This window comes from Streptomyces sp. CB01201, from assembly GCF_002803085.1.
Lineage (GTDB): Bacteria > Actinomycetota > Actinomycetes > Streptomycetales > Streptomycetaceae > Streptomyces > Streptomyces hundungensis.
This window is the reverse complement of record NZ_NNBJ01000004.1, coordinates 57,201-111,554: the sequence shown is the minus strand read 5'-3', so window position 1 is coordinate 111,554 and position 54,354 is coordinate 57,201. Positions and strand designations below refer to the sequence as shown.

Sequence of the window (54,354 nt, the reverse complement as noted above, 5' to 3'; positions counted from 1 at the left end):
TGCGCTCCAGGGGGGCCTTGGCGGCGGGGGCGGCGTAGGCGGCGACGGTGGTCATGTGCCGGTCTCCTCAGATCTTTGGGGTACGCGGTCCAGCCTGCCCGAGTTTCCGCCGGCCACCCAGGCCCCTGTTCTGCCTACGACCAGCGTGCGTACTACTGGCAGGGTCAGGCTTCTGGTCGTACGCCCACACCTCCGGGCGCGGATACTGGGGTGTCATGGACCAGCGCGCCGAACTCAGTGAATTCCTCCGCTCCCGCCGGGCCCGGCTGAAGCCGGAGGACGTGGGGCTGCCCGACCACGGGCGCCACCGCCGGGTGCCGGGGCTGCGCCGGGAGGAGCTGGCGCAGCTGGCCGGGGTGTCGGTGGCGTACTACACGCGCCTGGAGCAGGGCAACGCGCAGAACGTCTCGGTGGAGGTCCTGGAGGCGATCGGGCGGGTGCTGCGCCTGAGCGAGACCGAGCAGAACCACCTCACCCACGTGGCGAAGGGCAAGGCGAAGAAGAAGCGTGCCGCGGCCTGCAAGCCCCACCAGGTGCGCCCGGCGCTCCAGCAGCTGATCGACGCCATGGAGGGCGTGCCCGCCTACATCGTGGGCCCGCGCCTGGACATCCTGGGCTGGAACCGGATGGCTGCGGCCCTGTTCGGCGACATGTCCCAACTGCCGCCGCAGGAAAGGAACTTGGCGCGCCAGGTGTTCCTCGATCCGGCGTCGCGCTCGCTGTACGTGGACTGGCACAGCAAGGCCGTCGACATGGTGAGCGTGCTGCGGCTGGGTGCCGGATGCTATCCGGACGACCCCCAACTGACGTCCTTGATCGGCGAGTTGTCGGTCAAGAGCGAGGAGTTCCGCACGATGTGGGCGGCCCACACGGTCGCCGACAAGGGCCATGGCGTCAAGCGGCTGCGCCACCCGGTGGTGGGCGAGCTGACGCTGGCGTACGAGACGCTGAAGCTGCCGGACGCGCACGACCTGTCCCTGGTCACCTACCACGCGGAGCCGGGTTCCGCGTCGCAGGAGTCGCTGCGGCTGCTGGGCAGTTGGAGCGCCGACCAGCCGGCCCGGACGGCCTGAGGAACAGCCGCGGGGGCCCCGAAGGGCCCCCGAGCCGAGCAGGTGCCGGAGCGGTCAGACGGCGGAGCCGGCCTTCCACTGGTCCCAGCTCATGTTCCAGCCGTTGAGGCCGTTGTCCGGCTGGATCGTCTTGTCGTGCGAGTTCTTGATGACCACGACGTCACCGGTGATGGAGTGGTCGTAGAACCAGGCGGCCGTGGTGCCGTCGTCGTTGGCACCCTTGGTGTCGGACAGGCCGACGCAGCCGTGGCTGGTGTTGGCGCTGCCGAAGATGGACTTGGCGCCCCAGTAGTTGCCGTGGATGAAGGTGCCGGACGCGGACAGGCGCATGGCGTGCGGCACGTCCTTGATGTCGTACTCGCCCTTGCCGTCGTCGTCGGTGAAGCCGACCGTCGCACCGTTCATCCGGGTCTCCTTGTACTTCTCGGAGATCACCATCTGGCCGTTGTACGTGGGGTGTTCGGGGGAGCCCGCGGAGATCGGGATGGTCTTCACGGTCTTGCCGTCCTGGGTGACGGTCATGGTGTGGGTGTTCGCGTCCACGGTGGAGACCTGGTTGCGGCCGATCTTGAAGGTGACCGTCTTCTCCTGGACACCGGTGATCCCGTTGGAGGCCTCGACGCCGTCCAGATCCATCTTCATGGTGACGGTCGAGTTCTCCTTCCAGTAGTCCTGCGGCCGGAAGTCGAGACGCTGCGAGCCGAACCAGTGGCCGACGACCTCCTGGCCGGAGCTGGAGGAGACGGTGATCTTGGCCTGCACGCCCTTCTTGTTGGTGATCGCCTTGTCGAAGTTGATCGACACCGGCATACCGACACCGACGGTCGAGCCGTCCTCGGGCGTGAAGTTGCCTATGAAGCTGTTCTTCGGGGAGACGGTGCTGAAGGAGGCGTTCTCGTGCGCCTGGCGCGACTTCGCGTCCGCCGCCGTCGCCGTGATCTTGTACGAGGTGGAACGCTTCAGGGCCTTGGCGGGCGCCCAGCTCAGGCCGTCGGCGGATATCTTGCCGTCGACCTTGGTGCCGTCGGCCGAGGTCAGCGTCACCTCGGTCAGCTTGCCGTCGGCGACGGTGACCTTGGTGTCGCTGTTGATGCCGACGTTGTCGGCGCCGTTCTTGGGCAGGATGGTGATCTTGGCGTCCGAGGTGTCCTTCTCGGCGGCCTTGTCGGCCGCGGCCTGCGCCGATGACGAGCTGTCGGCCTTGGCACCCTTGTCGCCGCCACCGTTGCAGGCAGAAAGGACCAGTACGCCGCCGAGCACCGCGCACGCCGCCGCGAGACCCTGCTTGCGCCGCTTACTCTCCGTCTTCACACGCTTCTCCATCGTTGCCGTCCCCCCGCAAGTCATCACGTCTAGAACATCAGACTGCTCGTTCCGGTTCCGCAGCGGGGGTGAATGTGGGGCACACCACGCGTCCGAGGACGGGTCGGGGCGGGACGGACAAGATCGCCACAAGGCGTTCCGTCCCACCACGAACTCCGCTCGGCCCGGCGTGCCCGTTCAGTCGTCGCCGATCGGTCCTCGTCGTTCAGTCCTCGTCGTTGCCGTCCTCCTCGTCGAGGTCCCACTCCTCGTCCTCGGGGTCGTAACCGACCCGCTCGCTGCTCCAGGAGGCCTGGACCAGGTCCGCGCCCGGCAGCGCCTCCACGAGGTCGACCGGGTCCACGAGGTAGGCGAGGGCCTCCGCTCCGTCTTCCCGCACCGCGGCCTCGGCATGCGTACGTTCCTCGGGTCGCATCGCGGGGTCCTCGGCGATGCGGGCGAGTGCGGCCGCCGCCAGCTCGTCCGCGTCCTGGATCTCCAGGACCAAATCGACCCGGAGGCGCACATACCGTGATGTCTCTTCTTCGCTCATGCGGGGAGCGTAGGGCTCAAGCCATTCTCGACTTTCCCGCGACCCGCTGCTTTCACTAGCATCAGCGCATCCCGCCAATTCGACGTACTCGCAAGGGGATCGCTCACTTGTCCGTCGCTCGTCGTCCCCTGCTCACCGCCACCGCGGCCGGCACCCTGCTCTGCGCCCTCTGGTTCGTTCCGTCCGCCAACGCGACGGACGAGCAACACCCTTCGACGCCCCCCGCGCCCTCCGCGTACCGGGCCGCCCCCGCCCCCGCCGAAGGCCCGCTGGCCCTCGCCGACACGGGCAGCGCGAACACCTCCCCCTACCTGGTCGGCGGCACGCTGTTCCTGGGGCTCGGGGCGGGGTTCGTGACGTATTCGGTGCGCAGATCGCGTCTCTGCTGATGCCGACGTGATCGAGGCACTCCCCAACTCCCTTGCGGCGTAAGGGAGTGCCCCACAGCGCGAGGGCCGCCCGGGATACGCGATCACGGGCGGCCCTCGCGCTGTTCGCGGGGGTGGCGGGTCAGGCGAGGCGGCCCGTCACCGTCTCCACGGCGGCGACCAGCTTGCCTTCGCGTACGAAGGCGTCGGCGGCGGCCAGGTCGGGCGCGAGGAAGCGGTCGGGGCCCGGGCCCTGGACGCCGGCCGCGCGGGCCGCGGCGATGGCCGCCTGCGAGGCGGGCGCGGGGGTCAGGCCCTTGCGCAGCTCGATGCCGCGGGTCGCCGCGTACATCTCGACGGCGATGATGCGGGCCAGGTTGTCGACGGAGGTGCGCAGCTTGCGCGCGGCCGACCAGCCCATGGAGACGTGGTCCTCCTGCATCGCCGAGGACGGGATGGAGTCGGCGGAGGCCGGCACCGCGAGCCGCTTCATCTCGCTGACCAGGGCCGCCTGGGTGTACTGGGCGATCATCAGGCCGGAGTCCACACCGGCGTCGTCGGCGAGGAACGGCGGCAGCCCGTGGCTGCGGTTCTTGTCGAGCAGCCGGTCGGTGCGGCGCTCGGCGATCGAGCCGAGGTCGGCGGCGGCGATGGCGAGGAAGTCCAGGACGTAGGCGACGGGGGCGCCGTGGAAGTTGCCGTTGGACTCGACGCGGCCGTCGGGCAGCACCACCGGGTTGTCGACGGCGGCGGCCAGTTCGCGCTCGGCGACGGTCAGGGCGTACGCGATGGTGTCGCGCCCGGCGCCGTTGACCTGGGGGGCGCAGCGCACCGAGTACGCGTCCTGGACGCGCGGCGCCTCCTCCTCCTGGAAGTGGCCCGTCAGGCCCGAACCCGTCAGCACGGCAAGCATGTTGGCGGCGGACGCGCCCTGGCCCGGGTGCGGGCGGATGGCGTGCAGCTCGGGCGCGAGCACCTTCTCGGTGCCGAGCAGCGCTTCGAGGGAGAGGGCCGCGGTGATGTCGGCGGAGGTGTAGAGCTTCTTCAGGTCGGCGATGGCCATGCACAGCATGCCGAGCATGCCGTCGGTGCCGTTGAGGAGGGCCAGGCCCTCCTTCTCGCGCAGCTCGACGGGCTCGATGCCGGCCGCGGCGAGCAGCTCGCCCGCGGGCTTCACGACGCCGTCCGGGCCTTCCGCGTCGCCCTCGCCCATCAGCGTCAGGGCGCAGTGCGACAGCGGCGCGAGGTCGCCGGAGCAGCCGAGCGAGCCGTACTCGTGGACGACGGGGGTGATGCCCGCGTTCAGCACGTCGGCCATGGTCTGGGCGACGGAGGGGCGCACCCCGGTGTGCCCGGACGCGACGGTCTTCAGGCGCAGGAACATCAGCGCGCGCACGACCTCGCGCTCCACTCGCGGGCCCATGCCGGCCGCGTGCGAGCGCACGATGTTGCGCTGGAGCTGGGCGCGGAGCTCGGGGCTGATGTGCCGGGAGGCGAGGGCGCCGAAGCCGGTGGAGACGCCGTACACCGGCTCGGGCTTCGCGGCCAGGGCGTCGACGATCTCGCGGGCGCGGGCGAGGGCGGCGAGCGCCTCGGCGGAGAGCTCGACCTTCGCGTTGTCGCGGGCCACGGCGATGACGTCCTCGGGGGTGGTGCCGGAGGTCCCCACCACGACAGTGTGCATATCCATATTCAGCACCCTACGGATTGAATCGCCGAGTGTCACTAGCTCCGGGTGCCTCCGGGTCGCGGACCCCGGCCCCCTGGGGCTCCGCCCCAGACCCCGGGATCGCCCCCACCCCGCCCCTTCCCTAAACCCTCCGGGGGTTGAAGCGACCCTGGGGCTCCGCCCCAGACCCCGTTCGCGCCTGAACGGCGCTCGTCCTCAAACGCCGGACAGGCTGAAGGTGCCTCTGCCGGCCAGCACCGAGGCTTCTGGGGGCGCGGGGAACTGCGCGAGAAGCGAGCACGGCCCGCAGACGAGAAGGGGGTTGGGGGCGCGGGGAACTGCGCGAACGGCCACGTGCGGCCCGCAGGTGCAGGCGGGGTTGGGGGTTCGGGGGCACCCCGGGGCGAGGTGCAGGCGGGGTTGGGGGTTCGGGGGGACCCCGGGGCGAGGGGCGGGCAGGGTTGGGGGCGCGGGGGCACCCCGGGGCGAGGGGTGGGCGGGGCGTCAGCCCCGGCCACGGAAGCGGCGGCGGTCGTGCGGCGGCGACGGCGGCGCGTCGGCGAGCCGCAGGACCGCCCCGTCCCGCCCCGCCACCACCGGCTTCGCCGAGCGCGCGGCCTTCGCGCGGTACTGGGCCGCGTCCGCGAGGCGGAAGAGGCGGCGGGCCGAGCGCACCTCGCCGATCGGGTCCCCCGTGGAGGCCACCCCGCACGCGACACCCTCACCCAGCTCCAACTCCCCCGCACGCAGGCAGAGTTGTTCGCCCACGGCGACCACCTCGTCGGCGGAGGGCCCCAGCGCCAGAAGGCAGAACTCGTCGCCGCCGAGCCGCGCGGCCAGCGCCCCCGGCAGCATCGCCCCGCACAGCGAGAGCACCGAGCCGAAGCGTTCGAGGAGGCGGTCCCCGACCGCATGGCCGAGCGTGTCATTGACGCGCTTGAGGCCGTTCAGGTCGCACACCACGAGGCTGACGACCGAGCCGTCCACCCGGTGCCGCTCGATCGCCTCGTCGAGGCGCATGTCCACCGCGCGGCGGTTGGCGAGCCCGGTCAGCGGATCGGTGAAGGCCAGGCGGCGCACCTCTTCGAGGCGTTCGGTCTGGGAGATCCCGGCGGCGGTCACCGACGCGAGGACGGTGGCGAAGTCCGCGTCGGCCGCGTCGAAGACGGGCACGCCGACGGGCCGCGCCACATACAGCTCGCCCCAGGCCCGCCCGTGCAGCACGATCGGGGCGACCACACAGCAGCCCCGGCCGCGACGGCGCAGCGCGGTCACCCTCCCCCAGCTACCGCTGGGAGGTACCCCCACGTGACAGTAGCCCGCATCCCCCTCGGGCGGCGCGACGGCGGTCTCGACCCAGGCGTTGGGCTCGCCGCCGCCCGCCCAGCGCTCGTGCAGGAACTCGGTGATCTCGGGGAACTGGTGCACCGGGTACGTCTCGTCCTCGGGGAACTCCTCCTCCCCGTCGGCCCGTTCGCCCTCGTTCACCAGGACCCGAAGCCGCCCCAGCTCACGCTCCCAGACCGAGAGCGCGGCGAAGTTCCCGCCGAGCGCGTCGCGCGCGCCGAGCGCCGCGGCGCGCCAGGACTCGCGCGGCGTGTGGGCCGCGGCCATGGCCTGTGCCAGCGAAACCACGGCCCGCAGCCGGGCATCCTCTCCACCCATTTCTACAGCTTAGGTAGGTTTTGGGTGTTTTGACCCCCGAGACGCCGGACACGTATCCCGCACCGGCCGCCAACGGCCGCTCCCGGGTCGCTCCCGGATCACTCCCCGGGCCACACCGGCTTCCGCTTCTCGTTGAACGCGGCCACGCCCTCGGCGCGGTCCCCGGAGAAGGCCACCGAGCGCCACGCCGCGTCCTCCACCTCAAGGCCGGCCCGCAGGTCCAGACCGTGGCCGAGCCGCATCGCCCGCTTCGCGGCGCGCAGCCCGACCGGCGAGTTGGCGGCCATCCGCCCGGCGAGCGCGAGCGCCTCGGTGCGGGCGTCCTCGGCCAGCACGTCGACGAGCCCCAACTCCCTTGCCTCCACGGCCTCGACGCGGCGCGCGGTGAAGACCAGCTCGGCCGCGCGGGCGGCGCCGACCCGGCGGGGAAGCAGCTGCGTACCGCCGCCGCCGGGGATGACGCCGACCGACACCTCGGGCAGGCCGACCACGGCGGTCGCGTCCGCCACGATCACGTCGCAGGCAAGGGCCAGCTCGAAGCCGCCGCCCAGCGCGAAGCCGTGCACGGCGGCGACGGTCGGCATGGGCAGTTCGAGCACGCCGGTGTAGGCGGCGCGGGCGGTGGGGCGCTGGCGTACGAGTTCGGCGTCGGTGAAGGAGTTGCGCTCCTTCAGGTCCGCGCCGACGCAGAAGGCCCGCTCGTTCGTCGAGGTGACGACGGTGACCCGGGCGTCGGGGTCGGCGGCGAGCGCCTCGCAGGCGGCGGCGATGGAGCGGGCCATCCCGGTCGACACGGCGTTCATCGCCTTCGGCCGGTCGAGCACCAGCTCGGCGACGTATCCCTCGCGCCGCACGACGACGAACTCCCCGAACCGCTGCTCAGCCATGGCAACCCCTCCGTTAACGAACGTTACGTCGGGGGCGATCCTAGGCCGTGCCCAGCAGGACCCACTAGGACAGGTTCTGCGTCTCGCGGCGGTGCAGGAGCCAGGGCTCGACCACACCGAGGCCGCGTACCGGGCGCTGCCACATCGGCTGGAGCGCGAAGCGGTACTTCGCGGCCGGGGCGGGCTCCTCGCCCTCCTTCTCGGCGGCGAGCGCGTCCTGGGCGGCCTGCGCCTCGGACACCGGGGCGTCGCCGGTGCGGGCCAGCTCCTCGGCGAACGCGCCGTCGACCAGGACCGCGTCCTTGGGGGCTATCGAGGTGAGCCGGCTCGCGAGGTTCACGGTGGTGCCGAACACATCGCCCATGCGGGTCGTCACGGTGCCGAACGCGATGCCCACGCGCAGCGCCGGCATCGTCTCGTCACCGGCCATCGTCTCGATGAGCCGCAGCGAGATCTCGGCGGCCGTGCCCGCGTCGTCGGCGGCGAACAGGACCTCGTCGCCCAGCGTCTTGATGAGCCGGCCGCCGTGCGCCGCGACCAGGTCGGCGGCGGTCGTCTCGAAGGCCTCGACCAGCTCGCCCAGCTCCTCCTCCTCCAGGCGCCGGGTGAGCCGGGTGAACCCGACGAGGTCGGCGAAGCCCACCGCCAGGCGGCGGTCCACCATCTCCTCGTCGTCGGCCGCCTGCACCACGCGCCCGGTCGCGGCGGCCAGCTGGCGCCGCCACACGTAGACGAGGAATTCCTGAAGCTCCGGAAGCAGCAGCTCGACCAGGGGATACGTGACCTCGGTGCGGGTCATGCCGGGCTCGGGGGGCTCGGTGAGGCCCTCCAGGAAAGAATCGATCTGCCATTCGGCCAGCCGGGCGGTGGTCTGCCCGGTGGAGCGCGCGACCTGCACCGCCATCGGCTCGCTGAGCAGCCCCGCCTCCACCAGACCGGCGAGCCGCCGCAGGGCCAGCACGTCGGCCTCGGTCAGCGCCTTGGCCTGCCCGATGTCGGCGAACCCCATGGCCCGCCAGAACCGGGACGCCAGCTCCATCGAGACGCCCGCGGTACGGGCCGCCTGGAACGGCGTGTAGCGCCGGTCGGCACCCAGGATGAGCTGCTCCAGGCGGATGGCGAGCGGGTCGTCGGTCGGCTCGGCGGTGTGGTCGACGGCGTGGTGCGGCGTCGGGTACGCGGAGGACGCGGGTTGTGCGGGGGTGCCGGAGCCGCCGGGGCCGCTGCCGGTGCCGTCATCCGCACCGGACCGTGTCTCGTCGACGGTCACCGGCCGCCTCCTGCCCGTTGCCTGCGCACTGCCCTGCCGATCTGTCGCTGGATCGGGCTCAACGATACGGCAGGTGTGCCGTAGCTCACGTCCCGGGAGCGTGTCCTCGGCCGGGCTTACGGTGCGTCCGGGCGCAGGTGGACGATGTCGCCCGCCGCCACCGGGCGCTGCACGCCCTCCTCGGTGGCGAGAACAAGTCGGCCGTCCCCGTCCACGGCCACCGCCTCGCCCCGTACCGACTGCCCGCCCGGCAGCTCCGCACGCACCGTGCGGCCCAGCGTCGCGCAGGCCGCCGCGTAGGCCTCCTGGAGGCCGGAGGCGGCCGGGTCGCCGCCTGCCGCGCGCCAGTTTCCGTACGCCCCCTCCAGGGAGCGCAGGACCGCGCGCAGCAGGGTGTCGCGGTCGGTGGAGACGGCGCCCGCGAGCGCGAGCGAGCCCGCGCCGGGCACCGGGAGCTCCTCGGCGCGCAGGGTCACGTTCAGGCCGATGCCGACGACGACGCCGTCCGCCCCGGCGCGCTCCGCCAGGATGCCGCCCGCCTTGCGCTCCTCGCCCGCCACGGTGAGCAGCAGGTCGTTGGGCCATTTCAGCGCGGTGTCGACACCGGCTGCCCGCTCGATCCCCTTCGCCACCGCGACCCCGGTGAGCAGCGGCAGCCACCCCCACCGCTCGACCGGCACCGACGCCCCCGGCTTCAGCAGGACCGAGAAGAACAGCCCGGAGCGGGCCGGTGCCGACCAGCGGCGGTCCAGCCGCCCGCGCCCCGCGGTCTGCTCCTCGGCCACCAGGACCGCGCCCTCGTCGAGCCCGTCCGCCTTGGCGGCGAGGTCGGAGTTGGTGGAGCCGGTCGCGGTGACCACGTCGAGCGAGGTCCACAGCGCCTCGGGCCGCAGCAGGGCGCGGCGCAGCGCGGTGGCGTTCAGGGGCGGCCGGTCGAGGTCGGACCAGCGGCTGTCGGAAGCGTCCGGGGGTGTCATGCAGCCAGGTTAGGCCGCAATTGCAAGGCGCCCCGGGTGTGGCAAACGCCGCACTGCCGAACCGTATCGGCGCCACTACCCTACGAGTCAGTAGCCAGCCTACGAGTCAGCAGCCAGCCACCCCGTGACCAGGCAGGGAGCCGCATCCCGATGTCCGAGCCGGAAAACGCCCAGAGCGACGCCACCGTCGACATCCACACCACCGCCGGAAAGCTGGCGGATCTTCAGCGCCGCATCGACGAGGCGACCCACGCCGGCTCCGCGCGTGCGATCGAGAAGCAGCACGCCAAGGGCAAGTTGACGGCCCGTGAACGGGTCGAACTGCTCCTGGACGAGGGCTCGTTCGTCGAGCTGGACGAGTTCGCCCGGCACCGCTCGACCAACTTCGGCATCGAGAAGAACCGCCCCTACGGCGACGGCGTGGTCACCGGTTACGGGACCGTCGACGGCCGTCCGGTGTGCGTCTACTCGCAGGACTTCACCATTTTCGGCGGCTCGCTCGGCGAGGTGTACGGCGAGAAGATCGTGAAGGTCATGGACTTCGCGATGAAGACCGGCTGCCCGGTCATCGGCATCAACGACGGCGGCGGCGCCCGCATCCAGGAGGGCGTGGTCGCGCTCGGCCTGTTCGCCGAGATCTTCCGCCGCAACGTGCACGCCTCGGGCGTCGTCCCGCAGATCTCGCTGATCGTCGGTCCGTGCGCGGGCGGTGCGGTGTACTCCCCCGCGATCACCGACTTCACGGTGATGGTCGACCAGACCTCGCACATGTTCATCACCGGCCCCGACGTCATCAAGACCGTCACCGGCGAGGACGTCGGCTTCGAGGAGCTGGGCGGCGCCCGCACCCACAACACCACGTCGGGCGTGGCCCACCACATGGCGGGCGACGAGAAGGACGCCATCGAGTACGTCAAGTCCCTGCTGTCGTACCTGCCGTCGAACAACCTGAGCGAGCCCCCGGCCTTCCCCGAGGAGGCCGATCTGGAGACTTCGGACGAGGACCGCGAGCTCGACGCGCTCATCCCGGACTCCGCGAACCAGCCGTACGACATGCACACGGCCATCGAACACGTCCTGGACGACGGGGAGTTCCTGGAAACGCAGGCCCTGTTCGCGCCGAACATCATCACGGGCTTCGGCCGCGTGGAGGGCTTCCCGGTCGGCATCGTCGCCAACCAGCCGATGCAGTTCGCCGGCTGTCTCGACATCAACGCCTCCGAGAAGGCCGCGCGCTTCGTGCGCACCTGCGACGCCTTCAACGTGCCGGTGCTGACCTTCGTGGACGTGCCGGGCTTCCTGCCGGGCGTGGACCAGGAGTACGGCGGCATCATCCGGCGCGGCGCCAAGCTGATCTACGCCTACGCCGAGGCGACGGTCCCGCTGATCACCGTCATCACGCGCAAGGCGTTCGGCGGTGCGTACGACGTCATGGGCTCCAAGCACCTGGGCGCCGACCTCAACCTGGCCTGGCCGACCGCGCAGATCGCGGTGATGGGCGCGCAGGGCGCGGTCAACATCCTGCACCGGCGCACGATCGCGGCCGCGGAGGATCAGGAGGCGACCCGCACCGAGCTGATCGCGGACTACGAGGACACCCTGCTCAACCCGTACATCGCGGCCGAGCGCGGCTATGTGGACGCGGTGATCATGCCGTCGGAGACCCGGGCCCACATCGTGAAGGGCCTGCGTCAGCTGCGCACGAAGCGGGAATCCCTTCCTCCGAAGAAGCACGGCAACATCCCGCTCTAGCCCGCACCCCCAGCCCGCACTCTGCAAGGAGCCGCTGTGATCAAGGTCGTACGGGGCAATCCGACCCCGGAGGAGCTGGCCGCCGCACTCGCGGTGGTCCAGGCGCGCGCCGCGGCGACGGCTTCGGCCGCGCCCGGTGCGCCGCAGCCGCCCGAGGGCTGGTCCGACCCGGCGCGCATAGCGCGGCGCGCCCTGCCGAGGCCCGGGGCGCGCACCTGGGCCCGGACGTACTGGCCCGCGTAGGCGCCACCCGGAGCGACGGCCGGACCCTCCAGCGAGGGGCCCGGCCGTCTTCGTGCGTACGCCGCACCGCACGTTCGCCCGTACGCCTCACAGCACCTCGGCCAGGACCTGCGCCATGACCCGGTAGCCCGCGTCGTTGGGGTGCAGGGCGTCGCCCGAGTCGTAGGCGGGGGCGAGCCGGTCGGGGTCGGACTTCGCGGCGAGTGCCTTGTCGAAGTCGACGACCGCGTCGAACGCTCCGGAGGTGCGGATCCAGTCGTTGACCTCGTCGCTGACCCGCGCCGCGTGCTCGCCCCAGTGGTCGGAGCCCTTGAGCGGGAGCAGCGTGGCACCGACGGCCGCCAGGCCCCTGTCGTGCGCCTGGCGAATCAACTCCCGGTATCCCGCGATGAGTTCGGCGCTGGAGACCACGGGTGCGGGCACATAGGTGGGCTGCGGGACCGGCCCCTTCCTGGCCTCGCTGAACCCGATGTCGTTGAGGCCCGCCAGGACGACGACGGTCGAGACGCCCGGCTGGTCGAGCACATCGCGCCGGAAGCGCGCGGTGGCCCGCTCGCCGTACCAGGCCGAGTCGTTGAGGACGAGGTTGCCGCCGATGCCCGCGTTGACGACGGGCCGGCCGGTGCGCTCGGCCAGCGCGTCGGAGTAGCGGCGGTCGGCACCCGGCGTGGAGCCGAAACCGTCCGTGATGGAGTCCCCGAACAGGACGATGCCGTCGCTCCGGACCCGGCCGCCCACCTCGACGCCGGAGAGGTAGTACCAGGACTGGCTGGACGCGCCGAAGGCCGCGGCCGAGGGGTCCGCCCGGTGGTCGCCCTCGGCCCGGTAGGTGTCCGTGAAGCCCTGCGCGTGGAAGGTGGCGGGGCCGGTCGTGCCGGCGAAGTAGAGCGTGACGGTCACCGGGTCGAGCCGGTCGAGGGCGAGCGCGGCGGCGTCGCTGCGCAGCTCGCCGTGGGCCGGGACGCTCACGGACCGGTGGCCGCCGAAGGTCAACTCCCTTACGGCGTCCGGCTGTACGGCCGCGCCTTCGCCGGTCCGCGCGACGGTCGCGCCGGTGACGACGAGCGGCGAGGTGCCGTAGGCGTTGGAGAGCCGGATGCGGATCCGGTCGCCACCCTGAGTGACACGGACGACCTGGCGGACGCTCTGGTGCGAGAAGCCCTCCTGCGACCAGTTGGGGGTGAAGCCGGTGGCGGGCAGCTGCGGCGAGGCGGCCCAGGCGGAACCCCACGTTCCGGCCCGCGCGGTGGACGGCTGCGCCGCTCCGGCGAGCACCGCGAGGGTGGCGGCGCCGACGACCAGTGGCTTGTGCATGGCGATCTCCCCTGTTCACGGCCACCTCGCAAACCCTAATGGTACGCTGGTGCCGTTAGTAGGGACAGTAGCAGCCGGAAGTACGTAACGGAACTCAAGCCCCATTTACGGGAGGGGCGGATGTGGCGGATGGGGTTCCGGGTGAACCGGAGGTGAAGCAAGGGTCAGCAAAGGGTCAATGGGCACCAGGCGGCTTGAGTACGCGTACTCAGGCGCGACAACGGCCTTGGCCGCACCATCGGTTACATGCTGTGGTCAGACCCGAAGAACGAGCCGCCGAAGGAACTGCGCGACGCCCAGGCGATGATGCGCCGGGCCGGCCTGTTCCTCGCCCTCGCCATGGTGGTGGCGATGATCGTGGTCGGCATCCGCTGACCGCCCGGGGAGGCTTCACCCAGGGCCCGCGCGCGGTGCGCGGCACCTACGATGGCGCCCATGACTGCTCAGCGCCGCCTCGTCCTCGCCTCCCAATCCCCCGCCCGCCTCGGGCTGCTCCGCCAGGCGGGGCTCGCGCCCGAGGTCATCGTCAGCGGCGTCGACGAAGACGCCCTGAGCGCGCCGAGCCCCGCCGAACTCGCCCTGGTGCTCGCCGAGGCGAAGGCGGACGCGGTGGCGGCCCGGCCCGAGGCCGCCGGTGCGCTGATCATCGGCTGCGACTCGGTACTCGAACTGGACGGCCAGGCCCTCGGCAAGCCCGCCGACGCCGAGGACGCCACCGCCCGCTGGAAGTCGATGCGCGGCCGCTCGGGCGTGCTCCAGACCGGGCACTGCGTGATCGACACGGCGACGGGCGGGCGGGCCTCGAAGACCGCGTCGACGGTCGTGCGCTTCGGCGAGCCCAGCGACGAGGAGATCGCGGCGTACGTGGCGAGCGGTGAACCCCTTTACGTGGCGGGGGCGTTCACGCTCGACGGCCGCTCGGCGCCCTTCGTCGACTCGATCGAGGGCAGCCACGGAAACGTCATCGGGCTCAGCCTGCCTCTGCTGCGCACGCTCCTCGGCGAGCTGGGCGTGTCGATCACCGACCTCTGGGTGTAGCGGAACCTCAGGCCGCCGCCGGCGCCCCGCTGGGGGCTCCGGGCGGTCCGTCCTCGGGCCCGGGCTCGACCTCCGGCGCGGGGCGCTCCCTGGCGTACGCCACGAGCACGAAGACGAGCAGCGCGAGCACGACCATCAGGACGGCGAAGGCCTGCCAGCCGACCAGGCCCACGGTGAACGCGCCGAGCACCGCGTGCACCACCGCGCAGACGATCAGCGTGATGCGGGCGAAGCGGCCCAGCGTGCGGTCGCGGATGCCGATGACCAGCAGCAGGATTCCGCACAGGACGAGGAAGAGCCCGAACAGGCCGCCCGCGATCCACGCACCCACGGAGATCGCGTGCGGATCCACCCCGGCCATGGACATGTGCTGGTTGCGGGCGACCAGGCCGAGCACCCAGTTGACCAGCACGACACCGCACGCCTCGGCGAAGAGCACGAGCGCGGCCACGATGGCGATCAGTCGGCGCAGCACGCCCGACACCCCCTGTTACCCCTAGTACGACTGTGGCGCGCACGCTACTAACCAGTAATGATTCGTACAAGGGTCCGCACAACAACGATGATCCGTCGAGACCCGACGCGCCTCGCCCCTCGAAGGCCCGGCCGCAAAGAATCATTCGGCCATTCGTAGGGACTCCACAAAGAAACCCGGCGCCGTGCTGGCCCCCGGGACAGAGACCTTGCCCACACCACACCGCTACTGTGCGGTACGGAAGCCCGGCGTACCGTGGTGCGACAAGGGATTTCGCGACTTGAGCGTGCCTCGGATCACACTCCGTGTGGGCAAGCTCACCATTGGGGACGGGTCGTAAGCCAGTGTGCGGCTTCCCTAAACTCAGCTTGTTTCAAGGAGGGAGCCATCGTGCGCAAGGTGCTCATCGCCAACCGAGGCGAAATCGCTGTCCGCGTTGCCCGGGCCTGCCGGGACGCCGGGATCGCGAGCGTAGCCGTCTACGCCGATCCGGACCGGGATGCGTTGCATGTCCGGGCCGCGGACGAGGCATTCGCCCTGGGCGGTGACACCCCGGCGACCAGTTATCTGGACATCGCCAAGGTGCTCGCGGCAGCGGCCGACTCCGGAGCGGACGCGGTCCACCCGGGCTACGGATTCCTCTCCGAGAACGCCGAGTTCGCCCAGGCGGTGCTCGACGCCGGCCTGACCTGGATCGGCCCGCCCCCGCAGGCCATCCGCGACCTCGGCGACAAGGTGGCGGCCCGGCACATCGCGCAGCGCGCCGGCGCCCCGCTGGTCGCCGGTACGCCGGACCCGGTCTCGGGCTCGGACGAGGTCGTCGCGTTCGCCAAGGAACACGGCCTGCCCATCGCCATCAAGGCGGCCTTCGGCGGCGGCGGCCGCGGCCTCAAGGTCGCCCGCACCCTCGAAGAGGTCCCCGAGCTCTACGACTCGGCCGTCCGCGAGGCCGTCGCAGCCTTCGGCCGCGGCGAGTGCTTCGTCGAGCGCTACCTCGACAAGCCCCGTCACGTCGAGACCCAGTGCCTCGCCGACACCCACGGCAACGTGGTCGTCGTCTCCACCCGTGACTGCTCGCTCCAGCGCCGCCACCAGAAGCTGGTCGAGGAAGCCCCCGCCCCGTTCCTGAGCGAGGCGCAGAACGCCGAGCTGTACGCCGCCTCGAAGGCGATCCTGCGCGAGGCCGGCTACGTCGGCGCGGGCACCGTCGAGTTCCTCGTCGGCGCCGACGGCACGATCTCCTTCCTTGAGGTCAACACCCGCCTCCAGGTCGAGCACCCGGTCACCGAAGAGGTCACCGGCATCGACCTGGTCCGCGAGATGTTCCGCATCGCCGACGGCGAGGAACTGGGCTACGACGACCCGGTCATGCGCGGCCACTCCTTCGAGTTCCGCATCAACGGCGAGGACCCGGGCCGCGGCTTCCTGCCGGCCCCCGGCACCGTCACCGTGTTCGCGCCGCCGTCCGGCCCGGGCGTCCGCCTGGACGCCGGCGTCGAGTCCGGCTCGGTCATCGGCCCCGCCTGGGACTCGCTGCTCGCCAAGCTCATCGTCACCGGCGCCACCCGCGAGCAGGCCCTCCAGCGTGCCTCGCGCGCCCTGGCCGAGTTCAACGTCGAGGGGATGGCCACCGCGATTCCCTTCCACCGCGCGGTAGTTGTCGACCCCGCGTTCACGGCCGACCCGTTCACCATCCACACCCGGTGGATCGAGACCGAGTTCGTCAACGAGATCCCGGCGTTCACGGCCACCGCCGACGCGGACACGGACGAGGAGCCGGGCCGCGAGACGGTCGTCGTCGAGGTCGGCGGCAAGCGCCTTGAGGTCTCCCTGCCGTCCTCGCTCGGCATGACCCTGGCCCGCACCGCCGCGGCCGGCGGCGCCAAGCCCAAGCGCCGCGCCGCCAAGAAGGCCGGCTCCGCCGCCTCCGGCGACACCCTCGCCTCGCCCATGCAGGGCACGATCGTCAAGGTCGCGGTCGAGGAGGGCCAGGAGGTCAAGGAGGGCGACCTCATCGTGGTCCTGGAAGCCATGAAGATGGAGCAGCCCCTGAACGCCCACCGCGCCGGCACGGTCAAGAGCCTCGCGGCGGAGGTCGGCGCGTCCGTCTCCTCCGGCGCGGCGATCTGCGAGATCAAGGACTGAGCCCCTTGACGCGAGGAGCCCCGGTCGCCAACGCGGCCGGGGCTCCTGCGTGTTGAGCGTCAGACGGTACGGAACGCTCCGGCCTTGACCCCGGCGACGAACGCGACGAACGCGCCCGCGGGGAGGTCGAGCGCGGGGCCGGTCCGGTCCTTGGAGTCCCGGACCGGGACGGTGCCGCGTGGGGTTGCGAGGTTTGCGCCGACCTCGACGCACTGGCCGCCGTTGCTGCTGTAGGAGGACGTGAACCAACGGGGGGTTTCGTCGGTCTTCACGGGCTGCCCTTCCGGAGCTATCAGGGTGTCAGATGCCGCGCAAATTACCCGACTTGACGCCCTCGATGAAGGCGGAGAACGCGCCAGCGGGGAGGTCGAGGATCGGACCGCCCTGATCCTTGGAGTCCCGGACCGGGACGGTGCCGCGCGAGGCGACGAGATTTGCGGCGACCTCGACGCACTGGCCGCCGTTGTCGCTGTACGAGGACGTGAACCAACGGGGGGTTTCGGTCGTCACGGGCTGCCCTTTCGTAACTGACTGATCATGGCCACGGAGGCTGCCTGGGTGAGCACCTCGGCCTGCAACTGATGGTAGGCCGTCAGCATCGGTAGCACGAACGTGCTTTCGCGCTCCAGATGGCCCCGTTGCGCCGATTCGGCGTAGGACATCAGCTTCCGGTCGGGCAGCGTCAGCACGGTTATCGGCAGGTTGAACGGGCGCCGCTCCCCCATGCTGAACTCCGCGACCTGGAGAACCGTGTTCGGCAGGTCGGCAAACTCCTCCAGGCGCTCGAACTGCGCAGCCATGAGAGCGTGTTCACCGATTGGGCGACGGAGGCAGCTCTCGTCCAGCACGACCAAAACCAACGGCGGCGGCGTCCGGACCAAGCTGGCCTGCCTCTTCGCGACGAGTGCCACCCGCTCGTCCGCCTGATCCGGCGTGATCGCCCCTCGCTTGACGGCGCTCCGGGCGAGGACGGTCGCGTACTCGGGGGTCTGGAGCAGGCCGGGAATGACGCCGACCTCGTACAGCCGGATCTCCGCCGCCCGGGCCTCGTGCGCAACGAACTCAGGGAAGCCCTCCAGCAAGGTGTTGTGCCGGGCAGCCTGCCCCTGCCTCTGAAGCCGGTCCCCCGTGCCAAAGGCACGATCCGCACTGTTCGCGAAGCGGGTAGTTGGAGGTCGGCGACCAGTTTCGACGGCGGAAATGTGCGTCCCCGAGTACCCGATGCGCTCGGCCAGGTCGTCCTGCGTCCACCCGCGCTCGTCGCGCAGCGTGCGCAACCGGTCTCCGAAGGCCGCACCCAGCGAACTTTCCGGATCCAGTTCTTTGCGATTCATCGGCGCTCACCCAACTCCCCGTGCAAATAGCGCAAGTTGAAGGCAGCCCCACTCTAAGTCACGCTCAATGCACTTGGTAGCGGAATGGCTACAGAGAGGAGCGCTACCGTGTGCACGCAGAACGATTCGCCCCACGAACAGCAACCCACCCCCACCCCCGGCACGTTGATGGTGGACACCGGTCGGGCGGACCGGGTCGGAGAGTTCCGTGGGGTCGCCGGGCCCTACTGGTCGCTGCGGCCCATGACCGGCGGCACCGAGTGGGAGGCGGAGCCCGCCAGGGTCCGTCCCCCGACCCCCGCCGAGCGACTCGGCGCCGAGAACGCGCGGTGCAATGCCCGGAGCCGGGGGGACGTGCCGTGAGGGAGGGCGGGGTCGAGTACCGGTGCAGCGTGCGGGCCGAGCTCCGCATCGAGGGGTACGGCACCGCGATGCTGATCAACTCCTACGGCACCCCCTCGGCCGTGCTCGCCGCGTCGTGGCTGAGAGCTCAAGCCGCTTGGTGTGTAGGGCAGTTGGGGAGTGAGGATCCGTCGGGCAGGCAACTCGCGGCATGGCTGCGCGACGACGCCACGCAGTGGGAGCTGTTCGCGGCGCTGATGGCAGGAGAGAGCGTCCCCGTACGGGTCGGCCGGGGCGGAACCACCGTATTGCTGCACGCGGGAAGTCATTCGCTTGCGACAGTGAAGGAGAACGGACAGTGAAGCTCACAATGACCGGCGGCGGGGACAAGCTTCCCGGCCAGCCCTACCCGGGGCCGCATCAGCCGCCGAGCCCCGATGGCGGGCCCAGCGTCCCGAACCCGCCGAAGGCCGCCTAGCCGATGACCGACGCACACCAGGACCGCCCCGGCCGTACCGAGCTGGGGCGCGTCCTCATGTCCGCGGGGGTGCTCACCAGCGACTGGGCTCCCGCGTTCGCCGCCGTTCCGCGCGCGGCCTTCCTGCCGGACCTAATCTGGCCGTTCGACATGGCGTCGGGGCAGAGCGTTCCCGTCTCCCGGACGCGGGAGCCGGAGCTCTGGCACGCGTACGCCGACGCCGACGTACCCGTCGTCACGCAGTGGGACGACGGCGCCCACTCCGGTACGCACCCCGGGGACGTCTCGACCAGTTCCGCGTCCATGCCGAGCGTCGTGTTCTCCATGCTCCGGGACCTGGACGTGCGGCCGGGGCACCGCGTCCTGGAGATCGGCACCGGTACGGGATGGAACGCCGCGCTGCTCGCGCATCGGCTGGGGGACGGCCAAGTCGTCTCCGTGGAGGTGGACGCGGCGGTGGCGGCCGGTGCGCGGGAGGCGCTGGCGCGCTTCGGGGCCCAGCCCCAAGTCGTGTGCGGAGATGGCTACTTGGGGCATCCCGTGAGCGATGTTCCGTACGACCGTGTCATCGCCACGTGCGGGCTGCGGTCCGTCCCGTTCGCGTGGGTGGAACAGTGCCGGCCCGGTGGGCTGATCGTCGCGCCCTGGGGGACGCACTTCACGCACGGGGACGCGGTTGCGCGGCTGGTCATCGCGGAGGACGGGCGGAGCGCGTCGGGCCGTTTCACGGGCCCGGTGGAGTTCATGAAGCTCCGCGAGCAGCGGCGGCCTGCCTTCGCCCATGGCGACTACGTTCCGGACGGCGTGGGTGAGGGCGACGAGACGTCCACGGGGGTCAGCGAAGGGGAACTGCTGGGCGGGCGCTTCGATCCCCGGGTCTTCGCGCTCGGGCTGCGCGTGCCCGACTGCGCGCTCGTGGTCGCCGAGAAGCGGGCGGGGGCCCGGCCGGTGTGGTTCTACGGGCTGGGCGACCGGTCGTGGGCCTGCGTCCAGTTCCGGGATGCGGGCCGGGCCCGGGTCTGGCAGGCGGGGCCGAGGCGGCTCTGGGACGAGGTGCGGGGCGCGCTCGCGTGGTGGGAGGCGGCGGGGCGGCCCGGGTTCGACCGGTTCGGCCTGAGCGTGCGCGGCTCGGGGGAAGTGGTGTGGCTGGACGCGCCGGACCGGGTCGTGCGCAGCGCCCCGCGCCCTTAGCGGGCTCGGGGCGGGGGCCGGGGAATGGGCTGCGCGTTGGATCCCCGCCCCGGACGACTGGCGCGGGCTCACCGGCGTCAGGCCGCGCTGTGCTCCGGCGCGGCGGCCCGGGGCTCGGAGTGCTCCTTCTTCATCGAGCGGACGGTCCACAGGACAAGCCCGCCCACGAAGGCGACCATGAGCAGCTGCGACACGTTGGAGGCGACCTTGATCGGGAGCAGGTAGACGGCGGCGATCCGCAGCGAGGCGTCGATCAGGAGCGTGGTGCCCCAGACCAGGGTGACGCGGCGCCAGCGGGCCCGCATGGTGGCCGTGTCCGCCATGGCGTCGAACTCGGCCGCCTGCCGCGTCCCGGCCTGGCGGGCGAATCGCTGCGCGGCGTAGTAGGCGAGGGGGCGGCCGACGGCGCAGCTGCCGACGAGCACCAGGCCGGCCACGGCGGACTGGGCGGAGTCCTTGGCGAGGATGAACCTGGCTCCGCCGCTGGTGAAGCTCAGTGCCAGGCTCGCGCCGAACAGGACGAGCAGGAACAGCGCGAACGGGTCGACCCGGCGCTGGCGGACCGCCACCCAGAGCATGCGCGCGCCGGCGACGAGAGTGCCGGCGAGCAGTGCGACGTAGGTGCTCGCTCCGAGCAGTTCGGCGGCGAAGTACGCCATGACCGAAAGACCGATGTCGTAGAAGAGGGTGGCGACCATCGCATGCTTCACGGCACGGGACCGCGTGGCGCGGGTGCTGATGTCGTCGCCGTGGCCTGCGGGGCTCGACGGGTGTGAGGACATGGGGACCCCCTGGTGCGAAGGGAAGAAGGGAAGGGAGGAAGTCGACGTTCAGGACCATCTGCGGAAAACGTTAGGGCGGCACCTGTCGCCTGTCCTGAGACGTCGGGGGGAGTTCCGGGTGGAGATTGCTCCTCCACCCGACTCCACCCGGTTCCCGCCCGGGGCCACCCGGTTCCCGCCCGGGGCCACCCGGTTCCCGCCCGGGGCCCCGGAAGCAACCGGACCCGAGTCACGGGCGGGCAGCCTGCCGTCGCGCCCGGGGTGGCATGCTGGGGGCATGGATGGGAAAGCGGGCGCGGAGCGGCCCCGAGCCCTGCGCGCGGACGCGCGACGCAACCACGACCGCCTCCTGGCCACGGCCAGAACCGCCTTCGCGGAGCGCGGCACGGACACCTCACTGGAGGACGTGGCCCGCACCGCAGGCGTGGGCATCGGCACCCTGTACCGGCACTTCCCCACCCGTCAGGCCCTGCTGGGCGCGGTGTTCCAGAGCGAGGTGGACGTACTGCTCGCCCGCTCAAGGGAGTTGCTGGACGCCGAGCAGTCCTGCACCGCACTGATCGAGTGGCTGCGTGCGATCATCACGCACGCGGGCCTGTACCGGGGCCTGGCCCGAGCCCTCATGTCGGCCTCGGGGGACGCGAGTTCGGCCCTGGCCCGGTGCAGCGAGCCGATGCGGGAGGCGGGCGAGGCCCTGCTCGTACGGGCCCGGGAAGCCGGTTCCGTACGGGCCGACGTGACCATCGCCGACCTCCTCCAGCTGACCAACGCCATCGCGCTGGCCGCCGAACAGTCCCCGGAGGACCCGGAGTTGGCCGACCGGCTGCTCGCCCTCACCTATCGGGGCCTGAAGGACTAGCGCCGCCGCAGGTCCGCCACCCGCGCCCGTTCGCCCGGCCCCTGCGGCTCGCCCATCGCCGCCGCGCTGCGCAACTGCGGGCCCGCGCCGGGGGCGTGGGTGCGGCGCTGGCCGGGCAGGGGCATGTCGCGGCGGGGCGGGCGGCCGGGGGCGGGCTCGCCGGCCGGGGCGCCCGTGGCGCCCGCGACGGCGATCTGCACCCCCTGGTCGGCGAGGGCCTGCAACTCGGTTGCGGCACGGTCGTCGTGACCCGGCGGCTCGTCGGTGACCAGGCGCGTGATCACGTCCGTGGGCACCGTCTGGAACATGGTGTCGGTGCCGAGCTTGGTGTGGTCGGCGAGGACCACGACCTCGGCGGCGGCCTGCACCAGGGCGCGGTCCACGCTCGCGGAGAGCATGTTGGACGTGGACAGGCCGCGCTCGGCCGTCAGACCGCTGCCCGACAGGAAGGCGCGGGAGACCCGCAGACCCTGGAGGGACTGCTCGGCCCCGCTGCCCACCAGGGCGTAGTTGGAGCCGCGCAGGGTGCCCCCGGTCATGACGACTTCGACCCGGTTGGCATGGGCCAACGCCTGGGCCACCAGAAGGGAGTTGGTGACCACGGTCAGTCCGGGGATCCGCGCGAGCCGGCGGGCCAGCTCCTGCGTGGTCGTCCCCGCTCCGACGACGATGGCCTCGCCCTCTTCGACGAGACCGGCGGCGAGGTCGGCGATGGCCGTCTTCTCCGCGGTGGCTAGATGGGATTTCTGCGGGAAGCCGGATTCCCGGGTGAAGCCACCCGGCAGCACCGCACCGCCGTGCCGGCGGTCGAGGAGTCCTTCGGCCTCCAGGGCCCGCACGTCCCGCCGTACGGTCACTTCGGAGGTCTGGACGACACGGGCGAGCTCACGGAGCGAAACCGCCCCGTTGGCGCGCACCATTTCGAGGATCAATTGGCGACGTTCTGCAGCGAACACGAAACTGACAGTAACTTGGGCGGCCGAATGTTTTCAGCAGTTTGCGCCGAATAACAGAAGGTGCACTCAAAGGGGGTCGTCGAGTGGTATATGCCTGGCCGTAACCTCCAGGACACCGTGCCCCACGCGCCAACCCCCCGCCCCACCAGGGGAGTTACGCCTCTCCGGCCTTCTTGCGGGTGTGCAGCTGACGGGCCACTTCGGCGATCGAGCCCGACAGCGACGGGTACACGGTGAACGCATTCGCGATCTGCTCCACCGTCAGATTGTTGTCGACGGCGATCGAGATCGGATGGATCAGTTCACTGGCGCGCGGTGCGACGACACAGCCGCCCACGATGATGCCGGTGCCCGGACGGCAGAAGATCTTGACGAAGCCGTCCCGGATGCCCTGCATCTTGGCGCGCGGGTTGCGCAGCAGCGGGAGCTTCACCACCCGGGCGTCGATCTTGCCCGCGTCCACGTCGGCCTGGGTGTAGCCGACGGTGGCGATCTCGGGGTCGGTGAAGACGTTGGAGGAGACCGTCTTCAGGTTCAGCGGGGCCACCGCGTCACCGAGGAAGTGGTACATCGCGATGCGGCCCTGCATGGCGGCGACCGAGGCGAGCGCGAAGATGCCGGTCACGTCTCCGGCCGCGTACACGCCGGGGGCGGAGGTGCGCGAGACCTTGTCGGTCCAGATGTGGCCGGAGTCCTTGAGGCGTACGCCCGACTCCTCAAGACCCATGTTGGCGGTGTTGGGGATCGCGCCGACGGCCATCAGGCAGTGGCTGCCGCTGATGACCCGGCCGTCGGAGAGGGTGACCTCGACGCGGTCGCCGACGCGCTTGGCGGACTCGGCGCGCGAGCGGGCCATGACGTTCATGCCGCGGCGGCGGAACACGTCCTCCAGGACGGCGGCCGCGTCCGGGTCCTCGCCGGGCAGCACGCGGTCGCGGGACGAGACGAGGGTGACCTTGGAGCCGAGCGCCTGGTAGGCGCCCGCGAACTCGGCGCCGGTGACGCCGGAGCCGACCACGATGAGTTCCTCGGGCAGCTCGTCCAGGTCGTACACCTGCGTCCAGTTGAGGATGCGCTCGCCGTCGGGCTGCGCGTCGGGCAGCTCGCGCGGGCTGCCGCCGGTGGCGATCAGCACGGCCTCGGCGGTGAGCATCTCCTCGGTGCCGTCGGCGGCCGTCACGATCACGTCGCGGGTGCCGTCGATGCCCTGGGGCCCGGCGAGCCGGCCGCGGCCGCGCATGACGCGGGCGCCCGCCCGGGTCACGGAGGCGGTGATGTCGTGGGACTGGGCGAGCGCGAGGCGCTTGACGCGTCGGTTGACCTTGCCGAGGTCCACGCCGACGACGCGCGCCGCCTGCTCCTCGGGGGGCGTGTCGTCGGCGACGAGGATGCCCAACTCCTCGTACGAAGAGTCGAAGGTGGTCATCACCTCGGCCGTCGCAATCAGGGTCTTCGACGGCACGCAGTCGGTGAGCACCGACGCCCCGCCCAGACCGTCGCAGTCCACGACGGTCACCTCCGCGCCGAGCTGGGCGCCCACCAGGGCCGCCTCGTATCCGCCCGGTCCGCCACCGATGATCACGATCCGCGTCACGAAAAAGTCCGCCTCGTAGTGTCGATCCCGGCCTGCCTGCCCGCCCGGCCGGGGGTCCGGGGCGGGGCCCCGGGGGAACGCAGTACGTACTTCATTGTCCCGCACGCTTCAAGTGTCTTCGCCCCGGGGGCGCCATTCGGCCGCTTGGCGGGATACGGAGGGGGCCCGGCGGTGGCGGGCGGCGCGAACTGCCCCGGTGGGCCACTGTCGTACCCTCGACACCATGTCGCTCTACGCCGCGTACGCCGGCAACCTGGATCCGCGGCTGATGACCCGCCGCGCCCCGCACTCTCCGCTGCGCGGCACCGGCTGGCTCAACGGCTGGCGCCTGACGTTCGGCGGGGAGCAGATGGGCTGGGAAGGCGCCCTCGCGACGATCGTCGAGGCACCCCGCTCGCAGGTCTTCGTCGCCCTCTACGACATCGCGCCGCTCGACGAGGAGTCGATGGACCGGTGGGAGGGGGTCGGGCTCGACATCTACCGCCGGATGCGGGTGCGGGTGCACACGCTGGACGGCGAGGAGGCGGCCTGGCTCTACGTCCTGAACGGGTACGAGGGCGGTCTGCCCTCGGCCCGTTACCTGGGCGAGCTGGCCGACGCGGCGGAGTCCGCGGGCGCCCCGCACGACTACGTGATGGAGCTGCGCAAGCGCCCCTGCTGACCCCTCTCGCAGGTCAGCGACGGCCCGCGGCCGGGCTTTCGTACGAAGCCACAAACGGATCCGGCAGGTCCGTTATCCTGCACATCTACGCGCGTAGGACTTCAGCGGTTACGCTCATGCGCGTACATCTTCTTTACCGGGGGAAAACCCCCCGGACCCGGCCGGACAGTCACCGGGCGGGACGACGTTCCTTCGCGAGGCGAGAGACTCAGTGAACGCATCTGCCACCCCGGACCTGCTCCAGGACGACCCCTACGCTGCCGCCGACGCCGCCGCCGCGCGCCTGCGCGAGCTCACCGGCGCCGAGACCCACGACGTCGCCCTGGTGATGGGCTCCGGCTGGGCGCCGGCCGTCGACGCCCTCGGCGCCCCCGAGGCCGAGTTCCCCGTGACCGAGCTGCCGGGCTTCCCCGCGCCGGCCGTCCAGGGCCACGGCGGCAAGATCCGCTCGTACAAGATCGGTGACAAGCGCGTCCTGGTCTTCCTCGGCCGCACCCACTTCTACGAGGGCCGCGGTGTCGCCTCCGTCTCGCACGGCGTGCGCACCGCCGTCGCCGCGGGCTGCAAGACCGTCGTCCTGACCAACGGCTGCGGCGGTCTGCGCGAGGGCATGCGCCCGGGCCAGCCGGTCCTGATCAGCGACCACATCAACCTGACGGCCACCTCGCCGATCATCGGCGCCAACTTCGTGGACCTGACCGACCTGTACTCGCCGCGCCTGCGCGCGCTGTGCAAGGAGGTCGACGCGTCGCTGGAGGAGGGCGTGTACGTCCAGTTCCCCGGCCCGCACTACGAGACCCCGGCCGAGATCAACATGGTCCGCGTGCTCGGCGGCGACCTGGTCGGCATGTCGACCGTGCTGGAAGCCATCGCCGCCCGCGAGGCCGGTGCCGAGGTCCTCGGGATCTCGCTGGTCACCAACCTCGCCGCCGGCCTGACCGGCGAGCCGCTCAACCACGAAGAGGTGCTCCAGGCGGGCCGCGACTCGGCGGCGCGCATGGGCGAGCTGCTCACCCGGGTACTCGACCGCATCTGATCCCTTCCCGTCCCTTCTCGCGAAAGGCTGACAACGTGACGCAGGACCTGATCGCGCGGGCCGAGGCCTGGCTGGCCGAGGACCCCGACAGTGAGACCCGCGAAGAGCTGGCCAAGCTCATCGAGAGTTCGGCGGACGCCGAGCACGCGGCGGAGCTGGCCGCGCGGTTCAGCGGCACGCTGCAGTTCGGCACCGCCGGGCTGCGCGGCGAGCTGGGCGCCGGGCCGATGCGGATGAACCGTTCGGTCGTCATCCGGGCCGCCGCCGGGCTCGCCGCGTACCTGAAGGCGAAGGGCCAGGGCGACGGGCTCGTCGTCATCGGCTACGACGCCCGCTACAAGTCCGCGGACTTCGCGCGGGACACGGCGGCCGTCATGGTCGGTGCCGGGCTGAGGGCCACGGTCCTCCCCCGGCCGCTGCCGACGCCCGTACTCGCCTACGCCATAAGGCACTTGGGCGCCGTCGCGGGCGTCGAGGTGACGGCCAGTCACAACCCGCCGCGGGACAACGGCTACAAGGTCTACCTCGGCGACGGCTCGCAGATCGTGCCGCCGTCGGACGCGGAGATCGCCGCCGAGATCGACGCGGTCGCCTCGCTGCACGACGTGCCGCGGCCCGAGAGCGGCTGGGAGGTGCTCGGCGAGGAGGTCCTGGACGCCTATCTGGCGCGTACGGACGCGGTCCTGACCGAGGGCTCGCCCCGTACCGCGAACGTCGTCTACACGGCGATGCACGGCGTCGGCAAGGACGTGCTGCTCGCCGCGTTCGCGCGGGCCGGGTTCCCCGAGCCGGTGCTGGTGGCCGAACAGGCCGAGCCCGACCCGGCGTTCCCGACGGTCGCCTTCCCCAACCCGGAGGAGCCGGGCGCGATGGACCTGGCGTTCGCCACGGCCCGCCGCAGCGAGAGCCGGGACGGCGGGGTGGATCTCGTGCTCGCCAACGACCCGGACGCCGACCGCTGCGCGGCCGCGGTCAAGGGCCGCGACGGCGAGTGGCGGATGCTGCGCGGCGACGAGGTCGGCGCGCTGCTCGCCGCCCACCTGGTCACCAAGGGCGTGACCGGCGTGTTCGCCGAGTCGATCGTGTCGTCCTCGCTGCTCGGCCGCATCGCCGAGGCGGCGGGGCTCGGCTACGAGGAGACGCTCACCGGGTTCAAGTGGATCGCCCGCGTGGACGGTCTGCGCTACGGCTACGAGGAGGCGCTCGGCTACTGCGTCGACCCCGAGGGCGTGCGCGACAAGGACGGCATCACGGCCGCCCTGGTCTTCGCCGAACTCGCCTCCGTCCTGAAGGAGCAGGGCCGCACGGTCCTGGACCTGCTGGACGAGCTGGCGCTCGCGCACGGCCTGCACGCCACCGACCAGCTGTCGGTCCGCGTGGAGGACCTGACGGTGATCTCGGACGCGATGGCCCGGCTGCGCGAGCAGCCGCCGACCGCGCTCGCCGGCCTCGCCGTCACCAAGGCGGAGGACCTCACGGAGGGCACCGAGCAGCTGCCGCCCACCGACGGTCTGCGCTACTACCTGGAGGGCGCCCGGGTGATCGTGCGCCCCAGCGGCACCGAGCCCAAGCTCAAGTGCTACCTGGAGGTCGTCGTGCCGGTCGGCTCCGCCGACGAGCTGGAAGCGGCCCGCGCCAAGGGCGCCGAGCTGCTCGCCGGGATCAAGAAGGACCTCGCGGCGGCCGCCGGTATCTGACGGCCGGTCAACAGGGTGGAACAGCCGGGGCGGTGGTCAAGGGACCACCGCCCCGGTCCTGCTTTCGGGTGATTTCGTACGGCAGTTGACGCAGCGGTGCCGCATCCGGCGGGGGCGGGCGAGAAAGGGTGACCCGTACTCTTCGCCGCGTCCGAGCCAAGGAGCTGTCGCAGTGCCCCCGACCGCGCCGCCCCCAACGACGACCACGGTCCGCCCCAGACCCGTCCCCGCCGCCCGCCGCCATCCGGCCCCGCACGGCACCGGCGGGCGCTCCCCGGCCCGGGAGCGGGCGCGCACCGCGCTCGCGTACGCCGGGCCCGCACTGCTCGGCTATCTCGCCGTCCGCCTCTTCGGCACCCTCGTCCTCGCCAAGTGGGCGCACGTACAGCACCGCGGCCTGTGGCCGGTGCTCGCCAAGTCCTGGGACTCCAACTGGTACCTCGACATCGCCGACCACGGCTATGAACACGCCCTGCACGCAGGCGAGTTGAACGATCTCGCCTTCTTCCCGCTGTATCCGGTCCTGGTGAAGGCGGTCGCCGCCGTCACACCGGGCTCGCGGGCCAGCGTCGCGCTCGTGCTCGCGGTCGGGTTCTCGCTGGTCGCCGCGTGCGGGGTGTTCGCGGTGGGCGACCGGCTGCACGGACGGCGCACGGGCACCTGGCTCACGGTGTTGTGGGCCGCGCTGCCGGTCGGGGTGGTCCAGTGGATGGGCTACACCGAGTCCCTGTTCACGGCGCTCACGGCATGGGCGCTGTACTGCGCGCTGAACCGGCGCTGGCTCTGGGCGGGCTCCCTCGCGGCGCTCGCCGGGCTGACCCGTCCCACCGGCATCGCGATCGCCGCCGCGGTCTCGCTCGCGGCCCTCGCCGCCCTGGTGCGCGGCCGCCGCTGGGAGTGGCGGCCGGTGGCGGGCGGTCTGCTGGCGCCGGTCGGCTGGTGCGCGTACGTGGCCTGGGTGGGGGTGCGGATCGGCCGCTGGGACGGCTACTTCGCGGTGCAGAAGGTGTGGGACAACCAGTGGGACGGCGGCATCGGCACCCTGCGCGACATGCGCGCCCTGCTGGTGTACGCGAACCGGCCGCCCCTGTTCCTGGTGCTGGTCACCGCGGTCCTGATCGCGGCCGGCGCGCTGTACCTGCTCTCGCTCGCCGACCGCCAGCCGCTGGTGCTCCTGGTGTTCACGGGCGCCCTGCTGGTCGTCGTGCTCGGCAGCGGCGGCGTCTACTTCCCGCGCGCCCGCTTCCTGGTCCCGGGCTTTCCGCTGCTGCTCCCGGTCGCGCTCATGCTCGCGCGGGCCCGCCGCACGGTGACCGCCCTGGTGCTCGGCGCGGCCACCCTGTCCTCGGCCTGGCTCGGCGCGTACATGCTCCTGGTGTGGAACGGCCCGCCGTGAGCGGGCCGGGCGTTCCCGTACGGCCCGGGTGCGGGGTCTCAGCCGATGATGAGCAGGACGACGAACAGGACCGCACCGGCGGCCGCAGGCGCGATGATCTCGTACGCCCAGCGGATGCTCACCGGCCCCTGCGCGCCCTCGCGGGCGGCGTTCTCCTCGGCCAGGTCGCGCAGGTCCCGGATGGACTGGTCGGTGGGTGCCATCCGCGCCCGGTCGGCGACGTCGGCCGGGACCGACGCCTGCGGCTGTCCGCCGACGGCCGCGTCGCGCGCCCGGCGGCGGGCGGCCTGCTTGCGCCGGCGCAGCGAGACGGGGATGGACCACAGCTGGTACTTGGCGCCCGACTGGTCGAAGACCTCGCTGGAGTACCCGGCCCGTACGTCCGCGACCGAGGCCCACGGCAGCGTGATCGTGCGGAACGGGTTGCGCACGAGCATCCGGTCGGCGCTCGCGAGCACCACCGGGCGGAAACTGAACGCGACGATCAGCGGCACCACCCACAGCAGTACGGCCAGCGAGAGCCAGGGCGCGTTGCCGCTGCCCTGGACCACGGCGTCGACGCCGAGCCACAGGGCGAGCGCGAGGAGCAGCGCCCCGCCGGCGATACCGGGGGCTGAGCGGTAGGTCCGGTCGGCGTAGGCCGGCTCGGCGGGCGGCGTGGGGCTCGTCATGGCCCGATTCTGCCTCACGCCCCCGGGGCGGGTTCAGCTCAGGCCACCAGATCCGCGTACAGGATGATGTTGTCCGGGCGGTGGCCGCCGGTGAGCTCGCCGCCGCAGGTCACGATCCGCAGCTCGGGGCGGTCGGTGTCGCCGTACACCTTCTGGGTCGGGAAGGTCTTCTTGTCGACCTGCTCCAGCGCCCTGACCTCGAACTCGACGGTCCTGCCGTCGGCCCGGGTGACCGAGACGGTGTCGCCGACCCTGACCTGGGAGACGTTCCGCAGGACCGCGGGTCCCTTCACGGTGTCGAAGTGTCCGATGAGGACGGCCGGCCCCTTCTGGCCGGGCGTGACGCCCTTGTCGTACCAACCGATGCGCTCGGCGTCGGCGACGGAGGGGACCTCGACGGTGCCGTCGGCGGCGAGCCCCAGATCCAGGATCGGGCTCGCGTCGACCCCGGCCGACGGGATCCGCACCCGTACCGGCTTGGAGGCAGGCAGGGCGACGGCGGCCCTGGTGGCCGCGGGGGCGCTGGAGGCGGCGGAGACGCTGGGGGGCGGGGTGGGCTTCGGGGTGGCGGAGCCGCACCCGGCGGCGGTGACCGCGACGGCGAGGACGAGCAGGGCGGCGGCGGCCGAACGGGCGGCGCGGATGCGGGACATGGGGTGCTCCGGTCAGGGCGGGAGAGCGGCGGGCCGCCCGGGAGGGAGGCCCGCCGGGGCGATCAGATACGGGCGGCCGAGCGCCGCCGCACCACGACGAACCCGAGGCCACCGGCCGCGGCGACGGCCGCGCCGCCCGCGATCAGCGCGCCCTTGTCGGTGCCGCCCTGCTTGAACTCGGCACCGGCCGCGACCGCGCCCTTGGGTACGACGGTGGTCTGGGCGGCGGACTGGGCGGTGGGGTTGACGGGCTTGGCGGCCGAAGCGCCTTCGAGGACGCACCCCTTGGGGAGCTTGGGGAAGGAGTGGTAGCTGTAGGGGAGGGTCCACCCACCCTGCGTCTTGTACTTCAGCTTCGGGGCGGCGCTGTACGGGTTCAGGATCTCGGCGTAGATGCCGGCCGACTCGGGGAGCTTGGGACGCTGACGGTCGAGCTTGCCCAGGCGCGGGGCCGGGGTGCCGTCGGCGTCCGCGAACGTGACCGAGGGCCCCTTGGTGCCCATCGTCAGGATGGCGTCCGTGCCCGCCCCGATGCCCTTGGTCACGGAGACCGTGCAGCCCTTGGTGGTCGTGCCGCCCGGCTGCCCGCTGGGCTTGGCCGACGGCGTACCCGTCGGCTTGGCCGCGGTGCCCTTGGGCAGTGCGTACGTCTTCACGGCGCCGTCCGGCGCGGTCACCCGCAGGACGGGCGTGGCAGTGTCGGCCTTGAGCAGCTGCGCCTTGAGGCCGGGGACGTATTCCTTCGCCGTGTCGCTGGGCGTCTGACGGCTCACCGTGGCGATCACCCTGACCGCCCAGACGTCGCCCGGCTTCCAGTTCGGGCCGACCGCGCGCAGCCAGGCCTCGGGGCCCTCGGAACCGTTGCGGAGCACGGCGATCACACCGTGTCCGGCGTCCTTGTAGACGAGCACCTTCTGGCCGTCGTAGCGGTCGGCGGCCGGCTGGGCGGCGGCCGGGGCGGAGGCGGCGGTGGAGGTCGCCGCGAACGCGGCGGCCGGGGTGAGGAGGGCTCCGGCGAGGGCGGCGACGGTGATCGCGGCGCGGAGCGGGGTGCGGGTGTAGGTCGACATGAACGACTCCGTGGAACAGGGCGGCCGGTGGGCCGGAGAGGATGAGGTGGAGGTCGCATGCCGCCTCCTCTGCCGGGTGGGGCCGTTGAGGCTGGGCGGTGGCTGCAAGAAGAAATCTATGGATCACCTGTACGAGAAGCGTCCATTCCATGTCACAGCGGTGTGACAGACCTCACCGACCGCCACCTGCACTCCGGGGGCTGTACAGGCAGCTACGCGCGTAGATATGCTCATCTGGTGACCATGCCCACCAATGCACCAGCAGCTGCCTTCGCCGACGCGACCGCGTCCGACGGCGCGCTGCGCCGCTTCCTCCACGGGCTCCCCGGCATCGACCCGGTGGGCCTGGAAGCGCGCGCCGCGTCCCTCGGCACCCGCTCGATCAAGACCTCGGCCAAGGTGTACGCCATCGACCTGGCCATTTCGATGATCGACCTGACGACCCTGGAAGGCGCGGACACTCCGGGCAAGGTCCGGGCGCTCGCAGCGAAGGCCGTCCACCCCGACCCGACCGACCGCACCACCCCGCACACCGCCGCCGTCTGCGTCTACCCGGACATGGTGGCGACCGCGAAGGAGGTGCTGAAGGGCTCGGACGTCAAGGTCGCGTCCGTCGCCACCGCCTTCCCGGCGGGCCGCGCGGCGCTGCCGGTGAAGCTCGCGGACGTGCGGGACGCGATCGCGGCCGGTGCCGACGAGATCGACATGGTGATCGACCGGGGCGCGTTCCTGGCCGGGCACTACCTGAAGGTGTACGAGGAGATCGCGGCCGTCCGCGCCGAGTGCGGTGAACAGGCCCGCCTCAAGGTCATCTTCGAGACCGGCGAACTGTCGACCTACGACAACATCCGCCGCGCCAGCTGGCTCGGCATGATGGCCGGCGCCGACTTCATCAAGACCTCCACGGGCAAGGTCGCGGTCAACGCCACCCCCGCCAACACCCTCGTACTGCTCGAAGCCGTACGGGACTTCCGCGCGGCGACCGGGACCCAGGTCGGCGTGAAGCCGGCCGGCGGCATCCGCAACACCAAGGAAGCCATCAAGTTCCTGGTCCTGGTCAACGAGACCGTGGGCGCGGACTGGCTGGACAACCACTGGTTCCGCTTCGGCGCCTCCTCGCTGCTCAACGACCTGCTGATGCAGCGTCAGAAGCTGGCGACCGGCCGCTACTCCGGCCCCGACTACGTGACGGTGGACTGATCACCATGGCAATGGAAAACAAGACGGCCGCGTTCGAGTACGCGCCCGCGCCCGAGTCCCGCTCGGTCGTCGACATCGCGCCGTCCTACGGCCTGTTCATCGACGGCGAGTTCACCGAGGCCGCCGACGGCAAGGTCTTCAAGACCGTCTCGCCGTCCACCGAGGAAGTCCTGTCCGAGGTCGCCCGAGCGGGCGCCGAGGACGTGGACCGCGCCGTGAAGGCCGCGCGCAAGGCGTTCGAGAAGTGGTCGGCGCTGCCCGGCTCCGAGCGCGCCAAGTACCTGTTCCGCATCGCCCGGATCATCCAGGAGCGCAGCCGCGAGCTGGCCGTCCTGGAGACCCTGGACAACGGAAAGCCGATCAAGGAGACCCGCGACGCGGACCTCCCCCTGGTCGCCGCGCACTTCTTCTACTACGCGGGCTGGGCCGACAAGCTGGACCACGCAGGGTTCGGCGCCAACCCGCGTCCGCTGGGCGTCGCGGGCCAGGTCATCCCGTGGAACTTCCCGCTCCTGATGCTGGCCTGGAAGATCGCCCCGGCGCTCGCCACCGGCAACACGGTCGTCCTGAAGCCCGCCGAGACCACGCCCCTCTCGGCGCTGTTCTTCGCGGACATCTGCCGCCAGGCGGGCCTGCCCAAGGGCGTCGTCAACATCCTTACGGGATACGGCGACGCGGGCCAGGCCCTGGTCGAGCACCCCGACATCAACAAGGTCGCCTTCACCGGCTCGACCGCCGTCGGCAAGGCGATCGCCCGCTCGGTGGCCGGCACCGACAAGAAGGTCACCCTGGAGCTGGGCGGCAAGGGCGCCAACATCGTCTTCGACGACGCCCCCATCGACCAGGCCGTCGAGGGCATCGTCACCGGCATCTTCTTCAACCAGGGCCAGGTCTGCTGCGCGGGCTCGCGCCTCCTCGTCCAGGAGTCGATCCAGGACGAGCTGCTCGACTCGCTCAAGCGCCGCCTCTCCACGCTGCGCCTGGGCGACCCGCTGGACAAGAACACCGACATCGGCGCCATCAACTCGGCCGAGCAGCTGGCCCGCATCACCGCGCTCACCGAGACCGGCGAGGCGGAGGGCGCCGAGCGCTGGTCCGCCCCGTGCGAACTGCCCTCCGCGGGTTACTGGTTCGCTCCGACGCTCTTCACGAACGTCACCCAGGCGCACACCATCGCCCGCGACGAGATCTTCGGCCCGGTCCTGTCCGTGCTGAGCTTCCGCACCCCGGACGAGGCCGTCGCCAAGGCCAACAACAGCCAGTACGGCCTGTCCGCCGGCATCTGGACGGAGAAGGGCTCGCGCATCCTCGCGGTCGCGAACAAGCTCCGCGCCGGTGTCGTCTGGGCCAACACGTTCAACAAGTTCGACCCGACCTCGCCGTTCGGCGGCTACAAGGAGTCGGGCTTCGGCCGCGAGGGCGGCCGGCACGGCCTGGAGGGCTACCTCGATGTCTGAGACTCCGACGCGTCTGAGTGTCTTCAAGACCTACAAGCTGTACGTGGGCGGGAAGTTCCCGCGTTCCGAGAGCGGCCGGGTGTACGAAGTGGTCGACAGCAAGGGCAAGTGGCTGGCCAACGCGCCCCTCTCCTCCCGCAAGGACGCGCGGGACGCGGTCGTCGCGGCCCGCAAGGCGTTCGGCGGCTGGGCGGGCGCGACCGCGTACAACCGCGGCCAGATCCTCTACCGCATCGCCGAGATGCTGGAGGGCCGCAGGGACCAGTTCGTCCGCGAAGTCGGCGAGGCCGAGGGCCTGTCGAAGTCCAAGGCCGGCGCGGTCGTGGACGCGGCGATCGACCGCTGGGTCTGGTACGCGGGCTGGACCGACAAGATCGCCCAGGTGGTGGGCGGGGCGAACCCGGTCGCGGGCCCGTTCTTCAACCTCTCCACCCCCGAGCCGACCGGTGTCGTCACGGTCCTGGCCCCCCAGGACTCGTCGTTCCTCGGCCTGGTCTCGGTCCTCGCGCCGGTCATCGCGACCGGCAACACGGCGATCGTCGTCGCCTCCGAGAAGGCGCCGCTCCCGGCGCTCTCGCTCGGCGAGGTGCTGGCCACCTCCGACCTGCCCGGCGGCGTCGTCAACGTCCTGTCCGGGAAGACGGCCGAGATCGCCGCGCCGCTCGCCGCCCACCAGGACGTCAACGCGATCGATCTGACGGGTGCGGACGCCGAGTTGGCGCGCGAGCTGGAGATCGCGGCGGCGGACAACCTCAAGCGCGTGCTGCGCGCCAAGGCCGTGGACTTCACCGCGGACCCGGGCACCGAGCGCCTCACCGCGTTCCTGGAGACCAAGACGGTCTGGCACCCCACGGGTTCGCTGGGCGCCTCCGGTTCGGCGTACTGAGCCGTGCGAGGGGCCCCCGCCGACGTGCCAGCGGGGGCCCTTCGCGCATCCCTCAGTGGGACAGCAGCCCGGCGACCTGGCCCGCGAGCGGCAGGTCCTTGAGGGCCGAGCCACTGGTCAGGACACCGGTGGCGGCCGTCGTCGACACCGGCTTGAAGTCGGCGATCTGGGTGCCCACTCCGTTGGTCAGCGGGTCGACACCGGTGTTGGCCAGCGGGTCGAGCCGCAGCCCCATCGCCGGGCCGACGGCGTGACCGACCGAGCCGGTCAGCGCGTGCGCGGCCGCCGTCAGGTCGGTGGTCGACGCGCTCTGGCCGGCCGCGGGGACCGGGGCGGCCTGGGCGGCGGAGCCCCCGCCCACCAGGGCGGCACCGGCCGCGGTGACGGTGAGCCCGGCGCTCAGCAGCGCCCGGTGACGCCGGCTTCTGGCGGGCCTGGGGGCCTCGTGTTGTCCCATGGGATCCCACTCACTCTCGTCCGAAGGCGTGTAATCGCGCGATCGCGAAGCGTAGTTGAGATGTGATGCTGGATACCAACGGCCTCCCCGGGGGGTCCCACGCACGGGTGCATGGCTCACACTGGTGTCCCGTGAGCTCTTCTGCCATTCCGACGCGCGTCGTCCTGCTTTCGGGGCCCTCCGGCTCCGGCAAGTCGTCCCTCGCCGCCCGCACGGACCTGCCCGTGCTGCGCCTCGACGACTTCTACAAGGAGGGTGACGACCCGACCCTGCCGGTGGTGGCCGGCAGTACGGACATCGACTGGGACTCCCCGCGGTCCTGGGACGCGGACGCGGCGGTCGCCGCCATCGTCGAGCTGTGCCGGACCGGACGTACCGCGGTGCCGGTCTACTCGATCGCGACGAGTTCCATCACGGGCAGCTCCGCGTTCGGCATCGACCGCACCCCGCTGTTCATCGCGGAGGGCATCTTCGCCGCCGACATCGTGGCCCGGTGCCAGGAACTCGGCGTGCTCGCGGACGCGATCTGTCTGCGCGGCCGCCCCTCGACGACGTTCCGGCGCAGGCTGCTGCGCGATCTGAAGGAGGGCCGCAAGTCGGTGGCGTTCCTGCTGCGCCGCGGCTGGCGCCTGATGCTCGCCGAGCGCGCGATCGTCACCCGCCAGGCGGCGCTCGGCGCGCACCCCTGCGGCAAGGACGAGGCGCTGGGCCGCATCGCGAACGCGGCGGCGGGACGCTGCCGCACGGTGGCCGCCGCCTGAGGTGCGCACACAATGAAGCGGCGGGGCCGATGGCCCCGCCGCTTCCCCCGTTCCCCCCGGTTCCCCTTTTTCCCGTGGCTGGTCCCCGTGTCCCCCGCGGACCAACCGCGTCCCCTCCCCCAGACCTTCAGGCCACCAGCTCGCCGAAGGACTCCTCCTCGTCACGCCCGAAGCTGAGGACCTCGTCCTCGCGCAGCCGGCGCAGCGAGCGCCAGATGCTGGACTTCACCGTGCCGACACTGATGTCGAGTATGTCCGCGATCTCCGGGTCGGTACGACCCTCGTAGTAGCGCAGCACCAGCATCGTGCGCTGCGTCTCGGGCAGGCGGGCCAGCGCCTGCCAGAGCACCGCGCGCAGTTCGGTGCCGCGCATCGCGTCCGTGTCGCCGGCCGTCTCCGGCAGCTCCTCGGTCGGGTACTCGTTCAGCTTGCGCCGCCGCCAGGCGCTGATGTGCAGGTTGGTCATGGTCCGGCGGAGATAGCCGCCGACGGCCGCCTTGTCACTGATGCGGTCCCAGGCCCGGTAGGTGGAGAACAGCGCGCTCTGGAGCAGGTCCTCCGCCTCGTAGCGGTCGCCGGTCAGGTGGTAGGCGGTGGCGTACAGGGAGGCGCGGCGCTCCTGGACGTAGGCGGTGAACTCCGCCTCCGACAGGCTGCTCCGCTCCCCCGAGCCCTCCCCGTAAGCCGCCTGGCCGTTCCCCTGCGGATTGTTCCCCGCGGCCGGAACCGCGGGGGCGTCAACGACCGTCATGTAGGACGGGTGCTGACGCCCGGCGCCGCGAGCGCACCCCCGTACCCCCGCGCCGGCGCCGGACTTCTCGGTGCTCCGTACGACGTCGTGGAGACGCGTCACAACTGCGCTGGAGTTGTTGCTGTGCAGTGCTTTCATCTCGCGCCCCCCGTCGGGTGGAGTCAGTTCATCGGCTTGCCTGGTTACGAGGACGAGCTTGCCGGGGCCACTTCATCAGGAGGTCCGCCGAGTGTCACAGGCCTGTCACAGGGGCCTGTGAACGCGCTGTCGCGGGTCAGGGGCCGGACGGGGGTCGTACTCCTCTGGCTCATGGGCCAGAATGACCTCCGTGCCTTTCCTGTTGCTGATCGAGGACGACGACGCCATCCGCACGGCCCTCGAACTCTCCCTGTCACGCCAGGGCCACCGTGTGGCCACCGCGGCGACGGGAGAGGACGGCCTGAAACTGCTGCGCGAGCAGCGGCCCGACCTGATCGTGCTGGATGTGATGCTGCCCGGGATCGACGGCTTCGAGGTGTGCCGCCGCATCCGGCGCACCGACCAGCTGCCGATCATTCTGCTGACCGCGCGCAACGACGACATCGACGTCGTGGTGGGCCTCGAATCCGGGGCTGACGACTACGTTGTCAAGCCGGTCCAGGGGCGGGTCCTCGACGCCCGGATCCGGGCGGTGCTGCGCCGCGGCGAGCGCGAGGCCACCGACTCGGCGGCGTTCGGCAGCGTGGTGATCGACCGGGCCGCGATGACCGTCACCAAGAACGGCGAGGACCTCCAACTCACGCCCACCGAGCTGCGGTTGCTGCTCGAACTGAGCCGCCGCCCCGGCCAGGCGCTGTCCCGCCAGCAGCTCCTGCGGCTGGTGTGGGAGCACGACTACCTCGGCGACTCGCGCCTGGTGGACGCCTGTGTGCAGCGGCTGCGCGCCAAGGTCGAGGACGTCCCGTCCTCGCCGACGCTGATCCGCACGGTCCGCGGCGTGGGCTACCGCCTGGACACGCCCTCGTGAACCTGACGCACTTCCCCCGCACGCCAGTCGAGCAGGCCCGGTGAAGCGGACCGTACTCGCCGGACTGCGCTGGACCAGTCTGCGGCTCCGTCTCGTCGTGGTGTTCGCCCTCGTAGCGCTGACCGCGGCCGTCTCCGCCTCCGGCATCGCCTACTGGCTCAACCGCGAGGCCGTACTGGTCCGTACGCAGGACTCGGCGCTCAACGACTTCCGCCAGGGCATGCAGAACCGGGCCGCCTCGCTGCCGCTCCAGCCCACCGAGCACGACCTCCAGGTGTCGGCCAAGCAGATGGCGGACAGCAGCAACTCCCGTTACAACGTGCTGCTCATGGCCGAGCGCGCCCCCGGCAAGCCGATCGTGGGCGCGTCCGACGTGGACGGCTTCACGCTCGACGACGTGCCCGCCTCGCTCCGGGAGGCCGTCGACAAGAAGCAGAAAGTCACCCAGAGCAACGCCTACCCGTACCACCTGTTCTGGCAGCGGATCACGCTGCACGGGCGCCCCTACCTGGTGGGCGGCACGAAGATCATCGGCGCCGGGCCGACGGGGTACATGCTGGCCCCGCTCGACCAGGAGCGGCGGGACCTCAACTCCCTCGCCTGGTCGCTCGGCATCGCCACCTTCCTCGCGCTGCTCGCCTCCGCGCTGCTCGCGCAGGCGGCCGCCACCACCGTGCTGCGGCCGGTGCAGCGGCTCGGGGACGCGGCCCGCAGGCTCGGCGAGGGCAAGCTCGACACCCGTCTGCGCGTCTCCGGAACCGATGAACTCGCCGATCTGTCAAGGACGTTCAACAGGACGGCCGAGAACCTGGAGAAGAAGGTCACCGACATGAGCGCGCGCGAGGAGGCCAGCCGCCGCTTCGTCGCCGACATGTCGCACGAGCTGCGCACCCCGCTGACCGCGCTGACGGCCGTCGCCGAGGTCCTCGACGAGGAGGAGGACAGCCTCGATCCGATGATCGCGCCCGCGGTGCGCCTGGTGGTCTCGGAGACCCGGCGTCTGAACGTCCTGGTGGAGAACCTGATGGAGGTCACCCGCTTCGACGCGGGCACCGCGCGTCTGGTCCTGGACGACGTGGACATCGCCGACCAGATCACGGCGTGCATCGACACCCGGGCCTGGCTGGACGCCGTGGAACTGGACGCCGAGCGCGGCATCATGGCCCGCGTCGACCCGCGCCGCCTGGACGTGGTGCTCGCCAACCTGATCGGCAACGCCCTCAAGCACGGCGGTTCGCCGGTGCGGGTCGCGGTCCGGGTGGAGGGCGAGGAACTGGTGATCGCGGTGCGCGACCACGGGCCGGGCATCCCCGAGGACGTACTCCCGCACGTCTTCGACCGGTTCTACAAGGCGAGCGCCTCGCGGCCGCGCTCGGAGGGCAGCGGGCTCGGCCTCTCCATCGCGATGGAGAACGCGCACATCCACGGCGGCGACATCACCGCCGCCAACTCCCCCGAGGGCGGCGCCGTGTTCGTGCTGCGGCTACCGCTGGACCCGACCCCGGCCACCGCGACGACGCCGGAAGGAGACGCGGCGCAGTGAGAGGACGACTTGGCCGGGCAGCCGTCGTGCTGGCCGGGCTGCTCGCGCTGTGCGCGACCGCCACCGGCTGCGGCATCCGGCCCACCTCGGTGCCGGTCGACGCGGGCCCGGCTCCGTCCCGGGTGCCGTGCGAGGTGCCGGACAGCGCGGTCACCCCGCAGTTCGAGGGGGTCACCGTCGAGGTCTATCTGGTGTGCGGGGCGCAGCTGGTCACCACCCAGCGGTCGGTGCGGATCCCCGAGTACAAGGGCGCCCAGGACCGGCTCCGGTTCGCGCAGGCGCTGCTCGACGAGCTCATGGCGGCGCCCTCGGGCACCGAGAAGGAAGCCGGGTTCACCACGGAGGTCAAGGGCCCGCTCACCGTCACCGCGGGCCGCGGACACGATCCGGCCGGCGCGCTGCGCCTGAGCCGCAACCCCGAGGACCTGTCCGCGCTCGCCCTGTCGCAGGTGGTCTGCACCTACGCCGAGAACACGCCGACGGCGCCCGGCGCCCAGCAGGTGGTGCTCGGCGGCCCCGGCGAGGATCCGGCCCGCGGCTACACCTGCACCTCGGAGATGAAGTCCCGCCCGGACAGCGCGGCCACCCTCGGTGACATTCCCCGGCCCACTCGCAGCGCGTAGGGCCGTCCCGCGGGCCCGGGCCCTTCGGCCCGGGGCGGGCCGGCCCGGGTGCACCGAATCACTCGGCCGCGGCGGAACCGTTCCCGTCGCGGTCGGCGTCTTGGGGGGCGTGCAGCAGCGTCAATGTCAAGACGGCAGCGCCGTCATCCGGGTCCGCATCGCGGGCGGCGTCCTCCTCCTCGCGCATCTGCTGCTCGTGGCGTGGACCTCGCTGCGGCCACGGGACGTGTTGTGGGTGACGGCCACCAATCTGACGCCGTTCGCCGGCATCAAGGCCGACCTCGCGCTCGGCCCGTTGCAGGCCGCGCACCAGATCGGCGAGGGCCTGCTGCTGCTCGCCCCGCTGGGGGTGCTGCTTCCGATGGTGGGCGGCCGCCTCCGGGTCTCTCCGCTGGCCTCCCTGGTCCGCACGGTGCTCGCCGGGGCGCTGATCTCGCTCGGCATCACGCTGTTGCAGACGGCCGTGCCGGGCCAGGTCCCCGATGTCGACTCGCTGCTCCTGAACACCGCCGGCGTCGCCCTCGCCCATCTCGCGGTGGTACCGGCCGGGCGGCGCAATCTCCGCCGCAGGAACCAGCGCGAGCACCCCGAACCCGTCCTCCGGGAGGAGACGGCTCAGGGACGAACCCCGACAATTCCCAGGGTTGGGATGGCCCCCTAGTCCGACGCCCCGGCGGGCTCCGGCCGGGAGCATGGAGACATCGCAAGGGAGCCGGTCAGAGCGGCTCCCGCACTCCAGCTCCGAAGGAGCCGTCATGAGCGCCCCTCTTGTCCGCCCGACCGAAGGCCGCCGGATCGGCGGGGTGTGCGCAGCGCTGGCCCGGCGCTTCGGCACCTCCGCGACCACGATGCGGTTGATCTTCCTCGTCTCGTGCCTGCTGCCGGGACCGCAGTTCGTCATCTACCTGGCGATGTGGGCCCTGATCCCTGCCGAGAAGTCCCCGCGCGCCGCCTGGTGACCGCGTGAGCGGTCAGTCCCCGACGGTCCGGATCAGCTTGGCCAGCTGCCGGTCGGCGATGTCGTGCGGCACGGAGGCGGCCGCCGGTGCCCGGCCGGACAGGTCGATCGCCATGAAGCGCACGATGGTGGCGCCCTGCCGCACCACAAGGATGTGCACGGGGGCGGGCGCGCCCTGCGCGAACACGGAGGCCGTCCAGCTGACCGACGCGTCGCCCGCCACCTCGTACGTCACCGCGCGCACGTCCCGGTAGACGGCCCCGCGGCCGTCGAGGACCGTGCCGAACCCGGCACCGCAGCGGGCCAGGGCCGTCCTGAGCCCGTCCATCAGGCGCCGGGCATCGGCTGCGGAGTACGCGGACAGCGAGGCCGACACCGCGAGGCCGGGCGAACGACGCGAGCCCAGACCCCGGCTCACGGTCGCACGAGCCCGGTCGTCGGGGGCCGTGCCCATCACCTCGGCCAGCGGCGCACAGTCCGCGCGGTCGGCCCGCGGGGCGTTTCGGGTCTCACCGGGCGAGGGCGCGCCGGAGATCTCGTAGCCGGGTACGTCGTCCGCGGTGAGGGCGGCCCGTTCCAGTGCGGTCGGCGTCCGGGTGCTCACCGATTCGGCCGACCCGTCCGGCGGTCCGGCGCAGGCGGCGGCGAGCAGCGCGGTCGCGGTGAGCACCGCCGCTCGGGCGGCCGCCTTCGGGCGCATGATCCAGACCCTACTCACACCCGTCGGGGCGCACACCCGGCTCACGGGTGTGCGCCCCGACGGGACGGGGTGCGGGGGTCAGCCGGTGAGGCCGCCGCTCGTCAGGTTGCTCGCCACCGGGCCGGTCGGCAGCGAGTCGGTGGGCAGACCGCCGAGCAGGCTGCCCACCGGGTCGCCGGACGTCTTCTTCTGTCCGCCCGCCAGCGCCTCGGGCGAGGCCGCGGGCAGCACCTTCTGTGCGGTGCCGAGCGGGGTGCCCGCGGTCACGGTCGACAGCGCGCCCAGGGCCGCTGCCGAGGGGACGGCGGAGGCCGTCCCGGCGGCAGCGGCGGCGAAGGCGGCACCGAGGGCAACGACACCGAGCGTCTTGGCAGACTGCTTCATCAGAAATTCGTCCTTGGGGAGGGAAAGGTGAGCGGCTCGCCAAGGTAGCCAGCGGACCACCCGGGCCGCAAACATGTGAAAGCGGCCGCGAGTTCACACTCCCGGCCGCTTCCCTATTCCTACGATCAGTTGCTCGCCTTCGCAGAACCGCTGGTCGTAGCGGTCTGCTGGAACAGCCATTCGGATTTCAACTCGGCATAACCGGGCTTGATCACGTCATTGATCATGGCCAGTCGTTCGTCGAAAGGAATGAATGCTGATTTCATCGCATTGACCGTGAACCACTGCATGTCTTCCAGTGTGTAGCCGAAGGATTTCGTCAGGTGCTCGAATTCCTGACTCATGCTGGTGCCCGACATCAACCGGTTGTCGGTATTCACCGTGGCCCTGAAGTGGAGCTTGCGCAACAGCCCGATGGGGTGGTCCTCGTAGGAGGTGGCGGCGCCGGTCTGGAGGTTGGAGGTCGGGCACATCTCCAGCGGGATCCGCTTGTCGCGCACGTACGAGGCGAGCCGGCCGAGCTTCACGCTGCCGTCCTCGGCGACCTCGATGTCGTCGATGATCCGCACCCCGTGTCCGAGCCGGTCGGCACCGCACCACTGGAGCGCCTGCCAGATCGACGGCAGGCCGAAGGCCTCGCCGGCGTGGATGGTGAAGTGGTTGTTCTCGCGCTTGAGGTACTCGAAGGCGTCGAGGTGACGGGTGGGCGGGAAGCCCGCCTCGGCACCCGCGATGTCGAAGCCGACGACGCCCGAGTCCCGGTAGGCGTTGGCGAGTTCGGCGATCTCCAGGGCGCGGGCCGCGTGCCGCATCGCGGTGAGCAGCGCGCCCACCCGGATGCGGTGGCCGTTGGCCCTGGCCCGGCGTTCGCCTTCGCGGAAGCCCTCGTTGACCGCCTCGACGACCTCTTCGAGGGTGAGGCCCTGCTCCAGGTGCTGCTCCGGCGCGTACCGCACCTCGGCGTAGACGACGCCGTCCTCGGCGAGGTCCTCGGCGCATTCGGCGGCGACGCGGAACAGCGCGTCCCGGGTCTGCATGACGGCACAGGTGTGCGCGAACGTCTCCAAGTACCGTTCCAGGGAGCCCGAGTCGGCGGCCTCGCGGAACCAGACGCCGAGCTTGTCGGCCTCGGTCTCGGGCAGACCCGTGTATCCCGTCTCGCGGGCGATGTCGATGATGGTCCCGGGACGCAGACCCCCGTCTAGGTGGTCGTGGAGCAGCACCTTCGGGGCACGGCTGATCTGATCCGGGCTGGGTACGGATGCGGTCTGGCTCGTCATCTGCGCACTCTAGCCCCTACGCGCGTAGATCGCCCGGCTTCCGCGGGCCGTCGATACGTAACAGTGACCGTGCGGACGGGTGGCGTACACCCCGGCTTCTGAGACTGTTCTGCCATGGCACAGCAAGCGATTCCCCTGCCTGCTGCCCGGCTGGGACGGGCCGTCGGCGCGACCGGCGCCGGCGCGACAGTCAGCGGTGTGGTCCTCGTGCTGCCGGACGGCGATCCCGTCTCGGCACGCCGGCCCTCCCCACTCGCGTACGCGGCCGCACTGCCGCTGGCCCGCAGACTGGCCAGGGACGGCCGAAAGGATGGCCTGGTGGCCCACGTCGTGCGCTACCGGGGCCAGGGCTGGAACGGCGGCGACGCACGGCTCGCCACGGACGCCGAGTGGGCCGCGGACGAGGTGGTACGGCGCTACGGAGACGTCCCGGTGTGCCTCGCGGGGCACGGCATGGGCGGCCGGGCCGCCTTACGGGCGGCGGGCCATCCGGCCGTCAACTCCGTTCTGGCGCTGGCCCCTTGGATCCCCGAGGACGACGTGGCGGCCGACCCGGAGCCGGTGAAGCAGCTGGTGGGCCGGCGCGTGATGATCGTGCACGGCACCAATGACTCGCGCAGCGACCCGGAGCTGTCCTACCGGCTCGCCGAGCGCGCCAAGAAGGCGAACCGGGACACCTGCCGCTTCGAGGTGCACTCCGACGGCCACGCGCTGCGCCAGCACCGGCCCGAAGTCCACGCGCTGGCGGTCGACTTCGTCTTCGGCACCCTGTTCTCACGCCCGTACGCACGGCCGGTCACCGACGCTCTCGCCGCGCCGCCGCCACTGGGGCTGCGCATGCCACTGGCCGCCGGGTTCGGCAAGTCCCTTCATCCGTAAGGGAGTTGCGGATCGGCGCGGCTACTGGGGGATCAGCTTTCCCCGCCGGGACAGCAGGAAGGCCTTGAAGGCGGCCACCGGCGGGGTGTCCGGGTGGCCGTCGAGCCAGGCGACGCCGATCTCGCGCACCGCGCGCGGGGCGGTGACGGTCAGCTCGACGACCCCCGGTCGGGCGACCGCGGGCGGCGGCAGCAGCGCGACACCGAGCCCGGCCGCTACCAGACCGCGCAGCGTCTCGGCCTCCTCGCCCTCGAAGGCGATGCGCGGGGCGAACCCGGCCTCGGCGCACAGGTCGTCGGTGATGCGGCGCAGCCCGTAGCCGGGCTCCAGCGTCACGAAGGCCTCGTCGGCTGCCTCCGCGAGCCGCACCCGCTTGCGGCCCGCCAGCCGGTGGTCGTCGGGCACCACCAGGCGCAGCCGCTGCTCGTCCAGGCGCCGGGCCGCGAGGTCGGGTGCGTCCGGCACGGGCGAGGTCAGGCACAGGTCGAGCTCGCCGGCCCGCAGCCGCTCGATCATGGCCTCGCCGTAGTTCTGCACGAGGGTGAAGCGGATGCGGGGGTGGTCGACCCGGAAGGCGCGGATGAGGCCCGGCACGGTCTCGGAGCCCATGGTGTGCAGAAAGCCGAAGGCGACCTTGCCGGCCGCCGGGTCGGCGTCCGCGCGCACCGAATCGGCGGCCCGGCCGACCTCCGCGAGCGCCCGCTCGGCGGAACCCAGGAAGGTGCGGCCCGCGGCGGTCAGCGAGACGGTACGGCCCTTGCGCGCGAACAGGGCGACGCCGAGATCCTCTTCGAGGCGGACCATCGCGCGTGACAGGGTCGACTGGGGCACTCCGAGCTCATGGGCGGCGCGCGTGACGTGCTCGTGCCGGGCCACCCCGGCGAAGTAGGCGAGGCGCGGCGCCAATGCCATCGCCATGTCTTCTTCGTAACTGTTCAATGACACGCGCGCCTCTGACCTTTGCTGATGCAGGAGTGGATCGATTGTCCCCCATCTGTGCATTGGACGCATAAACGTGCCGGGCCTACGGTCGTCGTATGCCTCCCGCCAGTACCGGGGCGTCCACCACCATGGCCGCCTCCCCCTTGTCGTCCCCGCTCCAGCTCACCCCCGGCGCCGCCGGCTACCGCCGGATGAGCTTCGCGCTCTTCGCCGCCGGTGTCGCCACCTTCGCCCTCCTCTACTCCACCCAGGCCCTGCTGCCGCTGATCTCCGCGGACCTCGGGGCCACGGCGAGCGCGGCCAGCTGGACGGTGTCGGCGGCGACCGGCGCGCTCGCCCTGTTCGTGCTGCCGCTGAGCGCGCTGTCCGAGCGGTTCGGCCGGACCCGGATGATGACGGTGTCGCTGGCCGTCGCGGTGGCGGTGGGCCTGCTCGTCCCGTTCGCGCCGAACGTGGGCTGGCTGGTGGCGCTGCGCGCGGTGCAGGGTGCGGCGATCGCGGGGCTTCCGGCCTCGGCGATGGCGTACCTGGCGGAGGAAGTGAAGCCGAAGGCGCTGGTCGCGGCGATCGGCCTGTTCGTCGCGGGCAACTCCATCGGCGGCATGAGCGGGCGCATCCTGACCGGCTGGGTCGCGCAGGCCTGGGGCTGGCGCGCGGCGCTGCTCGCGGTGGGCGCGCTGGCCGCCCTGTGCGCGGTGGCGTTCCGTCTCCTCCTCCCCAAGGCCCGTCATTTCACGCCGGGTTCGCTGAACCCGCGCGCCCTGGCCCGCACGGTGCGCGGCCACCTCGCCGACCCGCTCCTGGTCCGGCTGTACGCGATCGGCGCGCTGTTCATGACGGTGTTCGGCGCGGTCTACACGGTGATCGGCTACCGCCTCACCGCGGCCCCGTTCAACCTGCCGCAGGGTCTGATCGGCTCGATCTTCCTGGTCTACCTGGTCGGCACGGTGTCCTCCGCCGCGGCCGGCAAGCTGGTGGCCCGGGTGGGCCGGCGCGGCGCCCTGTACCTGGCGGTGTCCACGACCGCGGCGGGCCTGCTGCTGTCGCTCGCGTCCTCGCTCCCCGCGATCCTGGCCGGCCTGGTCCTGATCACCGCGGGCTTCTTCGCGGGCCACGCGGTCGCCTCCTCCTCGGTGAGCCACACCGCCAAGCACGGCCGCGCCCAGGCCTCGGCGCTCTACCAGTCCGCGTACTACCTGGGCTCCAGCGCGGGCGGCACGCTCGGCGCGGTCGCCTTCCATGCGGGCGGCTGGCCGGCCACGGTGCTGCTCGGCGTCCTCGCGGTCCTCGGCGTCGTCTCGGTGACCCTGTACGGCTCGCACGCGGCCCGCGCCGAGCGCCGCACCCACCGTCTTCACCTGGCGCACGCCCGTCACTGACCTGCGCGTTCTTCGGTTCACGCGCGATTGTCAGTGGGGTCGGGTAGCTTCCGAAGTGCTGGCATTACACGGCACGACGCGGGGTGGACCGATGAGTGATCTGGCAGCGGCGGCGGATCTGGACGTACGCCTCGAAGAACACCGAAGAGAGCTGACGGGGTACTGCTACCGGATGCTCGGCTCGGCCTTCGAGGCGGAGGACGCGGTGCAGGACACGCTGGTGCGGGCGTGGCGCAGCATCGACAAGTTCGAGGGCCGCTCCTCGCTGCGCTCGTGGCTGTACCGCATCGCGACCAACGTCTGTCTGGACATGCTGACCGCGGGCAACAAACGGGCCCGCCCCATGGACCTGACGGCGGCCACGCCGGTGGCCAACGCCCAGCTGAACTCCCGCCCGGAGGTGACCTGGCTGGAGCCGGTGCCGGACGGTCGGGTGCTGCCCACCATCGAGGACCCGGCGGAGGCCGCGCTCGCCCGGGAGTCGGTGCGGCTCGCCTTCGTCGCGGCGCTCCAGCACCTGCCGCCCAAGCAGCGCGCGGTGCTGATCCTGCGCGAGGTGCTCGCCTGGAAGGCGGCGGAGGTCGCCGAGCTGCTCGACACGAGCGTGGCATCGGTCAACTCGGCGCTCCAGCGCGCCCGTTCGACGCTGGCCGAGTCGGAGCCGAAGCAGTCGGACGCGGCGGACCCGCTGGACGAGGAGCAGCAGAAGCTCCTGGAGCGGTACGTGGCGGCCTTCGAGGGCTACGACATGACGGCCCTGACCGCCCTGCTCCACGAGGACGCGACGCTGTCCATGCCGCCGTACGACCTGTGGCTGCGCGGCCACGACGACATCGTGGGCTGGATGCTGGGCGTGGGCGAGGTCTGCCGGGGCTCCCGCCTGCTCCCCACGGTGGCCAACGGCACCCCGGCGTTCGCCCACTACCACCCGGACCCGGCGGGCGGCTTCACGCCGTGGGCCCTGATGGTGATCGAGACGAGCGGGGGCAAGGTCTCCGGCATCTGCTCGTTCCTGGACACGGACCGCTGGTTCCCCCTGTTCAACCTCCCGGCCCGCCTGGACGCGGAGGGCAACCCGGAGACGCCGTAGGCATAGGGATGGGGCCGGGGTGGCCGTCGGGGGCGCCGCCCCCTACTCGCCCCCCAGCCCCGTCAGCTCCAGGAGCGCCACCAGCCCGGCCCCGGCGTTGCGCATACGGACCCGTCTCCCGGCCCGCCGGGCCGTGAGCCGCAGCCGGGCCACGGCCTCGACGGCGGCGAGGTCGGCCCGGGTCACCGCGGCGAGGTCGCACACGACCTCCGCGGCCCCGCCTCCGTAGAGCCGGCGCAGCCGCTCGCACAGGTGCGGGACGTCGGCAAAGGTGACGGGGTCGGGGACGACGAGGACAGGGTGCTGCTCCGGGGGCTCGGTGGCTTCCACAACGGTGAGACCGGGGCGGGGCGTGGAATTCATCGGTGGCGGAAGCCGACCGGGCTAGTCGACCGGGAAGCTTCCGGTGTCGATCTCCAGGTCGAAGGGCGCGGGCAGCGTCAGCTTCTCGCCGTATTCGACCGTGCCGAGGACGCGATAGGTGCCGTGCTCCGGTTCGCCGTAGAGCGTCGCGGTCGGCCGACCGGAGTGCCAGGGGTCGAGGAGCAAGTACAACGGCACGCCTGCCCTGGCATAGCCGTGGGTCTTCGTCACCCGGTCATGGTTGGCGTTGCTCTTGGAGGTGACCTCGACGACGAGCTCGGCGTCTTCCGCAGCGGTACGCCCGTCCGGCCCCTGGCTCAGGCGTGATCGCGGCATGACCACGAGGTCGGGCACGTAGAGGCCCGCGCTCTGCTGGAGGGCGACGCCGAGAGTCTGGTAAACGCCCCAGTCCTCTGGAATCACGCTGTAGAGGCGGCGGTGTAGCTGTTCAGCGGTGTCGTTGTGTTCGTCGGATGGCGGTGGTGACACGGTGACGATCCCCTCGATGATCTCCACCTTGCAGCCCTCGGGTGCGTCCGTCTCCTCCCAGATCCGGACGACGTCGTCCCACTCGTGGCCGCTGCCGGCGTGGTCGACGGTGAGTGCGCTCATGGCGGTCTCCCTGCGTCGGTTCGTCACGAGTCCAGCATGCCGAACGGGACCGGCACAGGTCCACCGGTCCCGTTCACCCATATGAGGAATCCCCAGGTCAGGCGATACGTTCCCGCACGATCGGCGTCGCCGAGAACGCCGTGCCGGCCGGCGCCACGTCGTACGACGCGTCCAGCGACTTCAGCGCGTACTCGAACTTCTCCGGCGTGTCCGTGTGCAGGGTCAGCAGGGGCTGGCCCGCGGTGACCGTGTCGCCGGGCTTGGCGTGGAGTTCGACGCCGGCGCCGGCCTGGACCGGGTCCTCCTTGCGGGCGCGGCCCGCGCCGAGGCGCCAGGCGGCCACGCCGATGTCGTACGCGTCGAGGCGGGTCAGGACGCCCGAGGAGGGGGCGGTGATGACGTGCTGCTCGCGGGCGACCGGCAGGGTCGCGTCCGGGTCGCCGCCCTGGGCCGCGATCATCCGGCGCCACACGTCCATCGCGGAGCCGTCGGCCAGGGCCTTCGCCGGGTCGGCGTCCTTGATGCCGGCCGCGTCCAGCATCTCGCGGGCCAGCGCGATGGTGAGCTCGACGACGTCGGCGGGGCCGCCGCCCGCCAACACCTCGACGGATTCCCGGACTTCGAGCGCGTTGCCCGCGGTCAGGCCGAGCGGGGTGGACATGTCGGTGAGCAGGGCCACCGTCTTGACGCCGCTGTCGGTGCCCAACGCGACCATCGTGGAGGCGAGTTCACGCGCGTCCTCGATGTTCTTCATGAACGCGCCGGTGCCGACCTTCACGTCCAGGACCAGCGAGCCGGTGCCTTCCGCGATCTTCTTGGACATGATGGAGGAGGCGATCAGCGGGATCGCCTCGACCGTGCCCGTCACATCGCGCAGCGCGTACAGCTTCTTGTCGGCGGGGGCCAGGCCGTCGCCCGCCGCGCAGATGACCGCGCCGGTGGTGTCGAGGACGTTCAGCATCTCCTCGTTGGAGAGCAGCGCGCGCCAGCCGGGGATGGACTCCAGCTTGTCGAGCGTCCCGCCGGTGTGGCCGAGGCCCCGGCCGGAGAGCTGCGGCACGGCCGCGCCGCAGGCGGCGACCAGCGGGGCGAGCGGCAGGGTGATCTTGTCGCCGACGCCGCCGGTGGAGTGCTTGTCGGCGGTCGGGCGCGAGAGCGAGTCGAAGTTCATGCGCTCGCCGGAGGCGATCATGGCCGCGGTCCAGCGGGCGATCTCCGTGCGGTTCATGCCGTTCAGGAGGATGGCCATGGCCAGGGCGGACATCTGCTCGTCGGCGACCTCGCCGCGCGTGTAGGCGTCGATGACCCAGTCGATCTGCTCGGGAGACAGCTCGCCCCGGTCTCGCTTGGTGCGGATGACGGAGATGACGTCCATGGCATTCCTTCCGGCTTGGTGCACGTTGGTACGTACGCGACTCTACGCGCATAGAGGGGAGTTGAAGGAGCGGCCCCCGCACGGGCTGTGCGGGGGCCGCCGGGTTACTTCAGGTGGTCCGGGCCGAAGGCCTGGGGCAGCATCTCGGCCAGCGTCAGGATGCCCTTCGGGGTCTCCAACAGGAGCTCGGGGCCGCCGAATTCGAAGAGCAGCTGACGGCACCGGCCGCACGGAACCAGCACGTCGCCGTGCCCGTCGACGCAGGTGAAGTGCGTCAGCCGGCCGCCGCCGGACAGCTGGAGCGCCGAGACGAGACCGCACTCGGCGCACAGGCCGATGCCGTACGAGGCGTTCTCGACGTTGCAGCCGGTGACGGTGCGCCCGTCGTCGACCAGGGCCGCGGCCCCGACCGAGTAGCCCGAGTACGGCGCGTATGCGCGGGACATGGCCTCGCGCGCGGCCGTGCGCAGGGCGTCCCAGTCGGGCGCCGGCGTCACTTGCCCTGGCCCTTCCGGTAGCGCATGCCGTCCGCCTTGGGCATCCGCAGACGCTGGGCGGAGAGCGACAGGACGAGCAGCGTCACGACGTACGGGGTCGCGCCGACGAAGTCGCCGGGCACGTCGTCGGTCAGCAGGTACCAGACCAGGATCAGCACGGCCATCACCGCGCTGATCGCGGCTTGCAGCGTGGCCTTCTTGTACAGCTTCCAGCCCGCGAGCGCCGCGAGCAGCACGACGAGCAGGAGCAGCAGGGCGTGCACGGTCGGACCGCCGTTGCGCAGCTGGAGCGCGTCGGAGAAGCCGAACAGGCCCGCGCCCATGGCGAGTCCGCCCGGACGCCAGTTGCCGAAGATCATCGCGGCGAGGCCGATGTAACCGCGGCCGCCGGTCTGGCCCTCCAGGTAGATGTGCGAGGTGACCAGGGCGAGGAACGCGCCACCGAGACCGGCGAGTCCGCCGGAGACGGCGACCGCCGCGTACTTGTAGGAGTACACGTTGACGCCGAGCGACTCGGCCGCGATCGGGTTCTCGCCGCAGGAGCGCAGGCGCAGGCCGAAGGCCGTCCTCCACAGCAGCCACCAGGTGCCGACGAACAGCGCGACGGCGATGACGGTGACCCAGGAGACCTCGGTGACCAGGCCGCCGACGATGCCCGCGAGGTCGGAGATCAGGAACCAGTGGTGGTTCTGGAGCGACTCAAGACCGGAGGACAGACCCGGGACGGAGAAGCTGGGCAGCGCGTCCGCGGGCGGCGACTGCTTGGGGTTGCCGCCCTTGACCTGGGCCTCGCCGCCGTTGAAGAACAGCTTGGCCAGGTACTGCGTCACGCCGAGCGCGAGCAGGTTGACCGCGACACCGGAGACGATGTGGTCGACGCCGAAGGTGATGGTGGCGACCGCGTGGATCAGTCCGCCGAGCACACCGAAGCCGATGCCCGCGAGCAGCCCGAGCCAGGGGCTGGTCTGCCAGCCGACCCAGCCGGCCCCGAAGGTGCCGAGGATCATCATGCCTTCGAGGCCGATGTTGACCACGCCGGCCCGCTCGGACCACAGGCCCGCCAGGCCCGCGAGCCCGATGGGCACCGCGAGGCCGAGCGCGGCACTGATCTGGCCCTCGCTGGTGAGCTGGTTGGCGCCGGTGATGATGCGTACGGCGGAGACGAGGATCAGCGCGCCCGCGATGATCATCAGGACCTGCGCGAGGGAGAACTTGCGCTTGGCGTTGCCCCGCTTGACCCCGGCCGGAGGCGGTGGGGTCGTGGTCGTTTCGGTCGTGACGCTCATGCCGTCACCTCCGTCTCGGTCTTGGCGGCCTGGGCCGCGAGCTCGGCGCCGACGCGCTGCTGCTGGCGCTTGAGGCCGTAACGGCGGACGAGTTCGTAGGCGATCACGACGCACAGGACGATGACGCCCTGAATCACGCCGAGGATCTCCTTGTCGTAACCGATCACTTCGAAGTGGCCGGTGGTGCGCTCCAGGTAGCCCCAGAGCAGCGCGGCGAGCGCGACGCCCACCGGGTGGTTGCGGCCGAGCAGGGCGATGGCGATGCCGGTGAAGCCGAGCCCGAGCGGGAAGCTGTTGTCGAACTGGTGGCTGTCGTTGAGCAACGTCGGCATGCCGACCAGACCGGCCACCGCACCCGAGATGATCATGCTGGTGACGATCATCTTCTTGACGTTGGCACCGCTGGCCGCGGCCGCGGACTCGGACTGGCCGACCGCCCGCAGGTCGAAGCCGAAGCGGGTGCGGCCGAGCGTGAACCAGTACGCGACGCCGACGAGCACCGCGACGACGATGAAGCCCCACAGCTGGCCGGCCGGGCCCATGTCCATGGTGAAGAACCAGGACGACGTGGGCAGCGGCTTGGTCGAGACGAGCGTGCCCGCCTCGTCGAGCTGGCCGAGCCGGTCGGGCTGGAGCAGATAGGCGATGATCGCGGTCGCGATGGCGTTCAGCATGATGGTCGAGATGACCTCGCTGACGCCCCGGGTGACCTTGAGGATGCCCGCGACCGCCGACCACATCGCGCCGACCAGCATGGCGACGACGATGATGATCGGGATCTGCACGATGCCGGGCAGGCTCAGCGCGCCGCCGACCACCGCGGCGAGGAACGCGGCCAGGCGGTACTGGCCGTCGACGCCGATGTTGAACAGGTTCATCCGGAAGCCGATGGCCACCGCGATGCCCGCCAGGTAGTACGTCGTCGCCTTGTTGAGGATGTAGACCTGGCTGTCGCTCGCCGAGCCGTACGACAGCATGTCGTTGAAGGCCGGGAACGGGTTCTTGCCGGTGGCGAGGATGATCAGCGCGGTGACGACAAGGGCCGCGACGAGCGCGAGCACGGGGGCCGCGACCGCGAGGAGCAGCTTCTCCTTGTCGATGCGGGAGGTGAGCTTCTTCATCGGTCCTCTCCCCCAGTGTTCTCCTGGTGCTCCAGGTGGCCGGTGGCGGCACCGGTCATGGCGGAACCCAGTTCCTCGGGGGTGATCGTGGCGGGGTCGGCGTCGGCGACCAGACGGCCCCGGTACATCACCCGCAGGGCGTCGGACAGGCCGATCAGCTCGTCCAGGTCGGCGGAGATCAGGAGTACGGCAAGGCCCTCGCGGCGGGCCTCGCGGATCTGGTCCCAGATCTGCGCCTGGGCGCCGACGTCCACGCCCCGGGTGGGGTGCGCGGCGATCAGCAGCTTGGGGTTGTGGCTCATCTCGCGGCCGACGATCAGCTTCTGCTGGTTGCCGCCGGACAGGGACGCCGCGGTGACCTCGATGCCGGGGGTGCGCACGTCGTACTCGCGCACGATCCGCTCGGTGTCCTTGCGCGCGGCCTTGTTGTCGAGGAGGGCGCCCTTGGAGTTGGGCTTCTCGGTGACGTGGCCGAGGATCCGGTTCTCCCAGAGGGGGGCCTCCAGGAGCAGGCCGTGGCGGTGGCGGTCCTCGGGGATGTAGCCGATGCCGTCCTCGCGGCGCTTGCGCGTGGGGGCCGTGGAGATGTCGGTGGTGTCGAGCGTGATGACACCGCCGTCGGGGATGCGCATGCCCATGATGGCCTCGACGAGCTCGGCCTGGCCGTTGCCCTCGACGCCGGCGATGCCGAGCACCTCGCCCTTGTGGATGGTGAAGGACACCGAGGACAGCACCTCGCGCACCACCCCGTCGGGGTCGGTGGCGGCCAGCCGCAGGCCGTCGACCTTGAGCATCGGGACCGTGGTGACGGTCGACTCGCGGGTCTCGGGCGAGGGCAGCTCGCTGCCCACCATCAGCTCGGCGAGCTGCTTGGTGGTGGTGCTGCGGGGGTCGGCGGTGCCGACGGTGGTGCCGCGCCGGATCACCGTGATCTCGTCGGCGACCGAGAGGACCTCGCCGAGCTTGTGCGAGATGAAGATGACGGTCAGGCCCTCGGCCTTGAGCTCGCGCAGGTTGTCGAAGAGCGCCTCGACCTCCTGCGGGACCAGGACCGCGGTCGGCTCGTCGAGGATGAGGGTGCGCGCGCCGCGGTAGAGGACCTTGAGGATCTCCACGCGCTGGCGGTCGGCGACCCCGAGGTCCTCGACGAGGGCGTCCGGGCGGACCCCGAGGCCGTACGCGTCCGAGATCTCCTTGATCTTGTTGCGGGCCCTGGAGCCGATGCCGTACAGCTTCTCGCCGCCGAGGACGACGTTCTCCAGGACGGTCAGGTTGTCGGCCAGCATGAAGTGCTGGTGGACCATGCCGATGCCGAGCGCGATGGCGTCGGCCGGGCTGGAGAAGGAGGCCTGG

Annotated in this window: 59 protein-coding genes (2 of these 59 running past the window's edge); 27 read left to right on the top strand and 32 right to left on the bottom strand. The window is 71.7% G+C overall.

Annotation, left to right across the window (positions count from 1 at the left end):
* Nucleotides 1-55: the beginning of an NAD(P)-dependent alcohol dehydrogenase gene (locus CG740_RS10680; RefSeq protein WP_100574809.1), read on the bottom strand. Its footprint begins 983 nt before the window's first position; the window shows 55 of its 1,038 coding nt (coding positions 1-55); its start codon is at nt 53-55; the stop codon falls past the left edge of the window.
* Between the two features lie 160 nt (nt 56-215).
* Here CG740_RS10680 and CG740_RS10675 point away from each other — a divergent pair, with 160 nt between their 5' ends.
* Nucleotides 216-1,073: a helix-turn-helix transcriptional regulator gene (locus tag CG740_RS10675; RefSeq protein ID WP_100574808.1), complete on the top strand. Its 858-nt coding sequence runs from the start codon at nt 216-218 to the stop codon at nt 1,071-1,073.
* 54 nt (nt 1,074-1,127) lie between these two features.
* On the opposite strand, the gene CG740_RS10670 is transcribed toward CG740_RS10675, so the two are convergent.
* Both CG740_RS10670 and CG740_RS10665 read right to left on the bottom strand, forming a co-directional pair.
* Nucleotides 1,128-2,396, bottom strand: a complete 1,269-nt coding sequence (locus tag CG740_RS10670) for a L,D-transpeptidase (protein ID WP_100574807.1) — start codon at nt 2,394-2,396, stop codon at nt 1,128-1,130.
* Between the two features lie 205 nt (nt 2,397-2,601).
* Nucleotides 2,602-2,928: a hypothetical protein gene (locus CG740_RS10665; protein ID WP_159030267.1), complete on the bottom strand. Its 327-nt coding sequence runs from the start codon at nt 2,926-2,928 to the stop codon at nt 2,602-2,604.
* A gap of 107 nt (nt 2,929-3,035) precedes the next feature.
* On the opposite strand from CG740_RS10665, the gene CG740_RS10660 reads away from it, so the two are divergent.
* Nucleotides 3,036-3,317: an LPXTG cell wall anchor domain-containing protein gene (locus tag CG740_RS10660; RefSeq protein WP_100574805.1), complete on the top strand. Its 282-nt coding sequence runs from the start codon at nt 3,036-3,038 to the stop codon at nt 3,315-3,317.
* A 121-nt stretch (nt 3,318-3,438) separates the two neighbouring features.
* Here the strand turns inward: CG740_RS10660 and hutH are convergent, their stop codons facing one another.
* The 5 genes from hutH to CG740_RS10635 all read right to left on the bottom strand — a co-directional run bounded on the left by hutH (nt 3,439) and on the right by CG740_RS10635 (nt 9,764).
* Complete coding sequence (gene hutH, locus CG740_RS10655; RefSeq protein WP_100574804.1) at nt 3,439-4,980, bottom strand: histidine ammonia-lyase; 1,542 nt, start codon at nt 4,978-4,980, stop codon at nt 3,439-3,441.
* Nucleotides 4,981-5,469: 489 nt separating this feature from the next.
* Complete coding sequence (locus CG740_RS10650; RefSeq protein ID WP_100574803.1) at nt 5,470-6,630, bottom strand: GGDEF domain-containing protein; 1,161 nt, start codon at nt 6,628-6,630, stop codon at nt 5,470-5,472.
* 98 nt (nt 6,631-6,728) lie between these two features.
* Complete coding sequence (locus tag CG740_RS10645; RefSeq protein WP_100574802.1) at nt 6,729-7,517, bottom strand: enoyl-CoA hydratase/isomerase family protein; 789 nt, start codon at nt 7,515-7,517, stop codon at nt 6,729-6,731.
* 64 nt (nt 7,518-7,581) lie between these two features.
* Nucleotides 7,582-8,787 carry an adenylate/guanylate cyclase domain-containing protein gene (locus CG740_RS10640; protein WP_100574801.1) on the bottom strand — a complete coding sequence of 402 codons (1,206 nt, stop codon included), beginning with the start codon at nt 8,785-8,787 and terminating at the stop codon, nt 7,582-7,584.
* 116 nt (nt 8,788-8,903) lie between these two features.
* Nucleotides 8,904-9,764 carry a biotin--[acetyl-CoA-carboxylase] ligase gene (locus CG740_RS10635; protein ID WP_100574800.1) on the bottom strand — a complete coding sequence of 287 codons (861 nt, stop codon included), beginning with the start codon at nt 9,762-9,764 and terminating at the stop codon, nt 8,904-8,906.
* Between the two features lie 150 nt (nt 9,765-9,914).
* Between CG740_RS10635 and CG740_RS10630 the strand changes: the two genes are divergently transcribed.
* Both CG740_RS10630 and CG740_RS10625 read left to right on the top strand, forming a co-directional pair.
* Complete coding sequence (locus CG740_RS10630; protein ID WP_100574799.1) at nt 9,915-11,516, top strand: acyl-CoA carboxylase subunit beta; 1,602 nt, start codon at nt 9,915-9,917, stop codon at nt 11,514-11,516.
* A 36-nt stretch (nt 11,517-11,552) separates the two neighbouring features.
* Nucleotides 11,553-11,759, top strand: a complete 207-nt coding sequence (locus CG740_RS10625) for an acyl-CoA carboxylase epsilon subunit (RefSeq protein ID WP_100574798.1) — start codon at nt 11,553-11,555, stop codon at nt 11,757-11,759.
* Nucleotides 11,760-11,846: 87 nt separating this feature from the next.
* On the opposite strand, the gene CG740_RS10620 is transcribed toward CG740_RS10625, so the two are convergent.
* Complete coding sequence (locus CG740_RS10620; RefSeq protein WP_100574797.1) at nt 11,847-13,073, bottom strand: SGNH/GDSL hydrolase family protein; 1,227 nt, start codon at nt 13,071-13,073, stop codon at nt 11,847-11,849.
* 246 nt (nt 13,074-13,319) lie between these two features.
* On the opposite strand from CG740_RS10620, the gene mmpB reads away from it, so the two are divergent.
* Both mmpB and CG740_RS10615 read left to right on the top strand, forming a co-directional pair.
* Nucleotides 13,320-13,448 carry a morphogenic membrane protein MmpB gene (gene mmpB / locus CG740_RS41510; RefSeq protein ID WP_267895398.1) on the top strand — a complete coding sequence of 43 codons (129 nt, stop codon included), beginning with the start codon at nt 13,320-13,322 and terminating at the stop codon, nt 13,446-13,448.
* Between the two features lie 51 nt (nt 13,449-13,499).
* Nucleotides 13,500-14,111: a Maf family protein gene (locus tag CG740_RS10615; RefSeq protein ID WP_100574796.1), complete on the top strand. Its 612-nt coding sequence runs from the start codon at nt 13,500-13,502 to the stop codon at nt 14,109-14,111.
* Between the two features lie 7 nt (nt 14,112-14,118).
* Here the strand turns inward: CG740_RS10615 and CG740_RS10610 are convergent, their stop codons facing one another.
* Nucleotides 14,119-14,595, bottom strand: a complete 477-nt coding sequence (locus CG740_RS10610; protein ID WP_100574795.1) for a hypothetical protein — start codon at nt 14,593-14,595, stop codon at nt 14,119-14,121.
* Nucleotides 14,596-14,976: 381 nt separating this feature from the next.
* Between CG740_RS10610 and CG740_RS10605 the strand changes: the two genes are divergently transcribed.
* Nucleotides 14,977-16,731: an acetyl/propionyl/methylcrotonyl-CoA carboxylase subunit alpha gene (locus CG740_RS10605; RefSeq protein ID WP_100574794.1), complete on the top strand. Its 1,755-nt coding sequence runs from the start codon at nt 14,977-14,979 to the stop codon at nt 16,729-16,731.
* Between the two features lie 59 nt (nt 16,732-16,790).
* On the opposite strand, the gene CG740_RS10600 is transcribed toward CG740_RS10605, so the two are convergent.
* The 3 genes from CG740_RS10600 to CG740_RS10590 are packed head-to-tail and all read right to left on the bottom strand — an operon-like array spanning nt 16,791 to nt 18,065.
* Nucleotides 16,791-17,003 carry a DUF397 domain-containing protein gene (locus CG740_RS10600; RefSeq protein ID WP_100574793.1) on the bottom strand — a complete coding sequence of 71 codons (213 nt, stop codon included), beginning with the start codon at nt 17,001-17,003 and terminating at the stop codon, nt 16,791-16,793.
* Between the two features lie 28 nt (nt 17,004-17,031).
* Nucleotides 17,032-17,241 carry a DUF397 domain-containing protein gene (locus CG740_RS10595; protein WP_100574792.1) on the bottom strand — a complete coding sequence of 70 codons (210 nt, stop codon included), beginning with the start codon at nt 17,239-17,241 and terminating at the stop codon, nt 17,032-17,034.
* On the bottom strand, nt 17,238-18,065 hold the full coding sequence (locus CG740_RS10590) for a helix-turn-helix domain-containing protein (RefSeq protein WP_100574791.1): 828 nt from the start codon (nt 18,063-18,065) through the stop codon (nt 17,238-17,240). Before CG740_RS10590 ends, CG740_RS10595 begins: the two co-directional genes overlap by 4 nt.
* A gap of 108 nt (nt 18,066-18,173) precedes the next feature.
* On the opposite strand from CG740_RS10590, the gene CG740_RS10585 reads away from it, so the two are divergent.
* From CG740_RS10585 to CG740_RS10575, 3 genes are all read left to right on the top strand, one after another.
* A complete protein-coding gene (locus tag CG740_RS10585; RefSeq protein ID WP_100574790.1) occupies nt 18,174-18,428 on the top strand; it encodes a hypothetical protein in 255 nt (84 codons plus the stop codon).
* A 29-nt stretch (nt 18,429-18,457) separates the two neighbouring features.
* The gene (locus tag CG740_RS10580) at nt 18,458-18,769 is read left to right on the top strand and encodes a hypothetical protein (protein ID WP_159030266.1); all 312 of its coding nucleotides are present in this window, start codon (nt 18,458-18,460) and stop codon (nt 18,767-18,769) included.
* A 119-nt stretch (nt 18,770-18,888) separates the two neighbouring features.
* The gene (locus tag CG740_RS10575) at nt 18,889-20,076 is read left to right on the top strand and encodes a methyltransferase domain-containing protein (RefSeq protein WP_100574788.1); all 1,188 of its coding nucleotides are present in this window, start codon (nt 18,889-18,891) and stop codon (nt 20,074-20,076) included.
* A gap of 77 nt (nt 20,077-20,153) precedes the next feature.
* On the opposite strand, the gene CG740_RS10570 is transcribed toward CG740_RS10575, so the two are convergent.
* On the bottom strand, nt 20,154-20,858 hold the full coding sequence (locus tag CG740_RS10570) for a VC0807 family protein (RefSeq protein WP_234376183.1): 705 nt from the start codon (nt 20,856-20,858) through the stop codon (nt 20,154-20,156).
* A 277-nt stretch (nt 20,859-21,135) separates the two neighbouring features.
* On the opposite strand from CG740_RS10570, the gene CG740_RS10565 reads away from it, so the two are divergent.
* Nucleotides 21,136-21,717: a TetR/AcrR family transcriptional regulator gene (locus tag CG740_RS10565; RefSeq protein ID WP_100574787.1), complete on the top strand. Its 582-nt coding sequence runs from the start codon at nt 21,136-21,138 to the stop codon at nt 21,715-21,717.
* Here CG740_RS10565 and CG740_RS10560 read toward each other — a convergent pair.
* Nucleotides 21,714-22,673 (bottom strand): DeoR/GlpR family DNA-binding transcription regulator, encoded by a 960-nt coding sequence (locus CG740_RS10560; protein WP_100574786.1) that lies wholly within the window; start codon nt 22,671-22,673, stop codon nt 21,714-21,716. The two genes, CG740_RS10565 and CG740_RS10560, sit on opposite strands and share 4 nt — an antisense overlap.
* Before the next feature lie 154 nt (nt 22,674-22,827).
* On the bottom strand, nt 22,828-24,267 hold the full coding sequence (locus CG740_RS10555) for an NAD(P)H-quinone dehydrogenase (RefSeq protein WP_100574785.1): 1,440 nt from the start codon (nt 24,265-24,267) through the stop codon (nt 22,828-22,830).
* Nucleotides 24,268-24,490: 223 nt separating this feature from the next.
* On the opposite strand from CG740_RS10555, the gene CG740_RS10550 reads away from it, so the two are divergent.
* From CG740_RS10550 to CG740_RS10535, 4 genes are all read left to right on the top strand, one after another.
* Nucleotides 24,491-24,928, top strand: coding sequence for a gamma-glutamylcyclotransferase (locus CG740_RS10550; RefSeq protein ID WP_100575073.1), 438 nt, complete (start codon nt 24,491-24,493; stop codon nt 24,926-24,928).
* Between the two features lie 211 nt (nt 24,929-25,139).
* A complete protein-coding gene (locus CG740_RS10545; RefSeq protein WP_100574784.1) occupies nt 25,140-25,964 on the top strand; it encodes a purine-nucleoside phosphorylase in 825 nt (274 codons plus the stop codon).
* A gap of 35 nt (nt 25,965-25,999) precedes the next feature.
* Nucleotides 26,000-27,661 (top strand): phospho-sugar mutase, encoded by a 1,662-nt coding sequence (locus tag CG740_RS10540; protein WP_100574783.1) that lies wholly within the window; start codon nt 26,000-26,002, stop codon nt 27,659-27,661.
* 172 nt (nt 27,662-27,833) lie between these two features.
* A complete protein-coding gene (locus CG740_RS10535) occupies nt 27,834-29,057 on the top strand; it encodes a hypothetical protein (protein ID WP_107488361.1) in 1,224 nt (407 codons plus the stop codon).
* A gap of 38 nt (nt 29,058-29,095) precedes the next feature.
* On the opposite strand, the gene CG740_RS10530 is transcribed toward CG740_RS10535, so the two are convergent.
* From CG740_RS10530 to CG740_RS10520, 3 genes are all read right to left on the bottom strand, one after another.
* Complete coding sequence (locus CG740_RS10530; protein WP_100574782.1) at nt 29,096-29,728, bottom strand: PH domain-containing protein; 633 nt, start codon at nt 29,726-29,728, stop codon at nt 29,096-29,098.
* A 38-nt stretch (nt 29,729-29,766) separates the two neighbouring features.
* Nucleotides 29,767-30,381 (bottom strand): class F sortase, encoded by a 615-nt coding sequence (locus tag CG740_RS10525; RefSeq protein WP_100574781.1) that lies wholly within the window; start codon nt 30,379-30,381, stop codon nt 29,767-29,769.
* 62 nt (nt 30,382-30,443) lie between these two features.
* On the bottom strand, nt 30,444-31,451 hold the full coding sequence (locus CG740_RS10520) for a hypothetical protein (protein ID WP_100574780.1): 1,008 nt from the start codon (nt 31,449-31,451) through the stop codon (nt 30,444-30,446).
* 243 nt (nt 31,452-31,694) lie between these two features.
* Between CG740_RS10520 and deoC the strand changes: the two genes are divergently transcribed.
* The 3 genes from deoC to CG740_RS10505 are packed head-to-tail and all read left to right on the top strand — an operon-like array spanning nt 31,695 to nt 34,994.
* The gene (deoC, locus tag CG740_RS10515) at nt 31,695-32,651 is read left to right on the top strand and encodes a deoxyribose-phosphate aldolase (RefSeq protein ID WP_100574779.1); all 957 of its coding nucleotides are present in this window, start codon (nt 31,695-31,697) and stop codon (nt 32,649-32,651) included.
* Nucleotides 32,652-32,662: 11 nt separating this feature from the next.
* Nucleotides 32,663-34,108: an aldehyde dehydrogenase family protein gene (locus CG740_RS10510; RefSeq protein WP_100574778.1), complete on the top strand. Its 1,446-nt coding sequence runs from the start codon at nt 32,663-32,665 to the stop codon at nt 34,106-34,108.
* Nucleotides 34,101-34,994 carry an aldehyde dehydrogenase family protein gene (locus CG740_RS10505; RefSeq protein ID WP_100574777.1) on the top strand — a complete coding sequence of 298 codons (894 nt, stop codon included), beginning with the start codon at nt 34,101-34,103 and terminating at the stop codon, nt 34,992-34,994. Before CG740_RS10510 ends, CG740_RS10505 begins: the two co-directional genes overlap by 8 nt.
* A gap of 52 nt (nt 34,995-35,046) precedes the next feature.
* Here the strand turns inward: CG740_RS10505 and CG740_RS10500 are convergent, their stop codons facing one another.
* Nucleotides 35,047-35,451 (bottom strand): hypothetical protein, encoded by a 405-nt coding sequence (locus tag CG740_RS10500; protein ID WP_100574776.1) that lies wholly within the window; start codon nt 35,449-35,451, stop codon nt 35,047-35,049.
* A gap of 65 nt (nt 35,452-35,516) precedes the next feature.
* Here CG740_RS10500 and CG740_RS10495 point away from each other — a divergent pair, with 65 nt between their 5' ends.
* Nucleotides 35,517-36,212: a uridine kinase gene (locus CG740_RS10495; protein ID WP_100574775.1), complete on the top strand. Its 696-nt coding sequence runs from the start codon at nt 35,517-35,519 to the stop codon at nt 36,210-36,212.
* A gap of 127 nt (nt 36,213-36,339) precedes the next feature.
* On the opposite strand, the gene CG740_RS10490 is transcribed toward CG740_RS10495, so the two are convergent.
* Complete coding sequence (locus CG740_RS10490; RefSeq protein ID WP_100574774.1) at nt 36,340-37,101, bottom strand: SigE family RNA polymerase sigma factor; 762 nt, start codon at nt 37,099-37,101, stop codon at nt 36,340-36,342.
* Between the two features lie 190 nt (nt 37,102-37,291).
* On the opposite strand from CG740_RS10490, the gene afsQ1 reads away from it, so the two are divergent.
* The 5 genes from afsQ1 (at nt 37,292) to CG740_RS10465 (ending at nt 41,094) form a co-directional block, all read left to right on the top strand.
* Nucleotides 37,292-37,969, top strand: coding sequence for a two-component system response regulator AfsQ1 (gene afsQ1, locus CG740_RS10485; protein WP_189762146.1), 678 nt, complete (start codon nt 37,292-37,294; stop codon nt 37,967-37,969).
* A 40-nt stretch (nt 37,970-38,009) separates the two neighbouring features.
* Nucleotides 38,010-39,512, top strand: a complete 1,503-nt coding sequence (locus CG740_RS10480) for a sensor histidine kinase (RefSeq protein ID WP_100574772.1) — start codon at nt 38,010-38,012, stop codon at nt 39,510-39,512.
* Entirely contained in the window at nt 39,509-40,135 is a 627-nt protein-coding gene (locus CG740_RS10475) for a hypothetical protein (protein WP_100574771.1), read from the top strand. The genes CG740_RS10480 and CG740_RS10475 overlap by 4 nt, the downstream gene beginning before the upstream one ends.
* A 109-nt stretch (nt 40,136-40,244) precedes the next feature.
* The gene (locus CG740_RS10470; RefSeq protein WP_100574770.1) at nt 40,245-40,796 is read left to right on the top strand and encodes a VanZ family protein; all 552 of its coding nucleotides are present in this window, start codon (nt 40,245-40,247) and stop codon (nt 40,794-40,796) included.
* Between the two features lie 94 nt (nt 40,797-40,890).
* On the top strand, nt 40,891-41,094 hold the full coding sequence (locus CG740_RS10465) for a PspC domain-containing protein (RefSeq protein WP_100574769.1): 204 nt from the start codon (nt 40,891-40,893) through the stop codon (nt 41,092-41,094).
* A gap of 12 nt (nt 41,095-41,106) precedes the next feature.
* Here the strand turns inward: CG740_RS10465 and CG740_RS10460 are convergent, their stop codons facing one another.
* The 3 genes from CG740_RS10460 to CG740_RS10450 form a co-directional block, all read right to left on the bottom strand.
* On the bottom strand, nt 41,107-41,793 hold the full coding sequence (locus CG740_RS10460) for a hypothetical protein (RefSeq protein WP_100574768.1): 687 nt from the start codon (nt 41,791-41,793) through the stop codon (nt 41,107-41,109).
* Between the two features lie 78 nt (nt 41,794-41,871).
* Complete coding sequence (locus tag CG740_RS10455; protein WP_100574767.1) at nt 41,872-42,177, bottom strand: hypothetical protein; 306 nt, start codon at nt 42,175-42,177, stop codon at nt 41,872-41,874.
* A 125-nt stretch (nt 42,178-42,302) separates the two neighbouring features.
* Nucleotides 42,303-43,457, bottom strand: coding sequence for an adenosine deaminase (locus tag CG740_RS10450; RefSeq protein WP_100574766.1), 1,155 nt, complete (start codon nt 43,455-43,457; stop codon nt 42,303-42,305).
* 114 nt (nt 43,458-43,571) lie between these two features.
* Here CG740_RS10450 and CG740_RS10445 point away from each other — a divergent pair, with 114 nt between their 5' ends.
* Nucleotides 43,572-44,336: an alpha/beta hydrolase gene (locus CG740_RS10445; protein ID WP_100574765.1), complete on the top strand. Its 765-nt coding sequence runs from the start codon at nt 43,572-43,574 to the stop codon at nt 44,334-44,336.
* A gap of 21 nt (nt 44,337-44,357) precedes the next feature.
* On the opposite strand, the gene CG740_RS10440 is transcribed toward CG740_RS10445, so the two are convergent.
* Entirely contained in the window at nt 44,358-45,254 is an 897-nt protein-coding gene (locus CG740_RS10440; protein ID WP_199846399.1) for a LysR family transcriptional regulator, read from the bottom strand.
* 119 nt (nt 45,255-45,373) lie between these two features.
* Between CG740_RS10440 and CG740_RS10435 the strand changes: the two genes are divergently transcribed.
* Nucleotides 45,374-46,657, top strand: coding sequence for an MFS transporter (locus tag CG740_RS10435; RefSeq protein WP_100574763.1), 1,284 nt, complete (start codon nt 45,374-45,376; stop codon nt 46,655-46,657).
* A 91-nt stretch (nt 46,658-46,748) separates the two neighbouring features.
* Nucleotides 46,749-47,747 carry a sigma-70 family RNA polymerase sigma factor gene (locus CG740_RS10430; protein ID WP_100574762.1) on the top strand — a complete coding sequence of 333 codons (999 nt, stop codon included), beginning with the start codon at nt 46,749-46,751 and terminating at the stop codon, nt 47,745-47,747.
* Nucleotides 47,748-47,789: 42 nt separating this feature from the next.
* On the opposite strand, the gene CG740_RS10425 is transcribed toward CG740_RS10430, so the two are convergent.
* The 7 genes from CG740_RS10425 to CG740_RS10395 form a co-directional block, all read right to left on the bottom strand.
* Nucleotides 47,790-48,110: an STAS domain-containing protein gene (locus CG740_RS10425; RefSeq protein ID WP_100574761.1), complete on the bottom strand. Its 321-nt coding sequence runs from the start codon at nt 48,108-48,110 to the stop codon at nt 47,790-47,792.
* 21 nt (nt 48,111-48,131) lie between these two features.
* Complete coding sequence (locus CG740_RS10420; protein WP_100574760.1) at nt 48,132-48,722, bottom strand: Uma2 family endonuclease; 591 nt, start codon at nt 48,720-48,722, stop codon at nt 48,132-48,134.
* 97 nt (nt 48,723-48,819) lie between these two features.
* The gene (locus tag CG740_RS10415) at nt 48,820-50,097 is read right to left on the bottom strand and encodes a thymidine phosphorylase (protein ID WP_100574759.1); all 1,278 of its coding nucleotides are present in this window, start codon (nt 50,095-50,097) and stop codon (nt 48,820-48,822) included.
* A 104-nt stretch (nt 50,098-50,201) separates the two neighbouring features.
* Nucleotides 50,202-50,594 carry a cytidine deaminase gene (locus CG740_RS10410; protein ID WP_100574758.1) on the bottom strand — a complete coding sequence of 131 codons (393 nt, stop codon included), beginning with the start codon at nt 50,592-50,594 and terminating at the stop codon, nt 50,202-50,204.
* Nucleotides 50,591-51,880, bottom strand: a complete 1,290-nt coding sequence (locus tag CG740_RS10405; protein WP_100574757.1) for an ABC transporter permease — start codon at nt 51,878-51,880, stop codon at nt 50,591-50,593. The genes CG740_RS10410 and CG740_RS10405 overlap by 4 nt, the downstream gene beginning before the upstream one ends.
* Nucleotides 51,877-53,001: an ABC transporter permease gene (locus CG740_RS10400; protein WP_100574756.1), complete on the bottom strand. Its 1,125-nt coding sequence runs from the start codon at nt 52,999-53,001 to the stop codon at nt 51,877-51,879. Before CG740_RS10400 ends, CG740_RS10405 begins: the two co-directional genes overlap by 4 nt.
* Nucleotides 52,998-54,354, bottom strand: partial view of an ABC transporter ATP-binding protein gene (locus tag CG740_RS10395; RefSeq protein ID WP_100574755.1) — the 3' portion only. 281 nt of this gene lie beyond the right edge of the window; 1,357 of the gene's 1,638 nt are visible here — the last part of the coding sequence; its start codon lies off the right edge, out of view — the gene reads right to left on this strand; the stop codon is at nt 52,998-53,000. The genes CG740_RS10400 and CG740_RS10395 overlap by 4 nt, the downstream gene beginning before the upstream one ends.

Coding starts and splice junctions, on each gene's coding strand:
- CG740_RS10455 (WP_100574767.1), bottom strand. CDS start 42,177: ATGAAGCAGTCTGCCAAGACGCTCGGTGTCGTTGCCCTCGGTGCCGCC.
- hutH (WP_100574804.1), bottom strand. CDS start 4,980: ATGCACACTGTCGTGGTGGGGACCTCCGGCACCACCCCCGAGGACGTC.
- CG740_RS10430 (WP_100574762.1), top strand. CDS start 46,749: ATGAGTGATCTGGCAGCGGCGGCGGATCTGGACGTACGCCTCGAAGAA.
- deoC (WP_100574779.1), top strand. CDS start 31,695: ATGCCCACCAATGCACCAGCAGCTGCCTTCGCCGACGCGACCGCGTCC.
- CG740_RS10450 (WP_100574766.1), bottom strand. CDS start 43,457: ATGACGAGCCAGACCGCATCCGTACCCAGCCCGGATCAGATCAGCCGT.
- CG740_RS10620 (WP_100574797.1), bottom strand. CDS start 13,073: ATGCACAAGCCACTGGTCGTCGGCGCCGCCACCCTCGCGGTGCTCGCC.
- CG740_RS10435 (WP_100574763.1), top strand. CDS start 45,374: ATGCCTCCCGCCAGTACCGGGGCGTCCACCACCATGGCCGCCTCCCCC.
- CG740_RS10445 (WP_100574765.1), top strand. CDS start 43,572: ATGGCACAGCAAGCGATTCCCCTGCCTGCTGCCCGGCTGGGACGGGCC.
- CG740_RS10520 (WP_100574780.1), bottom strand. CDS start 31,451: ATGTCGACCTACACCCGCACCCCGCTCCGCGCCGCGATCACCGTCGCC.
- CG740_RS10645 (WP_100574802.1), bottom strand. CDS start 7,517: ATGGCTGAGCAGCGGTTCGGGGAGTTCGTCGTCGTGCGGCGCGAGGGA.
- mmpB (WP_267895398.1), top strand. CDS start 13,320: ATGCTGTGGTCAGACCCGAAGAACGAGCCGCCGAAGGAACTGCGCGAC.
- CG740_RS10505 (WP_100574777.1), top strand. CDS start 34,101: ATGTCTGAGACTCCGACGCGTCTGAGTGTCTTCAAGACCTACAAGCTG.
- CG740_RS10415 (WP_100574759.1), bottom strand. CDS start 50,097: ATGGACGTCATCTCCGTCATCCGCACCAAGCGAGACCGGGGCGAGCTG.
- CG740_RS10550 (WP_100575073.1), top strand. CDS start 24,491: ATGTCGCTCTACGCCGCGTACGCCGGCAACCTGGATCCGCGGCTGATG.
- CG740_RS10530 (WP_100574782.1), bottom strand. CDS start 29,728: ATGACGAGCCCCACGCCGCCCGCCGAGCCGGCCTACGCCGACCGGACC.
- CG740_RS10670 (WP_100574807.1), bottom strand. CDS start 2,396: ATGGAGAAGCGTGTGAAGACGGAGAGTAAGCGGCGCAAGCAGGGTCTC.
- CG740_RS10565 (WP_100574787.1), top strand. CDS start 21,136: ATGGATGGGAAAGCGGGCGCGGAGCGGCCCCGAGCCCTGCGCGCGGAC.
- CG740_RS10400 (WP_100574756.1), bottom strand. CDS start 53,001: ATGAAGAAGCTCACCTCCCGCATCGACAAGGAGAAGCTGCTCCTCGCG.
- CG740_RS10650 (WP_100574803.1), bottom strand. CDS start 6,630: ATGGGTGGAGAGGATGCCCGGCTGCGGGCCGTGGTTTCGCTGGCACAG.
- CG740_RS10665 (WP_159030267.1), bottom strand. CDS start 2,928: ATGAGCGAAGAAGAGACATCACGGTATGTGCGCCTCCGGGTCGATTTG.
- CG740_RS10460 (WP_100574768.1), bottom strand. CDS start 41,793: ATGCGCCCGAAGGCGGCCGCCCGAGCGGCGGTGCTCACCGCGACCGCG.
- CG740_RS10465 (WP_100574769.1), top strand. CDS start 40,891: ATGAGCGCCCCTCTTGTCCGCCCGACCGAAGGCCGCCGGATCGGCGGG.
- CG740_RS10405 (WP_100574757.1), bottom strand. CDS start 51,880: ATGAGCGTCACGACCGAAACGACCACGACCCCACCGCCTCCGGCCGGG.
- CG740_RS10635 (WP_100574800.1), bottom strand. CDS start 9,764: ATGACACCCCCGGACGCTTCCGACAGCCGCTGGTCCGACCTCGACCGG.
- CG740_RS10490 (WP_100574774.1), bottom strand. CDS start 37,101: ATGAAAGCACTGCACAGCAACAACTCCAGCGCAGTTGTGACGCGTCTC.
- CG740_RS10440 (WP_199846399.1), bottom strand. CDS start 45,254: ATGGCGATGGCATTGGCGCCGCGCCTCGCCTACTTCGCCGGGGTGGCC.
- CG740_RS10525 (WP_100574781.1), bottom strand. CDS start 30,381: ATGTCCCGCATCCGCGCCGCCCGTTCGGCCGCCGCCGCCCTGCTCGTC.
- CG740_RS10675 (WP_100574808.1), top strand. CDS start 216: ATGGACCAGCGCGCCGAACTCAGTGAATTCCTCCGCTCCCGCCGGGCC.
- CG740_RS10510 (WP_100574778.1), top strand. CDS start 32,663: ATGGAAAACAAGACGGCCGCGTTCGAGTACGCGCCCGCGCCCGAGTCC.
- CG740_RS10590 (WP_100574791.1), bottom strand. CDS start 18,065: ATGAATCGCAAAGAACTGGATCCGGAAAGTTCGCTGGGTGCGGCCTTC.
- CG740_RS10420 (WP_100574760.1), bottom strand. CDS start 48,722: ATGAGCGCACTCACCGTCGACCACGCCGGCAGCGGCCACGAGTGGGAC.
- CG740_RS10500 (WP_100574776.1), bottom strand. CDS start 35,451: ATGGGACAACACGAGGCCCCCAGGCCCGCCAGAAGCCGGCGTCACCGG.
- CG740_RS10615 (WP_100574796.1), top strand. CDS start 13,500: ATGGCGCCCATGACTGCTCAGCGCCGCCTCGTCCTCGCCTCCCAATCC.
- CG740_RS10630 (WP_100574799.1), top strand. CDS start 9,915: ATGTCCGAGCCGGAAAACGCCCAGAGCGACGCCACCGTCGACATCCAC.
- CG740_RS10425 (WP_100574761.1), bottom strand. CDS start 48,110: ATGAATTCCACGCCCCGCCCCGGTCTCACCGTTGTGGAAGCCACCGAG.
- CG740_RS10495 (WP_100574775.1), top strand. CDS start 35,517: ATGCTGGATACCAACGGCCTCCCCGGGGGGTCCCACGCACGGGTGCAT.
- CG740_RS10570 (WP_234376183.1), bottom strand. CDS start 20,858: ATGTCCTCACACCCGTCGAGCCCCGCAGGCCACGGCGACGACATCAGC.
- CG740_RS10575 (WP_100574788.1), top strand. CDS start 18,889: ATGACCGACGCACACCAGGACCGCCCCGGCCGTACCGAGCTGGGGCGC.